Source organism: Mesorhizobium sp. CNPSo 4689 (assembly GCF_057784325.1).
This window is the reverse complement of record NZ_JBWLUZ010000012.1, coordinates 57,672-115,342: the sequence shown is the minus strand read 5'-3', so window position 1 is coordinate 115,342 and position 57,671 is coordinate 57,672. Positions and strand designations below refer to the sequence as shown.

50 protein-coding genes and 3 pseudogenes (2 of these 53 cut by a window edge) are annotated in these 57,671 nt (G+C 63.6%); 23 read left to right on the top strand and 30 right to left on the bottom strand.

The features are described 5' to 3' along the window. The 3 genes from AC04SI_RS18020 to AC04SI_RS18010 all read left to right on the top strand — a co-directional run. On the top strand, positions 1-240 hold the end of the coding sequence (locus AC04SI_RS18020; protein ID WP_404284662.1) for an RraA family protein. 432 nt of this gene lie to the left of the window's left edge; 240 of the gene's 672 nt are visible here — the last part of the coding sequence; its start codon lies off the left edge, out of view; it ends in the stop codon at positions 238-240. A gap of 104 nt (positions 241-344) precedes the next feature. Then, a complete protein-coding gene (locus tag AC04SI_RS18015; RefSeq protein ID WP_404284660.1) occupies positions 345-536 on the top strand; it encodes a hypothetical protein in 192 nt (63 codons plus the stop codon). Positions 537-567: 31 nt separating this feature from the next. Continuing rightward, the gene (locus AC04SI_RS18010; RefSeq protein ID WP_404284658.1) at positions 568-984 is read left to right on the top strand and encodes an aminotransferase-like domain-containing protein; all 417 of its coding nucleotides are present in this window, start codon (positions 568-570) and stop codon (positions 982-984) included. 684 nt (positions 985-1,668) lie between these two features. Here AC04SI_RS18010 and AC04SI_RS18005 read toward each other — a convergent pair. The 6 genes and pseudogenes from AC04SI_RS18005 to AC04SI_RS17980 all read right to left on the bottom strand — a co-directional run. Next, positions 1,669-2,442, bottom strand: a pseudogene (locus tag AC04SI_RS18005) (vitamin B12 dependent-methionine synthase activation domain-containing protein); the annotation flags it as partial. A gap of 3 nt (positions 2,443-2,445) precedes the next feature. Beyond that, positions 2,446-2,736 (bottom strand): annotated as a pseudogene (locus tag AC04SI_RS18000) (Arm DNA-binding domain-containing protein); the annotation flags it as partial. Between the two features lie 293 nt (positions 2,737-3,029). Then, on the bottom strand, positions 3,030-4,592 hold the full coding sequence (gene guaA / locus AC04SI_RS17995) for a glutamine-hydrolyzing GMP synthase (protein WP_404281247.1): 1,563 nt from the start codon (positions 4,590-4,592) through the stop codon (positions 3,030-3,032). A gap of 9 nt (positions 4,593-4,601) precedes the next feature. Then, a complete protein-coding gene (locus AC04SI_RS17990; RefSeq protein ID WP_404281246.1) occupies positions 4,602-5,282 on the bottom strand; it encodes a 5'-methylthioadenosine/S-adenosylhomocysteine nucleosidase in 681 nt (226 codons plus the stop codon). Between the two features lie 149 nt (positions 5,283-5,431). Next, positions 5,432-5,890, bottom strand: a complete 459-nt coding sequence (locus AC04SI_RS17985) for a PaaI family thioesterase (protein WP_404281245.1) — start codon at positions 5,888-5,890, stop codon at positions 5,432-5,434. Between the two features lie 218 nt (positions 5,891-6,108). After that, positions 6,109-7,398, bottom strand: coding sequence for an RsmB/NOP family class I SAM-dependent RNA methyltransferase (locus AC04SI_RS17980; protein WP_488474585.1), 1,290 nt, complete (start codon positions 7,396-7,398; stop codon positions 6,109-6,111). Between the two features lie 348 nt (positions 7,399-7,746). Here AC04SI_RS17980 and AC04SI_RS17975 point away from each other — a divergent pair, with 348 nt between their 5' ends. Continuing rightward, positions 7,747-8,424 carry an MIP family channel protein gene (locus AC04SI_RS17975; protein ID WP_192179792.1) on the top strand — a complete coding sequence of 226 codons (678 nt, stop codon included), beginning with the start codon at positions 7,747-7,749 and terminating at the stop codon, positions 8,422-8,424. Positions 8,425-8,498: 74 nt separating this feature from the next. On the opposite strand, the gene katG is transcribed toward AC04SI_RS17975, so the two are convergent. Continuing rightward, a complete protein-coding gene (gene katG / locus AC04SI_RS17970) occupies positions 8,499-10,688 on the bottom strand; it encodes a catalase/peroxidase HPI (protein WP_404281242.1) in 2,190 nt (729 codons plus the stop codon). Positions 10,689-10,819: 131 nt separating this feature from the next. Here katG and AC04SI_RS17965 point away from each other — a divergent pair, with 131 nt between their 5' ends. Continuing rightward, positions 10,820-11,728 carry a hydrogen peroxide-inducible genes activator gene (locus AC04SI_RS17965; protein ID WP_404281241.1) on the top strand — a complete coding sequence of 303 codons (909 nt, stop codon included), beginning with the start codon at positions 10,820-10,822 and terminating at the stop codon, positions 11,726-11,728. 91 nt (positions 11,729-11,819) lie between these two features. Here the strand turns inward: AC04SI_RS17965 and AC04SI_RS17960 are convergent, their stop codons facing one another. Beyond that, the gene (locus AC04SI_RS17960) at positions 11,820-12,485 is read right to left on the bottom strand and encodes a class I SAM-dependent methyltransferase (RefSeq protein WP_488474584.1); all 666 of its coding nucleotides are present in this window, start codon (positions 12,483-12,485) and stop codon (positions 11,820-11,822) included. 91 nt (positions 12,486-12,576) lie between these two features. Continuing rightward, on the bottom strand, positions 12,577-13,800 hold the full coding sequence (locus tag AC04SI_RS17955) for a flavin-containing monooxygenase (protein WP_404281239.1): 1,224 nt from the start codon (positions 13,798-13,800) through the stop codon (positions 12,577-12,579). 294 nt (positions 13,801-14,094) lie between these two features. Between AC04SI_RS17955 and AC04SI_RS17950 the strand changes: the two genes are divergently transcribed. The 3 genes from AC04SI_RS17950 to AC04SI_RS17940 are packed head-to-tail and all read left to right on the top strand — an operon-like array spanning position 14,095 to position 17,842. Next, a complete protein-coding gene (locus AC04SI_RS17950) occupies positions 14,095-14,919 on the top strand; it encodes an N-formylglutamate amidohydrolase (protein WP_404281238.1) in 825 nt (274 codons plus the stop codon). Continuing rightward, positions 14,916-16,784, top strand: a complete 1,869-nt coding sequence (locus AC04SI_RS17945; RefSeq protein WP_404281237.1) for a flavohemoglobin expression-modulating QEGLA motif protein — start codon at positions 14,916-14,918, stop codon at positions 16,782-16,784. Before AC04SI_RS17950 ends, AC04SI_RS17945 begins: the two co-directional genes overlap by 4 nt. Before the next feature lie 11 nt (positions 16,785-16,795). Then, positions 16,796-17,842, top strand: coding sequence for a glutathione synthetase (locus AC04SI_RS17940; protein ID WP_404281235.1), 1,047 nt, complete (start codon positions 16,796-16,798; stop codon positions 17,840-17,842). Between the two features lie 81 nt (positions 17,843-17,923). On the opposite strand, the gene AC04SI_RS17935 is transcribed toward AC04SI_RS17940, so the two are convergent. The 5 genes from AC04SI_RS17935 to hisS form a co-directional block, all read right to left on the bottom strand. Then, positions 17,924-19,027, bottom strand: coding sequence for a calcium:cation antiporter (locus AC04SI_RS17935; RefSeq protein ID WP_404281233.1), 1,104 nt, complete (start codon positions 19,025-19,027; stop codon positions 17,924-17,926). 56 nt (positions 19,028-19,083) lie between these two features. Next, positions 19,084-20,850 (bottom strand): AMP-binding protein, encoded by a 1,767-nt coding sequence (locus tag AC04SI_RS17930; RefSeq protein WP_404281231.1) that lies wholly within the window; start codon positions 20,848-20,850, stop codon positions 19,084-19,086. A 220-nt stretch (positions 20,851-21,070) separates the two neighbouring features. Further along, entirely contained in the window at positions 21,071-21,772 is a 702-nt protein-coding gene (gene hisG / locus AC04SI_RS17925) for an ATP phosphoribosyltransferase (protein WP_404281229.1), read from the bottom strand. Then, complete coding sequence (locus AC04SI_RS17920) at positions 21,769-22,890, bottom strand: ATP phosphoribosyltransferase regulatory subunit (protein WP_404281227.1); 1,122 nt, start codon at positions 22,888-22,890, stop codon at positions 21,769-21,771. The genes hisG and AC04SI_RS17920 overlap by 4 nt, the downstream gene beginning before the upstream one ends. 178 nt (positions 22,891-23,068) lie before the next feature. Continuing rightward, complete coding sequence (gene hisS, locus AC04SI_RS17915; RefSeq protein ID WP_404281225.1) at positions 23,069-24,589, bottom strand: histidine--tRNA ligase; 1,521 nt, start codon at positions 24,587-24,589, stop codon at positions 23,069-23,071. 210 nt (positions 24,590-24,799) lie between these two features. On the opposite strand from hisS, the gene AC04SI_RS17910 reads away from it, so the two are divergent. Next, entirely contained in the window at positions 24,800-25,054 is a 255-nt protein-coding gene (locus AC04SI_RS17910; protein WP_404281223.1) for a hypothetical protein, read from the top strand. 7 nt (positions 25,055-25,061) lie between these two features. On the opposite strand, the gene AC04SI_RS17905 is transcribed toward AC04SI_RS17910, so the two are convergent. Further along, entirely contained in the window at positions 25,062-25,700 is a 639-nt protein-coding gene (locus tag AC04SI_RS17905; protein WP_488474583.1) for a DNA-3-methyladenine glycosylase I, read from the bottom strand. Between the two features lie 209 nt (positions 25,701-25,909). On the opposite strand from AC04SI_RS17905, the gene AC04SI_RS17900 reads away from it, so the two are divergent. Continuing rightward, positions 25,910-26,653, top strand: coding sequence for a L,D-transpeptidase (locus tag AC04SI_RS17900; RefSeq protein WP_404281219.1), 744 nt, complete (start codon positions 25,910-25,912; stop codon positions 26,651-26,653). Positions 26,654-26,959: 306 nt separating this feature from the next. Next, complete coding sequence (locus AC04SI_RS17895) at positions 26,960-27,880, top strand: bifunctional 5,10-methylenetetrahydrofolate dehydrogenase/5,10-methenyltetrahydrofolate cyclohydrolase (RefSeq protein WP_404281217.1); 921 nt, start codon at positions 26,960-26,962, stop codon at positions 27,878-27,880. Positions 27,881-27,908: 28 nt separating this feature from the next. Here the strand turns inward: AC04SI_RS17895 and glcF are convergent, their stop codons facing one another. The 5 genes from glcF to AC04SI_RS17870 form a co-directional block, all read right to left on the bottom strand. Next, positions 27,909-29,234, bottom strand: coding sequence for a glycolate oxidase subunit GlcF (gene glcF / locus AC04SI_RS17890; protein ID WP_404281215.1), 1,326 nt, complete (start codon positions 29,232-29,234; stop codon positions 27,909-27,911). 88 nt (positions 29,235-29,322) lie between these two features. Beyond that, on the bottom strand, positions 29,323-29,709 hold the full coding sequence (locus AC04SI_RS17885; protein ID WP_404281213.1) for a DUF4870 family protein: 387 nt from the start codon (positions 29,707-29,709) through the stop codon (positions 29,323-29,325). Beyond that, positions 29,706-30,962, bottom strand: coding sequence for a glycolate oxidase subunit GlcE (glcE, locus tag AC04SI_RS17880; protein WP_404281211.1), 1,257 nt, complete (start codon positions 30,960-30,962; stop codon positions 29,706-29,708). The genes AC04SI_RS17885 and glcE overlap by 4 nt, the downstream gene beginning before the upstream one ends. Before the next feature lie 244 nt (positions 30,963-31,206). Then, positions 31,207-32,703, bottom strand: a complete 1,497-nt coding sequence (locus AC04SI_RS17875) for an FAD-linked oxidase C-terminal domain-containing protein (protein ID WP_488474582.1) — start codon at positions 32,701-32,703, stop codon at positions 31,207-31,209. Positions 32,704-32,863: 160 nt separating this feature from the next. Then, positions 32,864-34,186, bottom strand: coding sequence for a DUF3422 family protein (locus AC04SI_RS17870; protein ID WP_404281209.1), 1,323 nt, complete (start codon positions 34,184-34,186; stop codon positions 32,864-32,866). Between the two features lie 207 nt (positions 34,187-34,393). On the opposite strand from AC04SI_RS17870, the gene AC04SI_RS17865 reads away from it, so the two are divergent. The 3 genes from AC04SI_RS17865 to AC04SI_RS17855 all read left to right on the top strand — a co-directional run bounded on the left by AC04SI_RS17865 (position 34,394) and on the right by AC04SI_RS17855 (position 37,186). Then, positions 34,394-35,215 (top strand): FCD domain-containing protein, encoded by an 822-nt coding sequence (locus tag AC04SI_RS17865; protein WP_404281207.1) that lies wholly within the window; start codon positions 34,394-34,396, stop codon positions 35,213-35,215. Then, complete coding sequence (locus tag AC04SI_RS17860; RefSeq protein ID WP_192179814.1) at positions 35,212-36,348, top strand: alpha-hydroxy acid oxidase; 1,137 nt, start codon at positions 35,212-35,214, stop codon at positions 36,346-36,348. Before AC04SI_RS17865 ends, AC04SI_RS17860 begins: the two co-directional genes overlap by 4 nt. Positions 36,349-36,412: 64 nt before the next feature. Then, positions 36,413-37,186, top strand: coding sequence for a metallophosphoesterase (locus tag AC04SI_RS17855; protein WP_404281205.1), 774 nt, complete (start codon positions 36,413-36,415; stop codon positions 37,184-37,186). On the opposite strand, the gene AC04SI_RS17850 is transcribed toward AC04SI_RS17855, so the two are convergent. Together AC04SI_RS17850 and AC04SI_RS17845 are read right to left on the bottom strand one after the other, a co-directional pair. Continuing rightward, positions 37,183-37,314: a hypothetical protein gene (locus tag AC04SI_RS17850; RefSeq protein ID WP_280110155.1), complete on the bottom strand. Its 132-nt coding sequence runs from the start codon at positions 37,312-37,314 to the stop codon at positions 37,183-37,185. The two genes, AC04SI_RS17855 and AC04SI_RS17850, sit on opposite strands and share 4 nt — an antisense overlap. Before the next feature lie 298 nt (positions 37,315-37,612). Beyond that, positions 37,613-38,311, bottom strand: coding sequence for a type 1 glutamine amidotransferase (locus AC04SI_RS17845; RefSeq protein ID WP_404281203.1), 699 nt, complete (start codon positions 38,309-38,311; stop codon positions 37,613-37,615). An 86-nt stretch (positions 38,312-38,397) separates the two neighbouring features. On the opposite strand from AC04SI_RS17845, the gene AC04SI_RS17840 reads away from it, so the two are divergent. The 4 genes from AC04SI_RS17840 to AC04SI_RS17825 all read left to right on the top strand — a co-directional run bounded on the left by AC04SI_RS17840 (position 38,398) and on the right by AC04SI_RS17825 (position 42,409). Next, positions 38,398-39,045: a hypothetical protein gene (locus AC04SI_RS17840; protein WP_404281202.1), complete on the top strand. Its 648-nt coding sequence runs from the start codon at positions 38,398-38,400 to the stop codon at positions 39,043-39,045. A 31-nt stretch (positions 39,046-39,076) separates the two neighbouring features. After that, complete coding sequence (locus tag AC04SI_RS17835; protein ID WP_404281200.1) at positions 39,077-39,811, top strand: 16S rRNA (uracil(1498)-N(3))-methyltransferase; 735 nt, start codon at positions 39,077-39,079, stop codon at positions 39,809-39,811. 105 nt (positions 39,812-39,916) lie between these two features. Next, complete coding sequence (locus tag AC04SI_RS17830; RefSeq protein ID WP_488474581.1) at positions 39,917-41,290, top strand: glutamate--cysteine ligase; 1,374 nt, start codon at positions 39,917-39,919, stop codon at positions 41,288-41,290. Positions 41,291-41,485: 195 nt separating this feature from the next. Then, complete coding sequence (locus AC04SI_RS17825; RefSeq protein WP_404281196.1) at positions 41,486-42,409, top strand: DUF937 domain-containing protein; 924 nt, start codon at positions 41,486-41,488, stop codon at positions 42,407-42,409. Between the two features lie 216 nt (positions 42,410-42,625). Here the strand turns inward: AC04SI_RS17825 and AC04SI_RS17820 are convergent, their stop codons facing one another. Next, positions 42,626-42,916, bottom strand: a complete 291-nt coding sequence (locus AC04SI_RS17820; RefSeq protein ID WP_404281194.1) for a DUF1127 domain-containing protein — start codon at positions 42,914-42,916, stop codon at positions 42,626-42,628. Positions 42,917-43,093: 177 nt separating this feature from the next. Between AC04SI_RS17820 and AC04SI_RS17815 the strand changes: the two genes are divergently transcribed. Further along, the gene (locus AC04SI_RS17815) at positions 43,094-44,050 is read left to right on the top strand and encodes a LysR substrate-binding domain-containing protein (RefSeq protein WP_065518175.1); all 957 of its coding nucleotides are present in this window, start codon (positions 43,094-43,096) and stop codon (positions 44,048-44,050) included. A gap of 6 nt (positions 44,051-44,056) precedes the next feature. On the opposite strand, the gene AC04SI_RS17810 is transcribed toward AC04SI_RS17815, so the two are convergent. Beyond that, the gene (locus tag AC04SI_RS17810) at positions 44,057-46,270 is read right to left on the bottom strand and encodes a bifunctional diguanylate cyclase/phosphodiesterase (protein ID WP_404281192.1); all 2,214 of its coding nucleotides are present in this window, start codon (positions 46,268-46,270) and stop codon (positions 44,057-44,059) included. Between the two features lie 122 nt (positions 46,271-46,392). On the opposite strand from AC04SI_RS17810, the gene xseA reads away from it, so the two are divergent. Further along, a complete protein-coding gene (gene xseA, locus AC04SI_RS17805; protein ID WP_488474580.1) occupies positions 46,393-47,970 on the top strand; it encodes an exodeoxyribonuclease VII large subunit in 1,578 nt (525 codons plus the stop codon). Between the two features lie 8 nt (positions 47,971-47,978). Then, a pseudogene (locus tag AC04SI_RS17800) lies at positions 47,979-49,083 on the top strand (DmpA family aminopeptidase). A 46-nt stretch (positions 49,084-49,129) separates the two neighbouring features. Here AC04SI_RS17800 and AC04SI_RS17795 read toward each other — a convergent pair. The 6 genes from AC04SI_RS17795 to cyoA all read right to left on the bottom strand — a co-directional run bounded on the left by AC04SI_RS17795 (position 49,130) and on the right by cyoA (position 55,102). Continuing rightward, on the bottom strand, positions 49,130-49,378 hold the full coding sequence (locus AC04SI_RS17795) for a DUF768 domain-containing protein (RefSeq protein WP_192179824.1): 249 nt from the start codon (positions 49,376-49,378) through the stop codon (positions 49,130-49,132). Positions 49,379-50,110: 732 nt separating this feature from the next. Further along, entirely contained in the window at positions 50,111-50,803 is a 693-nt protein-coding gene (locus tag AC04SI_RS17790; protein ID WP_488474589.1) for an SURF1 family protein, read from the bottom strand. An 89-nt stretch (positions 50,804-50,892) separates the two neighbouring features. Next, positions 50,893-51,273, bottom strand: coding sequence for a cytochrome o ubiquinol oxidase subunit IV (gene cyoD / locus AC04SI_RS17785; RefSeq protein WP_404281186.1), 381 nt, complete (start codon positions 51,271-51,273; stop codon positions 50,893-50,895). Next, the gene (gene cyoC, locus AC04SI_RS17780) at positions 51,270-51,896 is read right to left on the bottom strand and encodes a cytochrome o ubiquinol oxidase subunit III (protein WP_404281185.1); all 627 of its coding nucleotides are present in this window, start codon (positions 51,894-51,896) and stop codon (positions 51,270-51,272) included. Before cyoC ends, cyoD begins: the two co-directional genes overlap by 4 nt. 5 nt (positions 51,897-51,901) lie before the next feature. Further along, positions 51,902-53,914 carry a cytochrome o ubiquinol oxidase subunit I gene (cyoB, locus tag AC04SI_RS17775; protein WP_404281183.1) on the bottom strand — a complete coding sequence of 671 codons (2,013 nt, stop codon included), beginning with the start codon at positions 53,912-53,914 and terminating at the stop codon, positions 51,902-51,904. A gap of 15 nt (positions 53,915-53,929) precedes the next feature. Beyond that, on the bottom strand, positions 53,930-55,102 hold the full coding sequence (gene cyoA / locus AC04SI_RS17770) for a ubiquinol oxidase subunit II (protein WP_404281181.1): 1,173 nt from the start codon (positions 55,100-55,102) through the stop codon (positions 53,930-53,932). A 181-nt stretch (positions 55,103-55,283) separates the two neighbouring features. Between cyoA and AC04SI_RS17765 the strand changes: the two genes are divergently transcribed. Together AC04SI_RS17765 and AC04SI_RS17760 are read left to right on the top strand one after the other, a co-directional pair. After that, the gene (locus AC04SI_RS17765; protein WP_488474579.1) at positions 55,284-56,597 is read left to right on the top strand and encodes an MFS transporter; all 1,314 of its coding nucleotides are present in this window, start codon (positions 55,284-55,286) and stop codon (positions 56,595-56,597) included. A 132-nt stretch (positions 56,598-56,729) separates the two neighbouring features. Beyond that, a protein-coding gene (locus AC04SI_RS17760; RefSeq protein WP_404281177.1) for an ATP-binding protein crosses the window boundary here: on the top strand, positions 56,730-57,671 show its 5' portion. The gene runs 339 nt beyond the window's last position; the window shows 942 of its 1,281 coding nt (coding positions 1-942); its start codon is at positions 56,730-56,732; the stop codon falls past the right edge of the window.

Genomic DNA, 57,671 nt, shown 5'->3' with positions numbered 1-57,671 from the left:
TATTCAGGCAGAAAGGATGAGCTCTCGATCAACGTGCCAATTCAATGCGGCGGCGTACCTATCAATCCCGGCGATTTCGTGGTCGCCGACACGATCGGCGTGACCGTCGTGCCGGTAGCCAGCGCCGAAACGGTCGTGGAGCTCGCGCGCGAACAGGCAGCACGCGAACAGAAGACCCGCGAACGGGTCGCCCAAGGGAAAACACTTGAAGAGTTGCTTAACGAGTTCGGTCGTCTTTGAGACCGAGGACCTTTCCGCTGGACCGCGATGCGTCTCTTGCCGTGGCAAGCCCGCTCTGTCACTTCATCAGCTCGGCCGCCCGATCGAAGGCGGCTGAAAATCCTTTGAGAGAAATCGACAAGTCGATAGGCTGGTTGCTGCTCGACCCCGGCGACACGGTGTGGCTGGAGGAGCCCGGCTACTATGCCGCCAGGGCGACCTTCACCGTGGCCGGCGCCAACATAATGCCGCTTGCCGTCGACCGTGACGGCTGGCAGATGAACCCGCCTGACATCGCGCCGCGGCTGATCTATTAACGCCGGCCTGCAGCATCCGCTTGGCATCACCATGCGCATGGACCAGCGGCTGCGCCTGTTCGAGATCGCCGAGCGCCACAATTCCTGGATCATCGAGGACGATTTCGACGGCGAGTACCGCTTCCAGGGACGGCCGGTGCCTGCGATACAGAGCATGGATTATGCAGTGTTCCACGATCTCTTCGCCTCCGAACTGCCCGCCGACGTGACGCTCTCGCCGGCGGGAGCCGGCATTCAGCTCGTCGCTGATCTGCCGGAGGGTTGCGATGACCGCGCGGTTGTCGAGGCCTACAGGCTCGGCGTCAACGCCTCGCCGCTGTCGAAATACTATTGGTCGACCTCAGGCAACGGCCTGGTGCTCGGGTATGCCGCCTGCAACAAGGCGCAGAGCGAAGCCGGCATCCGCCGCCTGCGCCAGGCGATCGAGCAGGCGCGGACACTGTGCTGACGCGGTCTGGCGCAGCCGGTGGATAATTCGCGCTCAAAGTGAGTGTGAGCGACCAATTTGGAGGGCAAAATACCGTCAGGGAAAATACGGCTCCTTTGACGGCAATTCCTCTCGCAATTTCAAAACTTAAGCCGTTGAGAAATACCGGCAGTACGCTGATTCATTTGACGGAATGCAATCAACCGCTCTTGGACGCTTGCGAATATACAGTCGGAAATACCGTCAGATTTTCCCGCTGCCTCCTTTGTCGTCTGGAGCAATCAAAATCAGCCTCTTGAAAATCAGCAGCTTGCCGATATCCGAGGTCCAATTGGCTATGGAGTGCCGATAGTCGATGAGATCGCAGATAACACTATGCTTTTCTACGCTAACATAGCCGTTTCGCCGAATTTCGCAGGTCTTTCCCCTCACTCCCACTCGATTGTTCAAACAGCATATAACCCATTGAAATCACTGTCAAATATTTTCCAACATCGCGCAAACTCCGACATCAAAACCGTCAAAAAGTTACGCTTTTGATTTTTAAAGGGAAAAATCGCCGCAAAAAATATTTTGAGGTTTCACCAACTATCGGGACCATCGGGCGATTTTTGCACTTTGCGGCGTTCGACGGCGCGCCCAAGCCGTCTCGAAAAGTACCGTCACCGCTCGCTGTCAGAGCGAAAAAGACAGAGCTTGCCGCCGCTATTCAGCCGCCTCGGCATAGTGTGCCGGCACATAGTTGAGAATGGGTCCGAGCCAGCGCTCGACCTCAGCCACCGGCATGACCTTGCGGGCGGCATAGTCCTCGACCTGGTCGCGTTCGACCTTGGCGACGCCGAAATAGTAACTTTCCGGATGCGACAGATAGATTCCCGATACGGACGAGCCCGGCCACATTGCATAGCTTTCGGTCAGGCTCACCCCGGCATTGCCCTCCCCGTCGAGCAGGCGAAACAGCGTCGCCTTCTCGGTGTGGTCGGGCTGCGCCGGATAGCCAGGCGCCGGGCGGATGCCGCGATAGGGTTCGCCGATCAGCTCGTCCGGCGCCAGGTTCTCATCGGGCGCGTAGCCCCAGAATTCCTTGCGCACCTTTTCGTGCATGCGCTCGGCGAAGGCTTCGGCGAAGCGGTCGGCCAGCGCCTTGACCATGATCGAAGAATAGTCGTCGTTCGCCCGCTCGAAACGCTCAGCGATCGCCACTTCCTCGATGCCGGCGGTGACGATGAAACCGCCGATATAGTCGGGCTTGCCGCTGTCCGATGATGCGACGAAATCCGAAAGCGCGACATTGGCCTTGCCGTCGCGCTTGGTCAGTTGCTGGCGCAAGGTGAACAAGGTCGCCAATTCCTGCGATCGCGCCTCGTCCGTGAACAGTCTGATGTCGTCACCGACGGCATTGGCCGGCCAGAAGCCGATGACGCCGCGTGGCGCGAACCATTTCTCGGCGATGATCTTCTTCAGCATCGCCTGAGCATCCTACTTTGCCTCTTTCAGGCGGCGCTTGTCGCGCTGCTTCTCGATCGCCGGCGATCGCCCTTCGCCAATGGCGCGCTTCGCGTCGAGGCACTTCTCTCGGACCAACGCGAGCGAGATGCCGTCTCTGCCATATCTGCCGAGATAGACCGTCTCGCGGCGTCCATTCAGCCTGTAGTCCAGCCGAAACGAGATCGCGCCACTGGGCATGACGCGGACATACATGCCGTCACGGTCAGCAATCTTGTAGATTTTTTCTTTTGGTTTCAGTGCTTTAAGGGTGGCGTCCGTCAGCATACCCATTGCCTCCTGAAAAGTACCGTCAGTACAATTTCAAGGCTCTGCGGCAGGAAATTCCTTTTTCCTTCAATGCCTTAAGGTACACAAAAGTACCGTCACGAGCCTCATTGGCTCCGACGGTACTTAGAAAAATTCGGGTGGGCAATATGCGGAAGGTCCGTCAAGCGGTCCGTCAAAGCCAATCTCTGCGTGCCGATTGTCGCCGATTGTCTCCGAAAGGATTTATTTTTGTTTTCAGTACGTTACGTCGCAGATTGGCGTATTTTCGGCGGCGTTTGAGTGGGTCTGAATCATTCCCACTCAATGGTGCCGGGCGGCTTTGAGGTCACGTCGTAGACGACGCGGTTGATGCCGCGCACTTCGTTGATGATGCGGGTGGCGGCGGCGCCGAGGAAGGCCATGTCGTAGTGGTAGAAGTCCGCCGTCATGCCGTCGACAGAGGTGACGGCGCGCAGCGCGCAGACGAATTCGTAGGTGCGGCCGTCGCCCATCACGCCGACGGTCTGCACCGGCAAGAGCACGGCGAAGGCCTGCCAGATGGCGTCGTAGAGGCCGGCCTTGCGGATCTCGTCGAGATAGATGGCGTCGGCCTCGCGCAGGATCTCCAGCTTGTCGCGAGAGATGCCGCCCGGGCAGCGGATGGCGAGACCGGGGCCGGGGAACGGATGGCGGCCAATGAAGCTCTCGGGCAGGCCAAGCTCCTTGCCGAGCGCCCTGACCTCGTCCTTGAACAGCTCGCGCAGCGGCTCGACCAGTTGCATGTTCATGCGCTCGGGCAGGCCACCGACATTGTGGTGCGACTTGATGGTCACCGACGGGCCGCCGGTGAAGGAGACGCTTTCGATGACGTCGGGATAGAGCGTGCCCTGGGCCAGGAAATCGGCGCCGCCGAGTTTTTGCGCCTCTTCCTCGAACACCTCGATGAACAGCCGGCCGATAGTCTTGCGCTTCTTCTCCGGGTCGGACTCGCCTTCCAGCGCCGAGATGAAACGATCAGAAGCGTCGACCAGGATCAGCGGCAGATTGTAGTGCTGGCGAAACATCGCCACCACGCCGACAGCCTCGTCCTTGCGCATCAGCCCGTGGTCGACGAGGATGCAGGTCAGCTGGTCGCCGACCGCCTCATGGATCAGCAGTGCCGCGACCGAGGAATCGACGCCGCCCGACAGCGCGCAGATGACCTTGCCCTTGCCGACCTGCTTGCGGATCGTCTCGACCGCGTGCTCGCGATAGGCCCGCATCGTCCAGTCGCCTTCGATGCCGGCGATGTTGTGGACGAAATTCCTGAGCAGCTTGGCGCCGTCCGGCGTGTGCACCACTTCGGGGTGGAACATGATGCCGTACATCTTGCGCTCGACATTGCCGAAGATGGCGAAGGGCGAGCCTTCCGACCGGCCGAACACCTCGAAGCCCTTGGGCAAGGAGATGACGCGATCGCCATGGCTCATCCACACCTGGTGGCGCTGGCCGGGCGCCCACAGGCCCTCGAACAGCGGGTTGTCCTTCTCGATCTCGACATAGGCGCGGCCGAATTCGCGATGGTCGGAGCTTTCGGCGACACCGCCCATCTGCACGCAGAGCGTCATCTGGCCGTAGCAGATGCCCAGCACCGGCACGCCGGCATCGAAGACGATTTGCGGCGCGCGCGGGCTGCCGATGTCGGAAGTCGAGGCCGGACCGCCGGAGAGGATCACCGCTTTGGGATTGATACGCTTGAAGGCTGCTTCGGCCGACTGGAACGGCACGATCTCGGAAAACACGCCGGCCTCGCGGATGCGGCGGGCGATGAGCTGCGTAAACTGGCTGCCGAAATCGACAATCAGGACGGTGTCGGGGTGATTGGCTGTCTTCATGGCGAGCGTTTAGAGAAAGAAATGAGTCGGCGCAATGGGTTGCGGGGCCGCACCAAGCTGCAGCGCATCTGAGGCGATCGCCTGCTCAAGCTGCCCGACCGCCCCGGCCAGCTTCTCATCGATGACGTGCAGATATTCCTTCCAGTCATTGACGTGCTTCAGGTCGGCGGCACCGTCGGAAATGCCGCGCAGGCCGATCAGCGGCAGGCCGAACAGCTGGCAGGCGCGCAGGCAGGCGAAGGTCTCCATGTCTACCATGTCGGCGGCGATGGCATCATAAGCGACGCCGGTAATGATCGCGCCGCCGGTCGACAGCGTCGCCTCTCTTATGCCGGGAATCCTGAACGGCAGGGGCACGGCCACCGGCAGGTCGAGAAACGGCGTGGCGCCCTTCTCGAAGCCCAGGGGCGAGGCGTCGATGTCGCGATAGGCAACCGAAACCACCTGGTAGATTTCCGTCTGCTCCAGGGTCCGGCTGCCGGCCGAGCCAAGCGAGACGACGAGATCCGGCAGCATCTTTTCGGCCTTCAGCCGGGCAAACTCGGCGCCCAGCCTGACACCGGCCTCGACCGGCCCGACGCCGGTCATGACAGGCGTGAACAGGCGCTTGAGATGCGGACCGTACTCGGCTTCGACCGCCATGACGAAGAGGACGGACTTGCCCGATAGATGAGAAACTTTACCCGCCACGATGTCTACTTCTCCCTACCTACTAGTTGCGCCGGAAGGGAAGACGGGCGACATGCCCTCGCCGCCTCCCGGCCCTCCGCCATGGCTCCGGGCGTTCGTCGCTCGAAAAGCCCATTTGGGGGCTTTTCGTCCGCTGCGCGGACCGCTCCTCACCCCGCAATGCCATCGCGGCCGACCACGGTCATCATCGTGCCGGTCATGGTGGCGATCAGCTTGGCTTCGCCGTCGGCGGCGAAGGCATAGGCCTGGCCGTCGGCGACGATGATGGTGCGGCCGGGCTTGGTCACCGAGCCGCGGAACAAGAAGCGCTCGCCCCTGCCCGGCGCCAGGAGATTGACCTTGAACTCGATGGTCAGCACGGTGGAATTCTCCGGCATCAGCGAGAACGCCGCGTAGCCGCAGGCCGAGTCCAGCGCCGTCGAGATGACGCCGGCATGGAGGAAGCCATGCTGCTGGGTGAGTGCCACCGAATAAGGCATCTCGATCTCGATGATGCCGGGAGTGACCAAGGTCAGTTCGGCGCCGATGGTCGTCATTGCTTTCTGACGCGCAAAGGACGTCCTGACGCGGTCCTCATAATCCGGAGCGGGTACGATCTTTGCTGCCATTGGCCTTCGCCTTTGTTTCCAGAGCAGCGGACTTTGCCGCCACTCTGTCTTTTTGTTTGAGCATTGGACCCCAAAACCGGTTTCCACTTTTGGGTCCAATGCTCTGGGCAAAGCTTATCGCAGAGGCATGGGCGGCAGGCAATCGCTAATGCTGCAGTGCAGCAATCGGCCTTCCGCCCTGCCTGAGCCGATCCCGCCTCTGTTGGCTGGCAAAACGATCAACCGGCCCGGCGCAGCGCGCAGACGTAGAACCCGTCCGTGGCGCTGAGTGCCGGCGACAGCGAAATGCCGCCGGCGGCGCCGATACGCGCGGCCGCCGCATGGCCCGGAAAATGGCCGTCCCAGAGCGCCCGGTGATCGACCGGGCTAAAGCCGTCGTGGCGTTCACGGAAGGCCGCGACCTGGTCGCTGTTTTCAGCGTCGAACACCGAACAGGTGATGTAGACCAGCAGGCCGCCGCGTTTGACGAACGCCTTCGCCGCGTCGAGGATTGCCGACTGCTCGCCCTTGCGCTGGTCGAGCTGTCTCTGCGTCAGCCGCCATTTGGCATCGGGGCGGCGCCGCCAGGTGCCGCTGCCGGTGCAAGGCGCGTCGACAAGCACGATGTCCATATGGCCTGACAGCGGTGCGAGCTCCGCCGGCTTGCTGACGATCTGGATGTTGCGGTTTTCCGAACGGCGCATGCGGTCGAAGATTGGCGCAAGCCGCGCCTTTTCGGCGTCGTGAGCGAAGATCTGGCCGCGATTGCCCATCTCGGCCGACAGCGCCAGCGTCTTGCCGCCGGCGCCGGCGCAATAGTCGAGCACCTGCATTCCGGCCTCAGCACCTGTCAGTGCGGCGACGATCTGCGAGCCCTCGTCCTGGACCTCGAACCAACCTTTCTGAAAGGCGGGCTCGGCCTGCACGTTGGGGTGCCGGCCGTCGCCGTCGATCGGCGGGATGCGGATGCCCTGCGGCGCAAGGCGCGCCGGCTTGGCGCCGGTGTCGGCGAGTTCGGCCAGCACCTTGCCGCGATCGGCCTGCAGCGTGTTGACCCGCAGGTCGAGCGGCGGGCGGGTGGCAAGGGCAGCCCCCTCTTCGACCCAGGCCTCGCCAAAAGCCCGTTCGAAGAGCGGTTCGCACCAGTCGGGAATATCCGCGCGCACTGCTTCCGGCGCGACTTCGGGCCGGCGGGCGGCGAGCGCCTTCAGTTCGTCGGCGTCGAGCAGCGGCGGCGCGAACTTGTCTCCGTCGAGCGCGTCATTCAGCGACTGCGCCGTCTGCCCCCATTCGAGCAGCAACGCGCCGAAGCCGATGGCGCGCGGCGTGTCCTGGCCCAGCAGCCAGCCGGCGGAGCGCCTGCGGCGCAGCGCGTCATAGACGATGTTGCCGATCGCCGCGCGGTCGCCGCCGCCGGCGAAGCGGTGCGACAGGCCCCAATCCTTCAGCGCATCGGCCACCGGCCGGTGGCGCCGGCCAATGTCTTCCAGCACTTCGATGGCCGCCGCCAACCTTCCGCCCAGTCGCATTCTCGTCTTCCGATGCTCAGCAATTCATGTCCGGCCCTGCTCTTAGAGCCTTTCGTGCCCAGATTGAAATAGTTCCGTTTGCCCGATGGCGACACGGCCCACGCCGAATGTGGCGAAGGTCCGATGGCATGCATCCTGCGTGCCGCACGAAAAAGCAGTCGTTTTCCAGCCACAACGAAACAATTCGATCAATACATTAAAGCTCTCTAATGCGCGCGACTGGCGTCCACAAGCATGCCGGCTGGAGCAAGCGCTCTGCTTTCCAAGTTTTCCTGTTGCGAATACTCTTACCGCCATGATTCGCATCGCAGAAAAGGCGCGGCCGCGAATCGATACGAGGAGAGGGCAATGAAGACTTATCTGGCGGAAGTTCTAGGCACGTTTCTGTTGGTGTTCATCGGCACGGCTTCCGTGGTCACGGGCGGCTTCGGCGGCGCGCTGCCGCTCGGTCAGGAAGGCATCGGCCTGGCGTTCGGCATCGGCCTGATTGCGGCGGCCTATGCGATCGGCCCGATCTCGGGCGCGCATCTCAACCCGGCGGTGACGCTCGGCGTCTTCCTCGCCGGCCGGCTGCCGGCCAAGGACGTCGTCCCCTATTGGATCGCGCAGATCATCGGCGCCATCCTGGCCTCGCTGGCACTGTGGATCATCGTCTCCGGCCAGGTCGGCGGGCACACCGGCGGCTTCGGAGCGAATGGCTGGGATGAGGCGAAATGGGGCGTCAGCTCGGCCTTCCTGTGGGAGCTGATCGGCACCTTCACCTTCGTCACCGTGATCCTCGGCGTCACCGCGGAAAAGCACTCGACGGCGTTTGCCGGGCTGGTCATCGGCCTGACGCTGGCGGGCATCCACTTCGCCATGATCCCGGTCACCGGCACCTCGGTCAACCCGGCCCGTTCGATCGGCCCGGCACTGTTTTCGGGTGGTGCGGCACTCAGCCAGCTCTGGCTGTTCATCGTCGCCCCGCTGATCGGCGGCGCCATCGCCGGCGTGGTCGCCAAGGCCGGCATCTTCGAGAAGGACTGATTTTCGAAGCCTGAATACGAATAAGGCGCGGGCCACGGCCCGCGCCTTATTCTGGATCTTGAAGACTAGCGCGATCAGGCCACGAGGTCGAAGCGATCGGCGTTCATCACCTTGGTCCACGCCGCCACGAAGTCTCTCGCAAACTTCGCCTTGGCGTCCGTCGTCGCATAGACTTCGGCCAGCGCGCGCAACTGCGAATGCGAGCCGAAGATGAGGTCGGCGCGGGTGCCGGTCCACTTCACTTCGCCGGTCTTGCGGTCGCGGCCCTCGAACATATCCTTGGCGTCCGACGCCGCCTTCCACTCCGTGCCCATGTCGAGCAGGTTGACGAAGAAGTCGTTGCTCAGCGTTGCCGGCTGGCTGGTGAAGACGCCGTGCTTCGACTGCCCGGCATTGGCGCCGAGAACACGCAGGCCGCCGACGAGAACCGTCATCTCCGGCGCCGTCAGCGTCAGCAACTGCGCCCGGTCGACCAGCGCTTCCTCGACGGTTAGGCGCTGCCTGCCGCTGACATAGTTGCGGAAGCCGTCAACCGTCGGCTCCAGTGGCGCGAAGGAGTGGATGTCCGTCTGCTCCTGCGAGGCGTCCATGCGCCCCGGCGTGAAGGGAACCGTCACGCCATTCCCGGCCGCCTTCTCGATGGCAGCACCGCCGCCGAGAACGATCAGGTCGGCGAGAGAGACCTTCTTGCCGCCGGACTGCGACGCGTTGAACTCCTTCTGGATCGCTTCGAGCTTGTCCAGCACCTTGGCCAGCTCGGCCGGCTGGTTGACGGCCCAGTCCTTCTGCGGCGCCAGGCGAATGCGCGCGCCATTGGCGCCGCCGCGCTTGTCGGAGCCACGGAAGGTCGAGGCCGAGGCCCAGGCCGCTGAGACCAGCTGCGGCACCGACAGGCCGGACGCGAGGATCTTCGCCTTCAGCGCGGCAGCGTCCTGCTCGTCGATCAGAACATGATCGACTGTCGGGATGACGTCCTGCCAGGGCAGCTCTTCCTTGGGAACGAGCGGGCCGAGATAGCGCACGCGCGGACCCATGTCGCGATGGGTCAGCTTGTACCAGGCGCGCGCGAACGCGTCGGCGAACTGATCCGGGTTCTCATGGAAGCGCCGCGAGATCGTCTCGTAGGAGGGATCGAAGCGCAGGGCGAGGTCGGTGGTCAGCATGGACGGCGCATGACGCTTGGCCGAATTGTGCGCATCCGGCACGCTGCCGGCGCCGGCACCACCCTTCGGCGTCCACTGGTGAGCGCCGGCCGGGCTCTTGGTTAGTTCCCAGTCGAAGCCGAACAGATTGTCGAAGAAGTTGTTGCTCCATTTGGTCGGCGTCGTCGTCCAGGTGACTTCCAGGCCGCTGCCGATCGCATCGCCACCCTTGCCGGTGCCGAATGTGCTGGCCCAGCCGAGGCCCTGCTGCTCGATGTCGGCGCCCTCAGGCTCCACGCCCACCAACGATGCATCGCCGGCACCGTGGGTCTTGCCGAAGGTGTGGCCGCCGGCGATCAGCGCTACTGTCTCCTCATCGTTCATGGCCATGCGGGCGAAGGTGTCGCGAATGTCGCGCGCCGCGGCCAGCGGATCCGGATTGCCGTTCGGACCTTCCGGGTTGACGTAGATCAGCCCCATCTGGACGGCGGCGAGCGGGTTCTGCAGATCGCGGTCGCCGCTGTAGCGCTCGTCGGCCAGCCACTTGCCTTCGGGACCCCAGTAGATGTCCTGCTCCGGCTCCCAGACGTCGGCGCGGCCGCCGGCGAAGCCGAAGGTCTTGAAGCCCATCGATTCCAGGGCGACATTGCCGGTGAGGATCATCAGGTCGGCCCAGGAGATCTTGCGGCCGTATTTCTGCTTGACCGGCCACAGCAGGCGGCGGGCCTTGTCGAGATTGACGTTGTCCGGCCAGCTGTTCAGCGGCGCAAAGCGCTGCTGGCCGGCTCCGGCGCCGCCGCGGCCGTCGCCGATGCGGTAGGTGCCGGCGCTGTGCCAGGCCATGCGGATGAACAGCGGCCCGTAATGGCCGAAGTCGGCCGGCCACCATTCCTGCGAATCCGTCATCAAGGCATGCAGGTCCTTGATCACGGCGTTGAGGTCGAGGCTCTTGAACTCCTCGGCATAGTCGAACGCCTCGCCCATCGGGTCGGACAGACCGGACTGCTGGTGCAGAACCTGGACGTTCAGCTGGTTCGGCCACCAGTCGCGGTTGGCCCTGGCTGCGGTGGTGTGCACGACGGGGCATTTGCCCGCGCTGTTGTCATCGGTTTTCGCGTCCATCTTTTACTCTCCGATTTGCTGAATCTTTTTCCGGGGAAGCATCGAGCCGCCACTCTGGAATGGTTCCAGACTAGGGCGCTTTGACGATAAAAACAAATTGCCTTTCCTGTTTTTTCCGATAGGTTTTTCTTATGATAGGCCTCACCGTCCGGCAGATGCAGTATTTCGAAGCGCTGGCGCAGACGCTGCATTTCGGCCGCGCGGCGAAACTCGCCGGCGTCAGCCAGCCGGCGCTGTCGGCGCAGATCGCCGAGATGGAGCAGCGGCTCAACTGCCGGCTGTTCGAGCGCGGCGGCAAGGTGGTGCGGATGACCGATGAGGCGCTGACCCTGCAGCCCCGCATCGAGCGCATTCTCGCCGATATACGTGACGTCGAAACGACCGCAAGGCGCGGCCGCCCGGCCATGGAAGGGCGCTTCCGGCTGGGCATCATCCCGACGGTTGCGCCCTATCTGTTGCCGCATGTGCTGCCGGAGCTGAAACGGCATTTCCCGGCCCTGCAGCTCGAACTGCGCGAAGCGGTGACCGCATCGCTGATCGAGGACAGCGCCTCGGGCAGGCTCGACGCCTTCATCGCCGCCCTGCCGCTCGATCATCCCGGCCTGGTCAGCGAGGAGCTGTTTTGCGACCGGTTCTTCCTCGCCGTGCCATCGGGCGATCCGGCCTTCGCCTCGCCGCCGGTGCCGCCGGAAAGCCCGGCGCTGGAACGGCTGATGCTTCTGGAGGAAGGCCACTGCTTGCGCGAACAGGCGCTCGCGGTGTGCGGCAGCGTTCGCCCGGTGGCAATGGCAAGCTACGGCGCCACCAGCCTGACGACGCTGTTGCAAATGGTGGCGCACGGGCTCGGCGTCACGCTGATCCCCGAAATGGCGACAGGCCCGGCTAGCGTGATGCCGGATCTCAAGATCGTGCCGTTCCAGGAGCCGATGCCGCAGCGCACGATCTGCCTGGCCTGGCGGCGCAACAAGGTGCGGCACGACGAATGCGTTGAGCTGGCGAAGATCATTCGTGGGCTCGATGCGGCAGTGCTGGCGGCCTGAGGTGCTACCGCAATAGACCCCAGATCGGCAACTGGCGCAAAAAGCGAATCCTGGGGCTCGCTTTGACGCGCCCTCGGAAAAGGACCTTAGGTCAGGCGCGCTGGAGAATATCCGCCTTGATGGGCTGGTCGAATTCCAGTGAACCTTCGCTGGTGCGCGCTGCCGCCGCAAGCACGGCGGCTCTGATGGCAGATTTGTTTTGCTCGACAATTTCGCGTCGCGATGGATCGACAGCTACAATGCGATCCAAAAAGCCGTCGGCGGTTGGAAAGACATCGCGACGAACGTAGTTCAACGTCGCCATCCGAGAGAGCACTCCAGACAATGTGGCCGTTTCGATCGCGCGTTGCGCCGCTAGCCGGACAACGGTCTCGTCCTCTACCAATCGAAGAGCCGAGAAGAAGGTGCCGGTCGGCAACGGCTCGACAATGATCACGACGCCGTTTGGCCTGATGACGCGCGCTGTTTCGCGAAGCGCTACCGGCATCGCCATTTCGGGAACGTGGTGAAGCGCATTAATCATCGTGCAGAGGTCGAATGTCGCGGTGTCGAAAGGAAGAGCCTCGGCCACGCCTTCGAGGAAATTGGCCTGCGGAACAGCCGCTGTGGCAGCCCGTATGGCGTCCACGCCCGGATCGATGCCGACCACCTCCGCGCCTTCGGCAGCAAGCTGACCTGCAAAATTGCCGGCCCCGCAACCGATGTCGAGAATCCTAAGCCCAGCGATCGATGGGCGCACCGATCTGACAACTGCCAATGGACTGTCTACAGGTTGCACTGCCGTCCACCTTTACCCTTGATCGTAGCCAGTTCGCGGGCGCCTCATCTGCTTCGATATCCAATCCGGCTCATCTCTTTGCGAGATGGTCAACCAGACGGGCTACCTCCTCGGCAATGCCGGGTACCGTGCCCGATTTCCGCGTTGATGCGAAATCGAGGCCGGCAAAATAGATGCCGGGATCGACGCCGATGCCGTCCTCGTGCAGGGGCTGACCGGTCGCATCAAGCGCGCCCGGCAGCCCAACCCATCCGAAATCACCCGTAAAGCCGGTAGACCAGATTACCGAAGAGATCCCGCTGGCCGCCAGGTCGATCGAGCGGATGGGTGGGCTCGGCAATCGCGGCTCGATGGTTTCGGCCGGATCGTCCTCGGCCGGAGGCGCCTGAAGGCCGGTGCGCTCGATATACTGGTCGACAAGGCGCTTGGCATCTGCAGAGACCTCATCGGCAAAGCGAATATGGTCATCGAGCTGATCGCCAAAGATGAGGCTGCCGTTGTCCACGCCGAGAAATCGACCAAGCAGCACGACGCCCTGCGCAGTGAGAGACTGCAGGCTGATGGTGTGCGTCGCGCCGAGTAACGGGCGCGCTGGCAATTTGCCGGATGGCAGGACTAGTTCCCGGCGCGGGAGATCGAGATGACCGCTCAGGGTCAGCCAGTTGAGCATGCTGCCGCCGCGATAGTTCCGCACCCAGCGGCCATTGCGGCATGTCGCCAGAAAGACGGAGCGCCCAGCCAGAGCCAGGTCTTCGGCAATCTGGCCTCCCGATTGACCGCTGCCGACCACCAGTACCGCACCGTCGTCAAGTGCGGCCGCACTGCGATATGCGGAGGAATCGATCTGGCGAAGTGCCGACGGCAGCTCGGCGGACCAGGGCGGGCGGACCGGACAATTCAGATTGCCAGTCGCGATCACCACATTGCGCGCCCGAATCGTGCCATCCGGCGTCGCTACCCGATAGTGCCCATCGTCTCTTGTCAGTTCCTGCACCGGAATCCCGGTTCTCACCGGCAATCGGTGCCGCTCGACGTAGCTCTCCAGATAGGCGACGAATTCGTGGTGCGTTATGGCACCCCAAGGATCCGCCCCGTCGTAGGAATCGCCGGGCAGGATCGAGCGTATATTGGGCGAATTCAGCCGGAACGAGTCCCATCGCTGCATCCGCCATGTCTCGCCGATGCGGCTTCGTTCAAGCACGCAATGCTTGAGCCCTTGCTGTTTCAGGAAATAGCTCGCGCCGAGCCCGGCCGAGCCGGCGCCTATGACAACGGAATCGAGTATCCCCTCCACCCAGTTCCCCGACGCAGATACACTTCGAAACAATAGTGTGCGGAGAGCGGACGCGAAGGCGCTCACCCTTGCAATGCGGCGAGGCATTTCGTGCCGCCAATTCGACCGCACCTAAACAAGGACAGCATAATGCAAAGTGCCAGTTTCTGACAGTCCCAAGGATGGAGGCCATCCCCGCGTCGCGGATCATCTTCGGCGTGACTCTTCCATCGAAGGCTCAGCTTTGCTCATGAGTAACCCGCCGGGCTTTTGTACTGCCCCGGAACCGTCCGCCCTCTCCACGCATTTCGATGGATGTTGAGCAAGCCTATTTTCAACAATGCTGCGAGCGGGTCACCGGCTGGCTGGACAATCAAGCTTGGCGATTCCCCCGTCATTGGCACGGCGATCCACAGCGGCTCCGACGTCGGGCGCACTTGCCAATCGCTCATGTGCATCCCCGACCCTGACCGGCTGCGGGAGGAGGACCCCTTCACCGAGCACTTTATCGCCGATTTCCCCACCCAGATCGTCGTTCATCGATCGCGCTTTCAAGTCGACCTGAACCGCGTGCGCGAGGCTGCGGTCTACCGGTCGCCGGACCAGTCCTGGGGCCTGAACGTATGGCGAGAGCCGCCCGCCGAGGACATTGTGAACGAGTCCCTCGCCTTTCACGACGCGTTCTATGGCGAGCTCAAGCGTGTGCTCGCCGATGTCGAGAAGCGCTACGGCAGGTTCGTCCTTGTCGATGTCCACAGCTACAACCACCGGCGCGAAGGGCCGAAAGCAGCGCCTGCGTCGCAAGATGGCGCGCCTGACATCAATATCGGCACATTCTCGATGGACCGCGCGCGCTGGGCGTCGATCGTCGACGCCTTCACGGATGCGCTGCGCGGCCAGCGTTTCAATGGCGAACCGATCGACGTGCGCGAGAATGTGTCTTTCCAGGGCAAGGGCGAACAGACCCGTTTTGTGCATGCCAATTTCCCCGAGACCGGGTGTGCCATCGCGGTCGAGTTCAAGAAGATCTTCATGGACGAATGGAGCGGCGAGCCCGACTGGGCAGCGATCGAACGGCTGCGTGCCATGCTGGCGTCCACCGTGCCCGTTCTCGAGGCCGCGCTGCGGGGCATGACATGAAGCCGAAGCTCGTCGAGGCTGCGTCTCCGTTGGCTGATATTGAAGCGGACCTGGACGCGCTTTTCCGGGACGGCAAACCGATCCGCCGCGAGTTCGGCGACGGCAACCGTCTGCACATCGATCGGCCGCTGCCCTTTCTCTGCGTCCATGTCGGGTCGCAGCAGGATGCGGCGTTCCAAATTGTTTCCGCCAATGCGTCCTATCTCATCGTGGCCGATAGTGGCTTCGCCGGCAAGGTCGCGCGGCTGGTGGCGCGAAGGATGCGCGATCATTGCGGCGCCTTCCTCGTCATCGACATCGGCGAGTTGGCCGAAGACCGGTTCCTGACGGAGGACGTGCCGTTCCTGCCGCCTTTCGAGATTGCACTGGCCAGCGGCGACACCGCGGCGGAGAAGGCGGCGCTCAAGCGCTTCGCCACTGCGGCGTCCGGACGCGAAGCGAAATACCGCACGCCGCGTGTCGACGAACTCAATCCCACGACACGCGCCGAAGCACGGCTCTCGGAAGATCTCGGCGATGTTGCGGGCCTCACGGTGCGCTTCGCGCCGATCTACAGGGTGCCTGGCAGCGAGCGCGTCTATCCCGAATTGCGCGACCTTGTCGTCGCCAACATGGTGGATTCCGCGCTTCAGGCGGTCAGCGCCTTTCTGAAGGCATCAAAGCTGGAACCGCCGGCAACCCATCGTTCGCTGGGGCGGCGCGCCTATATCGACGCTGTCGTGCGCGCCGACCGGGCACTAGACAGCGTCGCGTCGACATTCGATTTCCTGCTTGCCGTCACGCCGATCAACGCCGAACCAGCCTGGCGGGAATTCCAGGCGGGTGGCTTCGAGCATGTCCCCACACTGCTCTACAGGCCGCTCGAATTCGAGGTCGCCGCCCAGAAGCGGAAGCTCTATTCGGTCTCGCTCGATCATCTGGAAGATCCGCTGCTGACCAAGCTTCTCTCGCAAAAGCAGCAGGAGCTCGATCTCCAGCTGTCGATGCTCGCGGCACGCGAGACGCCCCGTTTCGTCGAACTCGGACGAGCACTCTATGGCAGCGTCGAGCCGAGCCTGGCGGCGAGAGCACGCGCCATTCTCGAAAAGGCGCCCCGCGCTGCGTCGGCGGCGAGGCAGAAGGGGCTGGGCGCAGACGCCGTCGCCGCGGCCGCGCGAGACATGATCGCCGGATACCGTGCCGCCTACCCCGATTTCGATGCTTCCGTGGAGATCCGCGGCGACCTGCCGGCCGGCCTGCTCGTCTCTCGAAACCTGCTACTGGTTTCGCGCGATACCAACCTTCCACCGGAGCGTCTGACCGCACTGCTCAGTCACGAGATCGGCGTCCATCTGCTGACCTATTTCAACGGCGATGCGCAGGGGCTCGCCATCTTCCGCAACGGGCTCGCCGGCTACGAGGGCATGCAGGAGGGACTGGCCGTGCTGGCGGAATATCTGGTCGGCGGCATGACCGCAGCGCGGCTGCGGCTGATCGCGGCCAGGGTCATCGCCTGTCAGGCGATGCTCGAGGGTGCGACGTTCGAGGAAACCTTCCGCGTCCTCCACCAGGATTTCGGGCTCGACGAGCGCAGCGCCTTCAACGTCGTGCTGCGTGTCTTTCGAGGTGGCGGCCTGGCAAAGGACGCCATCTATCTGCGCGGCGTGGTGCAGGTCCTCGATCATCTGAGGAATGGCGGCAGCCTCACGCCGTTCTGGATCGGCAAGATCTCCGCCGCGCATTTCGGCGCAATCCAGGAACTCAACGCGCGCGGCTTGCTGCGCGCGCCGCGCCTCGAACCCGCATTCCTTTCTTCCGACGCGGCGCGTCCGCGGCTCAAGAAAGCGATGGCGGGGATCGATCCGATCGATATGGTTGAGACTTGAGGGAGCACCCGATGCGCATTGCGTTCTTCGTCAATTCGGTCGAGAGCGAAACGCCCGGCTACACGACGACAACGCTGGCGCTGGCTGCAATCCAGCGCGGCCATTCTGTCGTCTATGTCGAACCCGGCGACTTCATACTGCGTCCGGACAACAGTCTGGCTGTCAATGTCGCGGTGCTGCCGGACGCTCCCTACAAGACGCCCGACAAACTGTATGCTGCCCTGAAGGATGCCGCGAAGCAGAAAAAGACGTTCGCGGCAAGCGATATCGATATCCTGTTTCTGCGCAACGACCCGTCGCTCGACGCTACCGATCGGCCATGGGCCGCCAATGCCGGCATCATGTTCGGGCGGCTTGCAGCGGAACAGGGCGTCATCGTCGTCAACGATCCGGACGGTCTGGCACAGGCACAGAGCAAGCTCTACCTGCAGACCTTTCCCGAAGCGGTTCGGCCGGCGACCCTGATATCGCGCAGCATTGCCGAGATCCGCGCATTCATCGACAAGCACTCGAAGGGCTGCATCGTCAAACCACTGCAAGGGTCGGGCGGCAAGAACGTCTTCCATATTGCGACACCTGCCGATTCCAACCTCAACCAGATTTTCGAGGCCGCCAGTGGTGACGGCTATCTCATCGCGCAGGCCTACATTCCGGAGGCCAAGGCCGGTGACGTGCGGCTTTTCCTGATGAACGGCCTGCCGTTGATGCGCGACGGAAGTTACGCCGCCTTTCGCCGCATCCCAGCCAAAGGCGACGTCCGCTCCAACATCCACGCCGCGGGAACAGCCCGCAAGGTCAAGGTGACAGACACGATGTTGCGCATTGCCGAGATGGTACGCCCCAAACTGGTCGGCGACGGCATGTTTCTGGTCGGGCTCGACATCGTCGGCGACAAACTTCTGGAGATCAATGTCTTTACGCCAGGCGGGCTGGCACGGCTCGCCGACATGTACAAGACGGATTTCGCCACGCGTGTCATCGTCGCGCTGGAGGAGAAGGCGACGCTGCGCCGAGCCTATGGAAAGACCGTGCCGAATTCGCGGCTGGCGACGCTTTGATGATGCGGGCAAGCCGGATAGCGATTTTCCAGCCGGGCGCCGTCCCATCCATGCGTCCGATTGCCAGATCGCACCAAAGCTTTAAGGTATAAATATCAGAAATACGAAAGTAAAAAATACGACGATATGGACCATTCCGGTCAGGAATGTGGTTCTTTCGTTGCTGAAGCTTACGCCGCATATGAAAAGCGCTAAAATCAAAAGTACGGCGTCAGCCTCCGGGAGCCCCAGGGTTAAGCCTCTTCCCGTCACCAGGCTGGCGGCTGCGACCGCCGGTATCGTCAAACCAATCGTCGCGCAAGCCGAACCCATCGCGACATTCAAACCGCGCTGCAGCTCATTGTTGAGTGAAGCACGGATCGCCGAAATGGCCTCCGGCATCAAAACCAGCCCGGCGATCATTGCCCCCACGATACTGTCAGCCTGAGTCACCTGGTAGGCAACGAGCGCATCTTCGACGCTTGCGGCAACTTGCTCGGCGAGCATGACAATTCCGATCAGCCCGATCAGCAAGAGCAAAGCGCTGGCCGAGATGCTTTCGTGAGGGGCGGTTCGCACCGAAGCGTGGTGTGCTTGCCCCTCGATGAAGTCGTCCCGGTGCCGCACGGTCTGCGCGAACACAAAGCTTGCATAGAGCAGCACGGAAAGTACGCTCACAAAACCAAGCTGAGCTGCTGAAAATGTGCCGGGATCCGTGGTTCGCGTGTAGGTCGGCAGAATTAGCGTCATGACGGTCAGTGCGACCAGAACCGCCAGATATGCGCTGGTCCCTTGTCGAACAATCGCCTGCTTGCGATGACGCCAGCCGCCAAGCGTGAGACACATGCCGACAACGCCGGTAGACGTAATCATCACCGTAGAGAAAACGGACTCGCGCGCCAGCGTAGGGTTGTTCTCTCCATGCAGCATCATGGAAACGATGATCGACACTTCGATTGCCGTCACGGCAAAAGTCAGCACCAACGTACCGTAGGGCTCCCCCACACGATGGGCCACCGCCTCGGCGTGGTCGAGCACCACGAAAATGGTGGTGAACATGATCGCACTCGAAAGCGCTCCGACAAATATCCTGATGCTCAGCGAACCTTCGTCTACCGATAGCCCGCTGGCTCTGACCGCGACGGCCATCGCCAGGGCGGCCAAGGGCATCGCATAGGAAGTCACCGATCGTGCGAAACCACGCATTCAAGCCTTGTGCGTTTCTGCCGAACCCCGCGGAATCCTAACCGGCATTCGACTCTTCAAGCCGTCTTCTGCGTCACCAGTCCCAGTTCCTCGATCATCGCCTCGCGCATGAGGAATTTCTGCGGCTTGCCGGTCACCGTCATCGGCAATTCGGTGCGGAAGCGGATGTAGCGCGGGATCTTGTAGTGGGCGATCTGGCCGGTGCAGAAGGTCTTGATCTCCTGCTCGGTGGCGGTCTGGCCGGGCCTGAGCACGATCCAGGCGCACAGCTCCTCGCCATATTTGTCATCGGGAATTCCGAACACCTGGACTTCCTTCACCTTGGGATGGCGATAGAGGAACTCCTCGACCTCGCGTGGATAGACGTTCTCGCCGCCGCGGATGACCATGTCCTTGACCCGGCCGACGATGTTGCAATAGCCCTCGGCGTCGATGGTCGCGAGGTCGCCTGTGTGCATCCAGCCATCGGCGTCGATCGCCTCGCGGGTCTTCTCCTGGTCGTCCCAATAGCCCTTCATCACCGAATAGCCGCGCGTGCAAAGCTCGCCCGGCGCGCCGACCGCGACGGTGGCGCCCTCGGCGTCGATGGCCTTGACCTCGACATGGGGATGAATGCGGCCGACCGTCGAGACGCGTTTTTCCAGCGGATCGTCGACGCCGCTCTGGAACGACACCGGGCTGGTCTCGGTCATGCCGTAGGCGATGGTCACCTCCGACATGTGCATCAGCGACACCACCTTCTTCATCACCTCGATCGGGCACGGCGAGCCGGCCATGATGCCGGTGCGCAGGCTGGTGAGGTCGAATGAGCCAAAATCCGGATGGTCGAGCAGGCCGACGAACATGGTCGGCACGCCGTAGAGGCCGGTGCAGCGTTCCTGTGCCACCGCCTTGAGCGTCGCTCCGGCGTCAAAACCCTCGCCTGGGAAGACCATGGTGGCGCCCTTGGTGACGCAGCCCATCGTGCCCATCGACATGCCGAAGCAATGATAGAGCGGCACCGGGATGCAGAGCCGGTCGTCGACGGTGAGCTTGATCGCCGACGTGACGAAATTGCCGTTGTTGACGATGTTGTTGTGGGTCAGCGTCGCACCCTTCGGCGCGCCGGTCGTGCCTGAGGTGAACTGGATATTGATGGCCTCTCCGGGCTTCAGTCCCTCGGAGATGCGGTCGAGGCTGTCATGCTCGTCGCGCCCGGCCATCGCCAGCACGTCTTCGAAATTGTACATGCCGGGCGAATTGTCCTCGCCCATGCGGATGACGATCTTCAGCGCCGGCAGTTTTTTCGCCCTGAGCTTGCCGGGGGCAGCGGTCGCGATCTCCGGCGCCAGCGTCTCGATCATGCCGAGATAGTCTGAGGCCTTGAATTTGACGGCGGTGACCAAGGCCTTGCAGCCGACTTTGTTGAGGGCATATTCCAGCTCGGTCAGCCGGTAGGCCGGGTTGATGTTGACAAGGATCAGGCCGATGCGCGCGGTGGCAAACTGCGTCGCCAGCCATTCCCAGCGGTTGGTCGACCAGATGCCGACGCGCTCGCCCTTTTCGAGGCCGAGCGCCAGGAAGCCGGCGGCGAGAGCATCCACGGTGTCCGACAATTCGCTCCAGGTGAAGCGCTTGTCCTGATCGACGAAGACCGCGGCATCGAGCGTGCCGTATTTGCTGACCGTATCGGAAAACAGCTCCGGGATCGTCTTGTTCAGCAGCGGCACGGTACGCTCGCCCGACACATGCGCCCTGCCGTCGATCGGCGCGACGAAGGTGCCACCCTTGCCCGGGCCGCGCAGATTGGTGGCGTTGTTCAGCTCGTCGAGTTTGATCGCCATTGCCGTCTCCTCCGCAGACATACCGAACCTATCAGCCTGCCGGGGTGGTGGAAATCCCGTCGATGGTACCCCTCCCCCTTGAGGGGAGGGTGCCGAGCGTAGCGAGGCGGGTGGGGTCGCCTCAACTGCCTCAACCTTCTATTTGGCTTTGACCAAGGATGGAGCGCGTCACCGCGGACCCCACCCGTTCATCCGCCCTCGGCGGCTGTCTACCCTCCCCTCAAGGGGGAGGGAGGGCGCTCATCTTCGCCGCGATGTCGCGCAATAGCGCCTCATCCGCCGCCGCGCGCTTCTTCCTCGACGCGACAAGGCAAGCCTGCGACCGCAGAACAACGCCATCGGTCAGCACCTTGAGGTGGTTGGCGCGCAGCGTCGAGCCGGTGGTGGTGATGTCGACGATGACATCGGCCGAGCCGGCCGCCGGCGCTCCTTCGGTGGCGCCGAGGCTCTCGACGATGCGATAGACCTGGATGCCGTGCTTTTGCGAAAAGAATTGCTGCGTCAGCCGCCAGTATTTGGTGGCGATGCGAAGCCGCCTGCCATGGCGCTGGCGGAAATCGGCGGCGACATCGTCGAGATCGGCCATCGTATCGACGTCGAGCCAGATGTCGGGCACCGCCACCACGACATCGGCATTGCCGAAGCCGAGGCGGGCGACGATCTCGGCACGCGCCTCCCAGTCGGCAACATTCTCGCGCAACAGATCCTCGCCGGTGATGCCGAGGTCGACCGACCCCTGCCCGATCTCGCCGGCAATTTCAGATGCGGACAGGAAGGCCACCTCGATGCTGTCCATGCCTTCGATGCGGGCGCGGTATTTGCGCTCGTCACCCGGCAGGCTGACGGCAAGCCCGACCTTGGCCAGGACCTCCAGCGCCTGCTCCTTGAGCCGGCCTTTCGACGGCAGCGCCAGCGTGATCATGACGCCGTCTCCCGCAGCGCCTCGATGCGGTCGAGCCAGACCGAAAAACCGACGCCGGGGATCGGCGTCTTGGCGCCGAGCAGCGTCAGCAGGCGGTCATAGCGGCCGCCGCCGGCCAGCGGCCGCTCGCCATTTTCCACCGCGATCTCGAAGACCAAGCCGGTGTAATAGTCGAGCGGGCGGCCGAAGGCTGCGTCGTAGTGAATTGTCGCGGTCGGAAGGCCATGCGCTTCGATCGCCTTGGCGCGGGCGGCAAAATTGTCGAGTGCCGCGCCCAGCGACAGGCCAGCGCTTGCCGCGAAGGCCTCGAGCGCCTGGGCCGCACTGCCAAGCGGCACGTCGATCGCCAGAAATGTCTTCAGCGCCGAGAACGCCTCGTTGGAGAGCCGCACGCTGCGCAATTCGGCCTTCTCGATCAGGCGGCGCGCAATGTCGGACGGCGAACGTCCGGCCGATGCCGACAGGCCGGTTTCCTCCATACCGCCGGCGATATGCGCGGAAAGCCCGTCCAGATCGCCATCGAGGACAAGAGCCGCGACCGGGCCGGAAAGCTGGCCGTTGCGCGGCGGATTGGCGAGGTCGGCAAGCGCCGCCTCCAGCATCGATGCCGAGCCGAAGGCGCGGGCAAGGCGCATGCGCCAGCCGCGCGGCAGGCCGAGTGCGGCGAGCACCGCCTCGAAAATGGTCTGATCGCCAAGCGTGACGTCCAGCGTCTTGCCGGGCAGCGCCAGCAACAGCAGCGCATGCGCGTCGGCCAGCGAGCGGGCGTCGGCCTGCGGTGTGTCGCGGTCGCCGAGATCCTCGATGCCGGCCTGGAAGAACTCGTTGCCGCCCTCGCGGCGCTGGCGAAACACCTCGCCGAGGTAGGAATAACGGCGCGGCGTGCCGGCCTGGCTGGCGATATGGTCGAGGCAGACCGGAATGGTGAATTCCGGTCTGAGACACAGCGTCTTGCCGGTCTCGCTCTCGGTGAGAAAAATGCGGCGGCGCAGATCCTCGCCGGCCATGTCGAGGAACGGATCGGCCGGCTGCAGCACCGCGACCTCGACCGCATGCGTGTTGCGCGCGGCGAAGAGGTTGGCGATGTCGGCGGCGATGGCGGGATAGCGGGAAGTCATGGATAGGTTGGGCGCGAGGCGCCCCCCTCTGGCCTGCCGGCCATCTCCCCCCCAAGGGGGGAGATCGGCAGCTTGCGGCTCAGCGCCTCTTCTTCAGCGCTGGAGATTGGAGAAAGCATGCGCGGCATCCAATCTCCCCCCTTGAGGGGGAGATGGCCGGCAGGCCAGAGGGGGGTGCTCAAGCGCCACCTTTCGCGCGATCGGCTGCCTGCGCAGCCAGGATCTTCCTGACCTCACCAACCAGCCCGCTCTCCGCCACCGTCACCTGCGCCGGCCGTGCCGCGCGCCATTCGGCGTTGTCGGATATCTCGGCCGACATGCGCGCGCCTTCGATCAAATCCTTGATCTGCACCTCGCTTTTGGCGCGCTCGTCGCCGCCCTGGATGATGGCGACCGGGCTGCCGCGGCGGTCGGCATATTTCAACTGCGCCTTCATGCCGGCGCCGCCGAGATACATCTCCGAGCGTATGCCGGCGGCGCGCAGTTCGGCCACCATCTTCTGGTAGCGGCCGAGGCTTTCGGTGTCCTTGTCCATCACCAGCACGACGACCGGTGCGATCACATCCGACATGTCGAGCTTGCCGAGGTTCTTCAGCGCCGTCATTAGCCGGGAGACGCCGATGGAAAAGCCTGTCGCCGGCACCGGCTCGCCACGGAAACGCGAGACCAGCCCGTCATAGCGGCCGCCACCGCCGACCGAGCCGAAGCGCACGATCTGGCCGTCCTCGTTGGGAATTTCGGCGAGCAGTTCGGCCTCGAAGACCGGACCGGTGTAGTATTCAAGGCCGCGTACGACGGATGGGTCGATCTTAATTCGTGCCGGTCCATATCCAGCTGCGTCGCAAAGCAACGCAATTTCTTCGAGTTCGTTCAAGCCTGCTTCACAAGCCGATATGTTTCCGAGAGAGTTTTTCAGATCTTGTACGGTGGCATGGTTGCTGGTGCGCATTTCGCCGACTGCGGCGACGCAGTTCATCACCAGCTCGATCTGTTGCTTGTCCAGTCCAGCGCCCTTTGTAAAATCTCCGCTCTCGTCCTTTCGTCCGGTGCCCAGCAACAACTGCACACCTTCCACACCCAGCTTGTCCAACTTATCGACGGCGCGCAGCACCGTCAGCCGGCGCCCGGCATTCTCCTCACCACCGAGACCAATCGCCTCCAGAACGCCATCCAGCACCTTGCGGTTGTTGACTCGGATGACGTAGTCGCCGCGCTTTATGCCGAGCGCCTCCATCACGTCTGCCATCATCATCGCCATCTCGGCATCCGCCGCCACGCCCGGTGTGCCGATCGTATCGGCGTCGAACTGCATGAACTGGCGGAAGCGGCCGGGGCCGGGCTTTTCGTTGCGGAACACCCAGCCGGAGCGATAGCTGCGATAGGGCTTCGGCAGCTTTTCATAATTTTCGGCGACGAAACGCGCCGTCGGCGCGGTCAGGTCGTAGCGCAGCGACAGCCATTGCTCGTCGTCGTCCTGGAAGGAGAACACACCTTCGTTCGGGCGATCCTGGTCGGGCAGGAATTTTCCCAGCGCATCGGTGTATTCGATCAGCGGCTGGTCGACAGGCTCGAAACCATAAAGCTCATAGACCGAGCGGATCGTCGCCATCATCTTCTCGACGGCGCGGATATCGTCGGCGCTGCGGTCGGCAAAGCCACGCGGCAGCCGCGCTTTCGTCTTTTCCGATTTGTCGGCCATGGGATGGATACTCGGTGTTTCGTGGCGTTGCGCGGTAGGAAATTTCCTATTTCCGCGGCGCGCGTGTCCTAACCGATGCAGCCCGGAGCGGCAAGGGTTTGCGCCTTTGCTGAAACAAACTGCGCCAAAAGGAAACAATTCCGCCATGGGTGCGGCATCGTGCCGACACAATTAGAGCCGATAAGCACGCCGAAACAAGGGGTTCGGGCCATGACCACGGCAGGAAAGTTCGACATCGAACACAGCGGCGTCCGCGAACTGCCGGCGCGGCTGCGGCCGGCGGGCAGCAATGCATCCGTGACGACAAGCCAGATGGCAGGTCCGTTCGAGATCAGTGCCGACGAGCGCAAGGGCTCGACGGTGCGCGATGCGCTGATGACCGGCCTGCTGGTGATCTATCCGGCCTTCGCCGCGCTGGCGGCGATCGTCGCCGGCCTGTTCCTGACCGGCGCCAGCGGAACCTGACTGCTGCTCATTTCGGGCGCTTGAATTTCTTCCGCTCCGCTTCGACCTCCTTGCGGCAGACGCAGCCTTCGAGATGGTCGTTGACCAGGCCCATCGCCTGCATGAAGGCGTAGACGGTGGTTGGGCCGACGAAGCTCCAGCCGCGCTTTTTCAATTCCTTTGAAATCCGCACCGAAACCGCCGTCGTCGGATTGGCGCGCAGATGGGCGACGTCGACGATCTCGGGCCGTTCGTCCGGGCCTGGCTCGAATTTCCAGAACCATGCCGCCAGCGAGCCGAATTCGTCGGCCATTTCGCGGGCGCGCTTGGCGTTGTTGATGGTCGAGACGATCTTGCCGCGATGGCGGATGATGCCGGCATTGCCGACCAGGCGCTCGACATCCTTGTCGGTGAAGGCCGCAACCTTGTCGAACTCGAAATTGGCAAAAGCCTCGCGAAAGTTCTCGCGCTTGCGCAGGATGGTCAGCCAGGACAGGCCCGACTGAAACCCTTCGAGGCAGATCTTTTCGAACAGCCTGCGGTCGTCGGAAACAGGCCGTCCCCATTCATGGTCGTGATAGTGCAGATAGTCGGGCAGATTGCCGTGCCAGAAGCAGCGTGAGATGCCATCGGGGCCGGCGAGCAGGCCGGTATCTTCGTTTGCCATCACAAGAAATCCATTCGTTAATGCGTCTTTGCGCTGATTTTACCGCGGCTTTACCAGATTCCTGAACTGGCCGGTAACCACACCAAAAGGTTTACTGACAAAGCGGCATTTTACGCATTCCGATTCATGTTTCGGTTGCCGCTTCGCGCCAAGGATCGCGCAACCGGGGGCACTTTCCCCCGCGTGTCAGACGATCAAGGTGCGTTCCGATGAATATCCTTTTGCATTCCGTGCTCGGCGCCGCGGCCCTGCTTGCGGCCGGCGCCACGTCCTCTTATGCGGATGACCGCTATGCCGACCGGCCGCCGGTGATGGTGAGCCCCGACCTTTCTGCACCCTGGGTGCTGCAGCTGGGCCGCGCCCCGGGCATCGTGCGGCAGAACCGGCAGATCGCGCAGCAGCCGCGCCCGCGCTACGCGCAACCGATGCGGCCCGACCAGGTGCGCACCGCAGCCGTGCAGGCGCCTGCCAAGCGTGTGGTCATGCGGCCGCAGATCAACCCGATCTACCTGCCGCAGGAAGTCGCCTATGACGGGCCGCAGAAGCCGGGCACGATCGTCATCGATACGACGCAGAATTTCCTCTATCTGGTCGAGAAGAACGGCAAGGCGCGGCGCTATGGCGTCGGCACCGGCAAACCCGGCTTCGAATGGTCGGGCACGCACAAGATCACCAACAAGCGCGTCTGGCCGGACTGGCGTCCGCCGGCGGTGATGATCAAGCGCGAGGCCGCCAAGGGCCGCTATCTGCCGACCTATCTCGCCGGCGGCGAAGAAAACCCGCTCGGCGCGCGCGCGCTCTATCTCGGCACGACGGAATACCGCATCCACGGCACCAACCAGCCATGGACGATCGGCGGCGCGGTGTCGTCGGGCTGCATCCGCATGCGCAACGAGGACGTGGTTGACCTCTACGAGCGGGTGAACGTCGGAACGACCGTGGTGGTGATATAGTGACTGCGAATCAGCCGGTTAGGCAGCGCTGAGTCGTTTTTGGCGTGGCTGTTGCCCTCAAGCCATAGCGCGCTTTTTGGGAGACGTGCTTAGACTGCCAAAGAGTAAACGGGGGACGGGCCGTGTGGGGATGCGGCCAGTCACGAAAGGGCAGCACGGGAAACCGCGCTGCCCTTTCGCTTTTTGTGCGACAGGTCGCCCCGGAGGCAGGGCGTTTCGTTTTCGGGGCTGATTTGCCGGCCGTGCTCTGCTATTGCAGCGCACAATTCGCCGAGCCAAGATCCCCCGCTCCAAAAGGTCCCAGCCATGTCCCGCCCCGATGACAGCCGCTATCTCAAGGGTGGCCCGGTTGCCCAGCGTATCATCGCCGCCGTGCGCGAGGATGCCGCGATCGCGAGAGCCGAAGGTTTCCCGCCCAAGCTGGTGTCGATCACCGTTGGCGACACCGCGGCGGTTGACGTCTATGTGCGCAACCAGCGCGCCAAGGCGGAACTCGCCGGCATCGGCTTCGAGGAACGGCGCTTTGGGGCCGACATCAGCGCCGGTGAGTTGGAAGCAGCGATCCATGGCCTGAACGCCGATCCCAGAGTCACCGGCATCATCATCCAGCGGCCGGTGCCGGCGCATATCCCGATCAAGACGCTGCAGGCGGCGGTGCATCCGCTTAAGGACGTCGAGGGCATGCACCCGGCCTCGATCGGCAACATCGTCTACAACCAGCTCGATCTGGCGCCCTGCACGGCAGCGGCCTCGGTCGAGCTGCTCAAGGAAACCGGCCTCGACCTCAAGGGGCTCGAAGTGGTCATCGTCGGCCACTCCGAGATCGTCGGCAAGCCGATCGCCTTCCTGTTGATGAGCGAAGGCGCGACGGTGACAGTGTGCCATCACATGACGCGCTCGGTGGCGGCGCATGCGCGGCGCGCCGATGCGCTGTTCGTCGCCGTCGGCAAGCCGCGGCTGATCAAGGCCGACATGGTCAAGCCCGGTGCCGCAGTGATCGACATCGGCATCAATTCGGAGATCGGACCCGACGGGCAGAGCCGCATCGTCGGCGACGTCGACACCGACAGCGTCAGGGAGGTCGCCTCTTGGATCACGCCGGTGCCGGGCGGCGTCGGCCCGATCACCGTGGCGATCCTGCTGCGCAACACGATGGTGGCGCTCGACCGCCAGCGCGCCCTCTACAACGCGACGTACGGCGTGGCGGACAAACTCGCGGCGGAATAGACCCGCAATCGAGCAGCCGGGTACGCCGTCACTCGGCAGCGACAAGCCTTTCCTCGGAAACGCCTTCCGGCCGCGGCCCGCCATAGGCCCAGTCGAGCAGTTTTATCGTGTGCACCACCGGGAGCTTCGCAGCCGACGCGATCTGGGTGATGCAGCCGATATTGCCGGTGGCGACGATTTCGGCGCCCGTCGCCTCGATGTTCCTCACCTTGCGGTCGCGCAGCCTTGCCGAAATCTCGGATTGCAGGATGTTGTAGGTGCCGGCCGAGCCGCAGCACAGATGTCCCTCGCGCGGCTCGCGCACGACGAAGCCGGCTTTGGTGAGCAGTTCCTTCGGCTGGCGGGTGATCTTCTGGCCGTGCTGCAGCGAACAGGCGGAGTGATAGGCGACGACGGTGCCGGGCTTACGGACCGGTTTGGGCAGGTCGAGAGCGGCGAGATATTCGGTGATGTCCTTGGCCAGCGCCGAGACGCGCGCCGCCTTTTCGGCATAGGCCGGATCGAGGCGCAGCATGAAGCCGTAATCCTTGATGGTGGTGCCGCAGCCCGACGCTGTGATGATGATGGCATCGAGCCCGCCGTTCTCGATGGCGCGCGTCCAGGCGTCGACGTTCTGTCTCGCCGAAGCAAGAGCCGCCTGCTCGCGGCCCATATGATGCACCAGCGCGCCGCAACAGCCCTCCCCCTCCGGCACCACCACCTCGACACCCAGCCGCGTAAGTAGAGAGATCGTCGTGTCGTTGATGGCGGGGTCGAGCACCGACTGTGCGCAGCCGGTGAGGATGGCGACGCGACCCTTTTTTGTCCCCTGCCCGGCATGGATGCCCGGAGACGCCATCGGCGACGCCGTGGGGATCGAGACCGGAGCGAGCTTGAGCATGGCACCGAGCGGCTTCAGCGCCGGGATCTTTTCGAACAGACCGACAAAGGGTTTTCCCAGCTTCGCCAGTTTCAGCGCGGCGCGAAAGCGCGCGGGATAGGGCAGCACGAAGGCCAGCATGGCGCGGGTCAGCCGATCAAGCAGCGGGCGCCTGTAGGTCTCCTGGATATGGGCGCGGGCGTGGTCGACCAGATGCATGTAGTTGACGCCCGACGGGCAGGTGGTCATGCATGCCAGGCAGGACAGGCAGCGGTCGATATGGGTGACGATCTCCTTGTCGGCCGGACGACCGTTCTCCAGCATGTCCTTGATCAGGTAGATCCGCCCGCGCGGCGAATCCAGTTCGTTGCCCAGCGTCACATAGGTCGGGCAGGTGGCGGTGCAGAAGCCGCAATGCACGCATTTGCGCAGGATCTTCTCCGATTCCGCCACATGCGGATCGGCAAGCTGGGCAGTTGAGAAATTGGTCTGCACGCAAAAGTCCTTACCATCTGAGCATGATCTTTTCCGAAAACCGGTTCCCACTTTTCGCTGTCGCGGACCTTCGGTTCGGGATCATGCTCTATTGTCCGAGCAACCAGCTTTCCGGGTTCTTGACCGGCTCGCCGCGCTGCAACGCCTGGATGCCCAGAATGCAGCGGGCGATGAACCAGACGGCGACCGCAAACATCAGCAGGAAGCCTATCGCTACAAAGATCAACACCATCGAGATCAGCGCGTAGAGCAGGCCGATCCAGAAGGTGCGGATCAGGAATGTATAGTGGCTCTCGACGAAGCCACCGGCCTTGCCGCGATTGATGTAGGCGAGCACGATGCCGACAAGGCCGGTGATGCCGATGACGAGGCCGGCGAGATAGAGGATATAGATGACCAGGGCGTTGATCGCGCCCGGCTCCAGCCAGCGGTCGGTCTGGCGCGGTGTGTTCTGGCCTGGATTGGTGTTGCTCATGATGCTGCTCCCTCCGTTGTCGGGTTCAGAGTAGCAGAGCCTGAGCCCGGCGCCATGCGGCCGGGGTTAAGGATCGCCTTGGGGTCGAATTCGGCCTTGAGCCGCGCCGACAGGGCCGCGAGATGCGGGGCCTGCGGCTCGAACACCGGCACGGCGGCGCGATGCGATAGGGCGGCACGCACCAGCGTCGCGTGGCCGCCGCCATGCTTGCGGATCAGCCCGCGCAGCAGGCTCGCCTCGGGATCCCCCGCCTCCATGCGCAGCCAGATCAGCCCGCCCTGCCAGTCGTAGAAGGCGCTGACGCCGGCCTGCATGCGCAGCGTCAGCACCATCTGATGCGCCTGCGACGGCGCCATCGAGACGCGCCAGACCGGTTTTTCCGTGCCGTCGGCGAAGGGCACGCAATCGCGGACATCGCGCCAGATGGTCTTCGACGCCTCGCCCGCAATCTCCTGCAGCGGACCAGCCTTGCCGAGCAGCTGCTTCAGCGCGGCGATGCGGTAGGCGACCGATGGGCCGAACCCGTCGACGCGCAGGAGAGTCGCGGCTTCGCTGCCAAGGTGACCGGCGGCGACGCGCGCGGCGACGCGTTCGGGCAGATGAGCGGCACTCGACACTTCGGCGCTGGATCCGAGTGCCAACGCCATGGCGGTAGTGGCCGCATCATCGAGCAGGCCACGGATGGCGAGCGTGACCTCGGTCTCGGCCGCCGGCAGCACCTTGAAGGTGACGTCGGTGAGCACGGCAAGCGTGCCCCAGCTGCCAGCCATCAGCTTGGAGAGGTCGTAGCCGGTGACATTCTTGACCACGCGGCCGCCGGACTTGAAGGCCTCGCCGCGACCGGCAACCGCGCTGATGCCGAGGATATGATCGCGCGCCGCCCCCGCCTTCAGCCGATGCGGGCCGGAAAGGTTGGCGGCCAGCACGCCGCCGATAGTGCCCTTTCCGGGCATACCGCCGAGCAGCGGGCCGTAGTCCATCGGCTCGAAGGCCAGCTGCTGACCGTTTTGCGCCAGGAGTTGTTCGATCTCGGCGAGCGGCGTGCCGGCTCTGGCCAACAGCACCAGTTCGGCCGGCTCATAGAGCGTGACGCCGGTGAGCTTCGACAGGTCGAGCGTGTGCTCGCTCTGCTGCGGTCGGCCGATGCCGCGCTTGGAGCCATGGCCAAGGATTTCCAGCGGCGCGTCTTCCGCCGCCGCCCATTGGACGGTGGAAAGGGTTTCGGCTGCGGTGGCGGGGGTGAAGGTGGTCATCGGACGACCGCGCCATTTGCAAATGCGAAAACGCGGCGTTCCTTCGCGCCCCCCTCTGTCCTGCCGGACATCTCCCCCACATGGAGGGAGATTGGCAGCTTCTGCGCTGAGCCCATTCCTGTAACGTCGGAGATTGGCGAAAGCCGCAGTGACAGCCGATCTCTCCCCATGTGGGGGAGATGTCCGGCAGGACAGAGGGGGGCGCGAAGGAACGCCGACACGTCGACTTGAGACGCCATCACCATCAAAACCTCGGAATGTCCGGAAACGCCACCTGCCCGCGATGCACGTGCATCCGCCCCAGCTCGGCGCAGCGGCGCAGCTGCGGGAAGACCTTGCCGGGGTTGAGCAGATGGTTGGGATCGAAGGCGCATTTGACCCGCATTTGCTGGTCGAGGTCGATCTGGTTGAACATTTCCGGCATCAGGTCGCGCTTTTCGACGCCGACCCCGTGCTCGCCGGTCAGCACGCCGCCGACCTTGACGCAGAGCCGCAATATGTCGGCGCCAAAGCTTTCGGCCTTGTCGAGCTCGCCCGGCACGTTGGCATCGTAGAGGATCAGCGGGTGCAAATTGCCATCACCGGCGTGGAAGACGTTGGCGACGCCGAGCCCGTATTTTTCGGAGAGTTCGCGCATGCCGGCGAGCACGCGCGGCAGTTCCTTGCGCGGGATGGTGCCGTCCATGCAGTAATAGTCGGGCGAGATGCGGCCAACCGCCGGGAAGGCCGCCTTGCGACCGGCCCAGAAGCTCAGCCGCTCCTGCTCCGATTGCGAGATGCGGCAGGTGGTCGAGCCGTTCTTGTAGGCGATCGCCTCGACGAGACCGATCAGGTGGTCGACCTCGACACCCGGCCCGTCGAGCTCGACGATCAGCAGCGCCTCGACATCGAGCGGATAGCCGGCATGGACGAAATCTTCCGCCGCGTGGATCGCCGGGCGGTCCATCATCTCCATGCCGCCGGGGATGATGCCGGCTCCGATGATGTCGGCGACGCACTGGCCGCCCTGCTCGCTGGTCGCGAAGCCGATCAAAAGCGCCCGCGCCGTCTCCGGCTTCTTCAGGATGCGCACGGTGACCTCGGTGACCACACCGAGCAGGCCTTCTGAGCCGGTCATGACGCCGAGCAGGTCGTAGCCTTCTGAGTCCAGATGCCTGCCGCCGAGCCGCACCACTTCGCCATTCATGAGCACCATCTCGATGCCGAGCACATTGTTGGCGGTGAGGCCGTATTTCAGGCAGTGCACGCCGCCGGAATTCTCCGCGACGTTGCCGCCGATCGAGCAGGCGATCTGGGAGGATGGATCGGGGGCATAGTAAAAACCCTCCTGCTCGACGGCGGTGGTGATGCCGAGATTGGTGACACCCGGCTGGGCAACGACGGCGCGGTTCGGAAAATCGATCTCGAGGATGCGGTTGAAGCGGCTCATGACCAGGAGCACGGCGTCTTCGAGCGGCAGCGCGCCGCCGGACAGCGAGGTGCCGGAGCCGCGCGGCACGACGCGGATGTTGCGGTCGTTGCAATATTTCAGCACGCGCGAGACCTGCGCCACAGTCTCCGGCAGCACGACAACCAGCGGCAGTTGCCGGTAGGCTGTGAGGCCGTCGCTCTCGAAGGCGCGCATGGAGTTCTCGGCATCGACGACGCCCTCGCCCGGCACGATGATGCGCATGTCGGCGACGATCTCGTCGCGCCGGCGCATCGTGGCATCGTCTGGCTTCGGCATGGCCAGGCCGGACATCAGCAGGCTCCATCGCTTGACTGGTAAAAATCTTTTACCAGCTAGTGGCAGCTGTTGCAAACCCCGCTTTGGTCAAAATCGAAAGCCGGCCATGAAACGGCCTTCCGCAGCGGCAATGTGCCGCTGCGCGCCGATCACATCTGCAGCAAGGCCGGCTGGCCTATTCGCCGGGATGTTTCGCCGGTTCGGAGTGCATGCGCTGCACGCGGCGCACGCCCCACCAGACAAGCAGCACGGCAACAGGCACCGAGGCCGCGGTGACGACTTCCGGCGCAAAGGCATGGCCAAAGATCGAGGCGCCCTTGGCCAGATAGGAGATAAGGCCGACGACATAGTAGGAGACGGCGGCGACCGAAAGCCCTTCCACCGTCTGCTGCAGGCGCAGTTGCAGGCGGGCACGATTGTTCATCGACGCCAACAGGTCGCGGTTCTGTTTCTCGACTTCGACGTCGACCCAAGTGCGCAGCAAAGTCGTGGCGCGGGTGAGCTTGCGCGACAGATTGGCCTGGCGTTCCTCGACCGAACGGCAGGTGCGCATGGCGGGCGCGACGCGCCGCTGCAGGAAGCCGCCCCAGGTGTCGTAGCCAGGCACCGCCTCTTCCTCCAGCGCCTCCAGCCGCTCGACGACGATGCCGTCATAGGCGCGGCTGGCGCCGAAGCGGTAGAGGCTGGAGGCGGCATCGGCCTCGAGTTCCGCGGCAAGCTCGGTCAGGTCAGCGAGCAAGGTCTGGCTGTCGCGGGTCTCGGCGACCTTCATTTCCAGCGTGGTCTGCGCCAGCCTGTCTTCGATGCGGCGGGCACGGCCCGACAGCGTCAAGGCCAGCGGCAGGCCGAGCATGGCCAGCGTGCGGTAGGTCTCGATGTCGATCAGCCGCTGTGACAGCGCGCCGGTCCGCGCCGGCGTCAGGCCGCGATCGAGTACCAGGATGCGGGTCATGCCGTCGCCGTCCTGGCGGAAGTCGGTGATGATGGCGGCATTGCCGCGCTCGACCAGCGAATAGCACAGGCTGGTCGGGTCGAAGCCGGCGATCAGCCTCTCGCTCGCCTGCGTCCATTTGCGGATTTCCAGCCGGATGCCGGAAATGACCGTTCCCGGCGGCGAAAACCCGTTGCCGAAGGGAGAGTCCTCCTGCGCCCTACCGCTCTCGGAAAGCGGCCCTTCCCACAGATAGGTCGAGAATTCCGTGTGCCGTTCCCAGCGCAGCGTGCCCTTGCCCCATTTCATGGCATGGTGGCGGGCTTGACGGTCAGGCGCGGCGATGCCGAGGCGCCGTGACAGTTCGGAGAGCACGGCCATGTCGACGCCGGAACCGCCCTCGGTCATGAAGGCAAGCTGCACCAGCACGCGCGGCTTCTCGATCAGCGGATGCGGGCGGGCATGCACCTCGCCGAGCGCGCCCGGCCGTCCCTCATGCGCCGGGAAACCCATGACGGCGCCCTGGGCGCGCGGCTGGAATTCGAGATTGGACGTCTCGTCCGACACGGCTGGTCCCCCTGTTTTCGACCCTTCGTGCAATGGCGTCCTCTTGCGGCAATCGGCCAGGCACGTAAACAGCAAAGTTTAGCAACGGCCTATATGCGGGCGCGCCCTGATAACCGGGCAGATCGTACGAATTGGATAATTAATTTGACCAGTTGGCGACACTGGCTTTAATCTGCGCGACACCGGCAAGATTTCCCAGGCGCCCCTTTGAGCGACATTTTCTCCAGGATCGAGCATTCGCGCACCGCCGACGAGGTGGTGCAGCAGATCGAGAGCCTGATCCTCGAAGGCGTGCTGCGCACCGGCGACCGGCTGCCCGGCGAGCGCGAGCTGGCGCGCCAGTTCGAGGTGTCGCGGCCGATCCTGCGCGACGCGCTGAAATCCCTCGAGGGGCGCGGCCTGCTGACGACACGGCCGGGCGGCGGCACCCATGTCGCCGACGTCATCGGCCAGCTGTTCACCAAGCCGGTGACCGACCTGATCTCCATGCATCGCAAGGCGGTGACCGACTATCTGGAGTACCGCCGCGAGATCGAGGCCATCGCCGCCGAATATGCGGCGCGGCGCGCCACATCAGACGACCTTGCGCTGCTCGATCGCATCATGGCGCGCATGGACGAGGCGCACCGCACCGGCGACTTCGACGACGAGGCGGGAATCGACATCGAGTTCCATCATGCGGTCTGCGAATGCGCGCACAACATGATCCTCCTGCACACGCTACGCTCCTGCTACCGGCTCTTGTCGGAAGGCGTGTTCCAGAACCGGCTCTTGGTGTTCACCGTGACCGGCGCGCGCGAGGCGCTGCTTGCGCAGCACAGGGCGATCTACACCGCGATCAAGGCGGGCGATCCGGCGGCCGCCCGGCAGGCGGCGATGGACCACATCTCCTATGTCGAGCGCTCGATGCTCGAGGCCGAGCGCAGCGGCGACTGGCGGCGTGTGTCGCGGCTTCGGCTCAGGCAGCGTTCCGAAGCCGGCGACGGCGCGCCAAGACAACGAATTAGTGAACCCGCGGAAAAACCATGAGCAGCATTCTCACCATCGCCGATCTCAAGGATCTCGCGCGCCGCCGCGTGCCGAAGATGTTTTTCGACTATGCCGATTCCGGCGCCTGGACGGAGAGCACCTACCGCGCCAACGAAGAGGATTTCGGCAAGATCAAGTTCCGCCAGCGCGTGCTGGTCGACATGAGCAACCGCTCGCTGGAATCGACCATGATCGGCGAGAAGGTAGCGATGCCGGTGGCATTGGCGCCAACCGGCCTGACCGGTATGCAGCATGCCGATGGCGAGATGCTGGCGGCGCAGGCGGCGGAGGAGTTCGGCGTGCCGTTCACGCTGTCGACGATGAGCATTTGCTCGATCGAGGATGTCGCTTCGGTGACGAAGAAGCCGTTCTGGTTCCAGCTCTATGTGCTGCGCGACAAGGATTTCGTGCTGAACCTGATCGACCGGGCGAAGGCGGCGAAATGCTCCGCCCTGGTGCTGACGCTCGACCTGCAGATTCTCGGCCAGCGCCACAAGGATGTCCGCAACGGGCTTTCGGCGCCGCCCAAGATGACGCTGGCCAACATTGCCGACATCGCGATGCGCCCGCGCTGGTGGATGGGCATGGCCGGCACCAAGCGCCGGACCTTCCGCAACATCGTTGGCCACGCCAAGGGCGTCGGCGACGTCGCCTCGCTGGCATCGTGGACGACGGAGCAGTTCGACCCGCAGCTCTCGTGGAAGGACGTGGCCTGGATCAAGGAACGCTGGGGCGGCAAGCTGATTCTGAAAGGCATCCTCGACAAGGAGGACGCGCTGATGGCGGCCAAGACCGGCGCCGACGCCATCGTCGTTTCCAACCATGGCGGGCGCCAGCTCGACGGCGCGTCGTCGTCGATCAGTGTGCTGGAGGAGATCGCCGACGCGGTCGGTGACCAAATCGAGGTGCATATGGATGGCGGCATCCGCTCAGGCCAGGACGTGCTGAAGGCGCTGTGCCTCGGCGCCAAGGGCACCTATATCGGCCGCCCCTTCCTCTATGGCCTCGGCGCGATGGGCAAGGAAGGGGTCACCATGGCGCTGGAAATCATCCGCAAGGAGATGGACATAACACTGGCGCTTTGCGGCAAGCGCCTGGTGACCGACATGGGCAAGGATCAGCTTCGGCGCTAGGGGCTTGTTCACTGTTTGGCCCTAGCGTCTCCCGTGACGGTTCCGTCGTGGAGACGAACAAGCATTGACCCGGCCCGGCATCCACTTTCTCGACGCGCGCGGACCGCAAGGCATGCGGCTCTACGCGATCGGCGACGTGCATGGCCGGCTCGACCTGCTCAGCGCCATGCATCGCCGGATCGAAAGCGAGATCGAACATAAGCCAACCGACGACTGGCGCGTCATCCATCTCGGCGACTATGCCGACCGCGGACCGGACTCCAGGGGCGTCATCGATTTCCTGATCGAAGCCCGCAAACGTGATCCGCGCCACCTGATGCTGGCCGGCAATCACGACATCGGCTTCCTCGATTTTCTCGACACCCCCGACCCGGACGGGCTGTTCATGCGCTTTGGCGGGGTGCAGACGGCGCAGTCCTATGGCGTGTCGCTGACCGCCGACGCCAGCTGGTTCGGGAAGGCGGAGTCGGTGCGACGGGGACATGCGGCACTGGTCGAGGCCGTTCCGCAGAGCCATATCGACTTCCTGCAGTCGCTGGCGTTTTCAGTGACGTTCGGCGATTTCTTCTTCTGCCATGCCGGTATCAGGCCGGGCATTCCACTCGAGCAGCAGAGCCCACAGGACCTGATCTGGATCCGCGAAATCTTCCACGACCATCCCGGCCTCTACGAGAAGATCGTGGTGCATGGCCATACGCCGGTGCCGGAAGCCGAAGTGATGGCCAACCGCGTCAATGTCGACACGCTCGCCTGGCATTCAGGCAAACTCACCGCGCTCGCCATTGACGGCGCGGACAAGCGTATCCTGACGGTGACTGGCGAAGGCGAAGGGTTTTAGCGGAGGGCGGCGGTGACGCCGTAGCCGTCGACGGCCTGATGGTTGTTGGCTGCATCGGCCGAATAGATGCCGAGACCGCACAGCACGATGGCAGACAGCATGACAAAGGAGAGAAGTGCTGCTTTCACGGACGTCATCTCTTGTTGAGCTCGCTGCATCTGTGCACGAGGCGGTTACCAATGCGTTGAAACGAAAAATTCGTCTCAAAGTTTCGACGATTTCGCGCTTCTAGGCCGATTCTGTATCGGCCATGTGTCGCGCGGGTCACACGAAAGGTTCATCGCGGTTGCATGGAAGATGCAGAGCGCGCCTTCTAGGCTGGCGGCCGGCCACAGACCAAGGATGAAAGGGGTTTTCCCCAGATGGATCCGGCGCCGCGTGCCAAATATGTCACGCAGCACAGCGGCTGCGCCGAGCATTGGGTGCTCAGATCGTCGCTACCCAGGCGCGGGCAATTGCAAGGCCGGCGGCATCGGCATCCGGCCCGTTGCGGGCCATTTCGCCGTCGAGCCGGTCGTGCCAGTCGGGATGCCGCTCGGCAATGAGCGAAGCGAAGGACGTGCTCCAGTCGCGCACCATCGGGCGGTCCGCCTCGAAATGGAACTGGAAGCCGTAGACGGCGCGGCCGATGCGGAACGCCTGGTTCTCGGCAATGGCGCTGCCGGCCAGCCGCACGGCATTGTCCGGCAGGACGAAGGTGTCGTCGTGCCATTCGAAGATCGGGAATTTTTCGGGAAGTGCCGCAAGCACCGGATCCGTCTTCGCCTCAGGCGTCAACGACACCCTGTGCCAGCCGAATTCGGTGGCGCCGCCGATCTGGTTCTCGCCGCCAAAGGCACGCGCCAGCAGCTGGCTGCCGAGACATATGCCGAGCACCGAGCGGTCCTTGTCGGCAAAGTCGCGCGTCAGGTCGAGCAGGCCGGGGAAATACGGGCAATTCTCGTCGTCGAGCGCGTTCTGGGCGCCGCCGAGCACCACCATCGCATCGTGCTCTGCCGCATCGTCCGGCAACGGGTCGCCTTGATACGGCCGGCGCAAGTCGATATGGGCGCCCGCCTCGACAAGAGCCGCACCAATCTGGCCAAGTCCCTCATTGTCGAAATTCTGGACGACCAGGACCCGCATCGAAAACCTGCTGACATGAAAACGATGCAACGAGCGATATCATGGCGCCAGCATTGCAGCCAAGATGCGCATTCGGGGAGTAAGCTATGCCACTGCAGAACCGGGTCGATCCGTTCGGCGCCATCCACGCCGTGCCCGAACGCGGGATGTTCACCGGCAATCGCGGCATCATCCATGACCCCGATACGAAGACGCTGCTCAAGAAACGCTGGGCCTTGCCGGCCTGGATCATCTGCGTCTGCCAATTCCGCAATGCGCGGCGCGAACCGATGGGCCGCAACCGGCCGGGTGGCAAGCTAGGCTGGACCGAACTGTTCTTCCTCGACGAGGTGACGGCGCTCGCCGCCGGGCATCGGCCCTGCTTCTTCTGCCAGCGCGAGAGGGCAAAGGATTTCGTCGAACGCTTCGGCGACGCTTTCGGTATCGCCGAGCCGCGCGCGCCTCAGGTCGACAAGCGGCTGCACAATGAGCGGCTAGCCTCGGGCGGCAAGCCGCTGTCCATCGAGTTGGAGGACCTTATCGGCCTTCCGGACGGGACGATGGTCGCGGATGGCGCCTCTGCCTATGCCCTGCGCGGCGGCAAGGGGCTTCGCTGGTCGTTCGCGGGCTATGGCGATGCGAAGGACCTCGACAAGATGGCCAGCCGAACGCTTGGCCTCGTCACGCCGGCGACCACCATTTCGGTGCTGCGGCAAGGCTATTTGCCTGTCTGGCACCCTTCCGCCGATACTTGACGGCAACCCTCGCCTCGCCCATTCCTCGGCGATGCGCGTCAATTACAAGATGCAGCGGCTGTTCGTGGCCGACGATCTCGGAGCAGACATCGAATTCGATGCCGGGCAGCAGCAAAGCCATTACCTGATGCATGTGCTGCGGCTCGGCGAAGGCGCCGAGATCCTGCTGTTCAATGGCCGCGATGGCGAGTGGTCGGCGGTCGTCGGAGCAAAGTCGAAGAAGGCGGTGCGGCTCAAGGTGCTCGCCCTGCAGCGGCCGCAGCCGCCGCTGCCCGATCTCGTCTACTGCTTCGCCCCGCTGAAGCAGGGACGGCTCGACTATCTGGTGCAGAAGGCGGTCGAGATGGGCGCCGGCATCCTGCAGCCGGTCATCACCCAGCACACGCAGGTAGCAAAGCCCTCCATTGATCGGCTGCGTGCCAATGTCGTCGAGGCGGCCGAGCAATGCGGCATACTGGCGGTGCCGGAGGTGCGGGAGGCCGAGAAATTCGAACGCCTGCTCGGCGGCTGGGACAGAGAGCGGCGGCTGATCTTCTGCGACGAGGATGCCTCGACCAACAATCCGCTGCCGGCGCTGCAAGGGTTGAGGGAAAGGAAGCTCGGGCTGCTTGTCGGGCCGGAAGGCGGCTTTTCCGATGACGAGCGCAAGATGCTGCGGGCACTGCCATTCGTCACCGCCATTCCGCTCGGGCCTCGCATCCTGCGAGCCGACACGGCGGCGGTGGCGGCACTCGCGGTGATGCAGGCGACGATTGGGGATTGGTGATCAAATCCTGTTGAGGCGTGGCTCAGGATTTTTCGCTTGATCGGCTGCTGACATTTCGTCCATTTAGCGCCGGCGGTTGTTCCGCCGCTTCCGGAGGGGCCTTTTATGGCGCGCGACACAACCGATTTCCGGCCGATCGAAGGCGTCGACGAACTTGTCGAGCACCTGGCCGAAGGCAACAAGCCACGCGACAAATGGCGCATCGGCACCGAGCACGAGAAATTCCCCTTCTATGTCGACGGCAACGCGCCGGTGCCTTATGGCGGCGAGCACGGTATCCGCGCCATCCTCGAAGGCATGCAGGAAAAGCTCGGCTGGGATCCGATCATCGATGACGGCCGTATCATTGGTCTGGTCGAACCGACCGGTCAGGGCGCGATCTCGCTGGAGCCCGGCGGCCAGTTCGAACTGTCCGGCGCGCCGCTGGAGTCGATCCACCAGACCTGCCGCGAGGGCAACGCGCATCTGGCGCAGGTGCGCGAGATCGCCGAGCCCATGGGCATCCGCTTCCTCGGCCTTGGTGGCAGCCCGAAATGGTCGCTGCCCGACACGCCGAAAATGCCGAAGTCGCGCTACGAGATCATGACGCGCTACATGCCGAAGGTCGGCTCGAAGGGCCTCGACATGATGTACCGCACCTGCACGATCCAGGTGAATCTCGACTTCGAGAGCGAAGCCGACATGCGCCGCAAGATGCAAGTGTCGCTCAAGCTGCAGCCGCTGTCGACGGCGCTGTTCGCCAACTCGCCCTTCACCGAGAGCCGGCCGAACGGATTGCAGAGCTGGCGCGGCGACGTCTGGCGCGACACCGACAACCAGCGCTCGGGCCTGCTCGAATTCTGTTTCTCGCCCGACTTCGGCTTCGCCGACTATGTCGAATGGGCGCTCGACGTACCGATGTATTTCGTCATCCGCGACGGCCACTATCACGACATGACGCACGTCACCTTCCGCCAGTTCATGGCAGGCGCGGCGCGCAACGAGGTGCCCGACGGGCTGCCGACGATGGGCGACTGGGCGAACCATCTGTCGACGCTGTTCCCGGACGTCCGGCTGAAGCGCTTCCTCGAAATGCGCGGCGCCGACGGCGGACCGTGGCGACGTATCTGCGCCCTGCCTGCCTTCTGGGTCGGGCTACTCTATGACGAGGCGGCGCTCGACGCGGCCGAGGCATTGACCTCGAGCTGGACCTACAAGGAGGTCCTGGCGATGCGCAATGTGGTGCCCGAGCACGGCATTGCCGCGCCCTTCCGCAACACGACGCTGCGCGAGATCGCCCGCGACGTGCTGGTCATTTCGCGCATGGGACTGAAGAACCGCGGCAAGAAGAACCGCGACGGCTATGACGAGACCTCGTTCCTCAACACCCTCGACGAGGTCGTGGCGCGCGGCACCACCAGCGCCGAGGAAATGCTTTCGGCCTACCACACGCGCTGGGGCGGCTCGATCGAGCCGGTGTTCATGGAATACGCATATTGAGCCGGCGGGGCATGGCCCGGCCGTAAAAGCCGCTTCAATCGGCGGTGGAAACAACTAGAGCGCCGCGCGTCCTCTCGGACGCACAAAGGACGCTCTAGCACTTTGAATCTACGCATCGTGCTTTCCGAAAATCGATTCCGATTTTCGGGCCGATGCGTTAGGTTTCTCCCAAGAGGATTTCCGGAGGAGAGACCTATGCCTTCCTTGTTCGACATATTGGCGCAAGCCCAGAACGGCAACGGCATGCAGGCGCTTGCCCAGCAGTTCGGGCTTTCAATGCAGCAGACGCAGTCGGCGGTCGAGGCGCTGCTGCCGGCCTTTTCGCAAGGGCTGCGGCGCAACACCGCCGACCCCTATGGGCTCGGCGACTTCATGACGGCGATGGCCAGCGGCCAGCACGCCAAATATTTCGAGGACGCCACCAGGGCCTTCTCGCCGCAGGGTCTTGACGAAGGCAACGGCATTCTGGGGCATCTGTTCGGCTCCAAGGACCTGTCGCGCGCCGTGGCCAGCCAGGCGGCGCAGGCGACCGGCCTCAGCCAGCAGGTGCTGCAGCAGATGCTGCCGGCGATGGCTTCGATGATGATGGGCGGACTGTTCAAGCAGACCACCAACCAGATGCAAGCGGCAGGCGGTTTTGGCGGCGGCGGCAATCCGCTCGGCGAGATCATCGAGCAGATGATGCGGCAGGCTGGCGGCGGTGCGCAGGCGCCGCAGCAACGCCAGGCGCCGCAACCTCAGAGCCCGATGGACAACCCGCTCGGCAAAGTGCTGCAGGACATGTTCGGTGGCGCCGCGCAACAGCCTCAGGATCGGCAATCGCAACCGCAGCAGACTGAGAGCCCGTACGGCGACAACCCGCTGGGCAAGATGTTCGAGGAGATGCTGCGGCAAGGCGGTGGCGGCGGTTTCGGCATGCCGGGCGGCCAGCCCGCGCCACAGGCGCCGCAACCGCGCCAGGCACAGCCGCCGCAGGCCAATCCGAGCGGCAGGCCGAGGAACCCGTTCGACGATCTGTTCGGCAAGATGTTCGAGACCGGCGCCCAGCAGCGCGACGACTATCAGAAGGGCATGGAATCGATCTTCGACCAGTTCAAGCGCGGCATGGACCGGCGGTAAGGTCTCTCGCCAACCTAAGCTGCGTTGAGATTCAGGTCAGGCCAGCATCACTCGACCACCAGCACTCCTTAAAGAAAAGCCCGGTCCTTGGACGGACCGGGCAGGATGCAGGCAGGCCGGCGGGAAACCGGCAGGGAGTGGGAAGCCTGCGATAAACGTTGGTCGCGCCGAACCTCAAGTAGGTTCACCGGCAACCGAAACAGCAAGCAACCGCGATCAAGCCACCTTGCGGGCGATATCCTCGATCGTATCGGCCCGGTCGCTCACGATCGAACGCAGCTTCGCGGTCGGATCGCGGCCGAACGGCAAGTCGATGGCGACGTGCAGGTCGCCGCGCGTCAGGCCGATATCGGCAAGCTCGGCGTCCGACATCTCGCCGAGGCGATAGAAGGCGCGGCGGTTTTTCCAGGCTTGGTAGGCGTTGGCGACCGCATTGATCACACGCGTCGCAACGGCCGGACGCGTGGTGATGCGCGAGGTCTCGGTGGCGAAATCATACGTGGTCATGTCGATCTCCTTCAGATTCGAACAGACGAAGCCGGCCGATCGGCGCTGGAGCACAGCGCCGTTCCGGTCTCGATTCACATGCCTTCATGTGGACAATGCGAATTTGCCACGGCCCGATTGATTAATCCAACGAATGTTTCTAATCTTTAGCATCAACATCAATGATGGATTGACCCGATGAAAGCGCCGCTCGATCTCGATCAGTTGCAGACCTTCATCTCGATTGCCGACACCGGCAGCTTCACCCGCGCGGCGGAAGAAGTGCATCGGACCCAGTCGGCGGTGTCCATGCAGATGCGCCGGCTGGAGGAGCGGATCGGCAAGCCGCTGTTCGAGAAGGACGGGCGCACCAACAAACTGACGGAGGAAGGCGACAAGCTGCTCTCCTACGCGCGGCGGCTGCTTTATCTGAACCGCGAAACATTGGCCGCCTTCGACGACCGGCGGCTCGAAGGCACCATCCGCATCGGCACGCCGGACGACTATGCCGACCGCTTCCTGCCCGAGATCATGGCGCGCTTCACGCGCTCCAACCCGCGCGTCGAACTGACCGTCATCTGCGAACCAACGCCGGGCCTGGTCGAGCATATCAAGCGCGGCAATCTCGATCTGGCGCTGGTGACGCACAATGACACGCGTGGCCAATCGGAAGTGGTGCGGCGCGAGCCGCTTTTGTGGGTCACGTCGGCCAACCACGCGACGCATGAGCAGGAGATCCTGCCGATGGCATTCGGCCGGCCGAATTGCATCTGGCGGCGCGCCGCCGTCGATGTGCTCGACCGGCAGGCCCGCGAATACCGCATCCTGTTCACCAGCTTCTCGGCCACCGTCATCACCGCCGCGGTGCTGTCGGGGCTGGCGATTTCGGTGCTGCCGGAATGCGCGCTGAGGCCGGGCATGCGCGTGCTCGGCGAAGCCGATGGCTTCGGCACCCTGCCCGACTGCCGGATTGGCATCATGCGCGGCCAGACCTCGCAGCCGGAAATCGTCGATGCGCTTGCCCGCCACATCTCGGAAAGCCTCGACAACATTTCCGTGCCGCTCGGCGAAGAGACGGGAAGCTTCGATTTCGCGGCGCTTGCCTTCACCAAGATCAAGCGGACCAAGCCCAACCAGATCCTGCCAGGCTGGTAGGTGGTTTCAAGCGCGTGCGGCAGCCGGCCTGTCGTCTTCCTCTGAGGGCAGGCCCGAAAGGGCGAGCAACTGGGCCGGCTCCAGCGGCGGCGAGAGTAGAAAGCCTTGCAGTTGCCGGCAGCCCATGGCGACCAGCAGCGTCTTTTGCGCCTCGGTCTCGACGCCCTCGGCGGTGACCTCGACGTCAAGCGCGATGGCGAGATCGATCAGCGCCTTGACTATCGCCGCGGAATTCCCATCGCCGTCGAGGAGCCGCACGAAGGAGCGGTCGATCTTGAGCTTGTCGATGGCATGACGGCGCAGGTAGCCGAGCGAAGAATAGCCGGTGCCGAAATCGTCGAGCACGATGCCGACGCCCGACTGCCGCAAGGCAGCAAGGGTCGCCCTCGACGTGTCGCTGTTCTCCAAAAGCACGCTTTCGGTGATCTCGAGTTGCAGGCGCGTCGGCGCCAAGCCGGTTTCGGCGAGGATCGACGCAACCTGTTCGGGAAAGCCGGCGTCGCGCAATTGCAGCGGCGACACGTTGACGGCGAGCCATGGCAGTTCGGTGCGCACGGCAAAGCGGCAGGCTTCGAGCAGCACCCATGCGCCGAGCTGGCCGATCATGCCGCGTTCTTCGGCGATGGCGATGAATTGCGCGGCCGGCAATGCGCCGTGGACCTCATGCCCCCAGCGGATCAGCGCTTCCGCGCCGAGGATGGCCTTGCCGTTGGTCGCGAAGACCGGCTGGTAGGCCAGCTTGATGCCGGTTCCGCCATTCAGCGCCTTGCGAAGCTCGCTCTCGACCTTGCGCTTGCGCAGCAGGAGGTCGTCCATGTCGCCGGCAAACACCTGATGCCGGCCGCGGCCGTTCTTCTTGGCTTCGTAAAGCGCGATGTCGGCCTTGCGCAGCAGATCGTCGGCATCGGCATCGGCACCCGACGAGAGCGAAATGCCGATGCTAGCGCTGACGAAGACCTGGTCGTCCATCAGCTTGAACGGCTCCTGCAGTTTCTGCTGCAGCCGCTCGGCGATGTCCTCGGCAGCCCTGATATCGCGGATGTCGATGAGGATCAGGGCGAACTCGTCACCGCCCAGCCGCGCCACGGTGTCGACTTCACGGACCGTGTGCTGAAGCCTGGCCGCGGTCTGGCGTACGAGTTCGTCGCCCGCCGGATGACCGAGCGTATCGTTGATGTGCTTGAACCGGTCGAGATCGATATAGAGCAGCGCCACCCTTCCCATGTCATGACCGGTCGTGAGCAGGGCGCGCCGCAGCCGGTCCTCGAACAGGGCCCGGTTGGGCAGGCCTGTAAGCGTATCGTGGAAGGCGAGGTACTGTGCCTCATCCTGGCTGGTCTGCAGCGCAGACGAGGCGCGGCGCAAGCGGCGCAGCAGAAATGCCAGCACGCTTGCCGCGAGCAGCAGCCCAACGATCAAAGCGGGAGCCGTCTTGCGCACCAGCGTCAGACCGGGGCGCTCCTGGTCCCAGCCGATATAACCAAGGATGACACCCCGCGAATCCACCAGAGGAATGGTTGCCGAGGCGGCCGGCTGCGACAGGGGCAACAGATGGGCGCTGGCCAGCAGGTACTTTTCGGCAATCCTGCCGATGACCGCGTCGTTGATGAATTCCACCGACACGTGCAGATACTCGCTGCCCGGCTCTTGGGTGAGCCGGTCCGTGCTCGGCACCAGCGGCATGACGCTGAGGATGGCGGGCTTGCCCCCAAGCGACACAAGGTCTTCGACGGCCAGCTTGACCGGCCCGTCGGACGTATCGTCCTTCGGCGGCTGGGCGATCATCGCGCGCAGCTTTTCGATGGTGGGCTGGATGGCGGGCTCGTCCTCGCTATAGACGGACGGGGCGAGCACCTTGCCCTCCCGCATGACATGGACGGGACGGTTGGCGGCATCGAGTAGGTAGACCCGATCGTGACCGTAGTAGGAATACATCCAGACACTGAGATTCTCTTCTATCCAGCTCTGGTTGCCGGCCTTGGTGTTGATCACGGAATCGTCCCAGATGGTAACGCTTTCCTGTTCGCGCACGACCGCCGCGATCTGATCCTTCAGCCCATTGGCGAAGAAGATCTTCTGCCGTTCGAGCGAGACATGATCGGCTTGGGCGGTGGCGTAGATGCCAAAGCCGACGACCATCGCCAGCGCAAAGGCGGCGAGCATCAGCACGGTCAGCGTGACCTGGTGCGTCAATGGGCTGCTGTTCGGGCGTGCGCTCATGCGTCCCTGGCCGTTTCAGTGGCCTCCAGTCAAAGCAAATTGGCCTTAAGATCGCGTTATAATATTAGCGAGGATTGATGCCCTGCCTTGACGCAGGCCAACAACCGCTCCCCAATCGAGCCATGAGCGACGCATCCGAATCACGCACCAACGCCACCGAGTACACGGTGAGCGAAATCTCAGGCGCGCTGAAGCGTACGGTCGAGGACGTCTTCGGCAATGTGCGGGTGCGCGGCGAGATATCGGGCTATCGCGGTCCGCACTCTTCCGGCCATGCCTATTTCGCGCTGAAAGACGACCGCGCCCGGCTCGACGCGGTGGTGTGGAAGGGCACAATGAGCCGGCTGAAATTCCGTCCCGAGGAAGGGATGGAGGTGATAGCCACCGGCAAGCTGACCACCTATCCCGGCAAGTCCAACTACCAGATCGTCATCGACAATCTCGAGCCCGCCGGCGCCGGCGCGCTGATGGCATTGCTGGAAGAACGCAAGCGCCGGCTGCAGGCCGAAGGCCTGTTCGATGCCAGCCGCAAACGGCGGCTGCCGTTCATGCCGCGCACCATCGGCGTCGTCACCTCGCCGACGGGATCGGTGATCCGCGACATCATCCACCGGATCAAGGACCGCTTTCCGCTGCATGTGCTGGTCTGGCCGGTCAGGGTGCAGGGCGAGACGGCCGGCGCGGAAGTGACCGCCGCCGTCAACGGTTTCAACGCGCTGGCATGGGATGGCACGATTGCGCAGCCTGACCTGTTGATCGTGGCGCGCGGCGGCGGCAGCCTCGAGGACCTCTGGGGCTTCAACGACGAGGGCCTGGCGCGGGCCGTTGCCGCCTCGCGCATTCCGGTGATTTCCGCCGTCGGCCACGAGACGGACTGGACGCTGATCGATCTCGCCGCGGATGTGCGGGCGCCGACTCCGACGGGCGCCGCCGAGATCGCCGTGCCGGTCAAGGCCGATCTCGAGGCGACGCTTGCCAGCCTCGGCGCGCGGCTCAAGGCGGCGGCCTCGCGCAATTTCGAGCGCAAGCGCCATGCGGTGCGTGCGGCGGCGCGGGCGCTCCCCTCGCCCGACCAGCTTTTGGCGCTACCGCGCCGGCGCTTCGACGAGGCGACGAGCCGGCTTAGCCGGGCGCTGTCGGTCAGCATCGAGCGCAAGCGCGCGAGGCTCGCCGGGCAGCGGCTGACGCCGGCCACGTTGTCCCGACGCATGAACGAGGCCCGCACGCTGACCGGCCGCGACCTTGCCCGCGCGCAAGCGGCGTTCTTCGCCATCGTGCGCGAACGCAGAGCGCGCTTTGCGCGGACAGTGACGAGGCTGTCGCCGGCGCCGATCGCCAGGCGGCAGAAATTGCAGGTGGATGCGCTCGCCGGACTGGCGCGGCGGCAGGATCAGGCGGTTGCCAGACAGTTGGACCGCCTCCGTGGAAAATTGACACAAGCCGATCGGCTGCTGGCGACGCTGTCGCACAAGGCGGTGCTGGCGCGCGGCTTCGCGCTGGTCAAGGGCGCCGACGGCGCGGTGATAAAGCTGGCAGCGGAGGTGGCGCCGGGGGCAGCGCTCTCACTGGAATTTGCCGACGGCAACGCGGATGCGATCGCGACCAGCGGCACGGCGCGGCCGAAGACAATCGACAAGCCGGCCGCCAAATCCGCCGCTGCCAAACCGAAGGAACCGGGCAATCAGGGATCGCTTTTTTAGAGGACGGCATGACCGGATACGATCCGCATCTTCGGACGCCATCAGGCAAGCCGCGCGCCCGCGCCTTCGGCATCCCGTTCGATGGGGCGCCGGGCACCTTCAACGCCATCACCGACGTATCAGGCGTTTCGGTTGGCTACGCGACGCTGATCTCAGGCGACGGGCCGCTTAGAATCGGCACGGGGCCAGTGCGCACGGGGGTGACCGCAATCCTGCCGCGGCCGCTCGGCGAACTCGCCACACCGGTGTTCGCCGGCGTCTTCAGCCAGAACGGCAATGGCGAACTGACGGGGTCGCACATCATCGAGGAAACCGGCGCTTTCAACCTGCCTGTAACCATCACCAACACCCATTCCTGCGGTGTTACGCGCGACGGCACGCTGCGCTGGATGAGCCAAGTGCTGCCGGCGGCACTCGACAGCGGCTGGGGCCTGCCGGTGGCGGCCGAGACCTATGACGGCTTCCTCAACGACATCAACGGCCATCATCTGTGCTTCGAACATGTCGAAGTCGCGCTCGATGCCGCTGCCGGCGGGGCGATCGAGGAAGGCAGCGTCGGCGGTGGCACCGGCATGATCTCATTCGGCTTCAAGGCCGGGTCCGGCACGGCGTCGCGTGTCGTCGCATGGTAGGACAGCCGCTACACGGTCGGCGTGTTCGTGCAGGCGAATTTCGGCAAGCGGCGCAATTTCACCCTTCGCGGCCTGCGGGCCGGGCTCGATCTCGCGGACCCGGCGATCCGCGAAGGCACGCCGCGCACTGAGAAGGGTTCGATCATCGCCCTCGTCGCCACCGACGCGCCGTTCCTGCCGCATCAGATGAAGCGGCTGGCGCGGCGGGTGCCGCTGCTTCGGTTACCACAGCTCGGGCGACATTTTTCTCGCCTTCTCGACCGCCAATCCGGAGGCCGCGCTGGCGCCGTCAGGCCGGATCGCGCGCGCCGATTTCATACCGGACGTCGATATCGACCCATTCTTCGACGCGGTGGTGCAGGGGGTGGAGGAAGCGATCCTCAATGCGCTGGTCGCCAATGAGGATATGACCGGCCACGACGGAAATTTCGTGCCGGCGCTCCCGAAGGCCTGGCTTCAGGCCAAATTCCCAAAGGGATAGGCGCCCGCAAATGGGTGCCTTGCCCGCCCTGCGGCCGGGCGGCTCGTCAGGGTTTGTTCGAATTCGCTTCGCGCTCTTCGGCCTCGGCCGCCTCTTCGAGACGCGACGCAATCAGTTCCTGGATGTCGCCGACCTCTTCCTGGATATCCTCCAGGGGTATGCCGGCCTCAGCAGCCTTGGCCGCACATTCCCTGGCAAGGGTCTCGGCCTGCTTGTCGATCTCTGCCGGCACGGGCTGGCAATGGACCTTCTCGCCAATCCACCCCTGCAAAAACTCGATCGCATGTTCACTCATACTGCTGCTTCCCTAGCGGCTATGCCGGTTGGTAATCATAAACGTCCGCATCTCGCAAAGGATGCATGTTCCCATTCCAACCGAGTCGGCCCCGCCCGGCAAGCCGGTCGTGCCCAAGGTCCACAGAGGCGAAGAAGGAAGGTTCAAGGAGCACGTTCTGACTGTTGAGGGTAATGGTACCGTTGGCTGGGATCGCTTGCGACCCTACGTGATTGTTTCTATTTGCTTTTTCCCGGTTTCAACAACCGATTTATATCACAATAGCATCACAATACGTAGCACATTTACTGCTGCTCCGCGGGCGCAACCATAGGCACGCCGTCGAAGCTACCGCCATATAGTGACATCCTCTTGCAATGTCGACTCTACGCCCCATCCTGCTTCTTTCCGCCGCGTCGGGCTGAACGCCCTCTTATCCAAAAATGAAATTGGTAGGCCCGGAGGATGCCCTATGGATATTGATTTCACTAGGTTTTTCGTGGGCCAGAATCAGAAGGCTTCCCGCATTGTTCCGTATGGTCCCGCAACCGCCTTAAAGCCGAAGGGGAACCCTCGCCCCTTCGGGCCATGAAATCATTAGCACCCCGTAATGTCCTGTACGCACTTGCCCCATGAATGCCGCGGCCGCGGAATGATACTGCGTCAAGAAACGCCGCTGTGATAGGCGACGATCCAGGTTCAGAGGCGCGCCAACCCAAGCCGATCTTGATCAACAGGCGCTAGCGCCGCCTGTCAGACCTTTTCGTGGAACAGCACAAAGACAACGGCGGCGCCCAGCACAATCAAAGCCAGCCCAAACCACGTCACGGCATAGACCAAATGGTTGTTGTGGAATGCGATCACTGTCAGACCGCCCACAGGCCATCCGCCCGGATTGGGTGTGGCGTCGGCATCAATGAAGTAGGGGGCGGCCTGAGGGATGCCCAGTGCTGCGGCGATCGCCTTGACATCTTGCGAATACCATCGGTTGGCTGCCGCATCGTTGGCACGCAGGAAGCCGCCCTTTGGCTCAGTCATACGCAGCAGGCCGTGAACCACGGTGCGATCGCCTGACGGTCGGGCTCGCTGACGCGTTGCCGGATCACGCTTGTCCGGCGGCACGAAACCCCTGTTCACCAACACGGTGAAGCCATCATCCGTCCGGAACGGCGCCATCACCCAGAAGCCGCCGCCGAGGTCGGTCACCGCCTGAACCAGCGTTTCTCGGCCATCGACGAACCTGCCCGAGACGGCAAGCTGGCGATACTCGTCATCCCCGGCGTTGATCGCCGGCCAGGCCGAAGGCCACGGGGCGGCCACGGGTGCTGCCTTGAGACGCTGGTCGACACGGTTGATCAGGTCGAGCTTCCAGACCCGGCGCTCCAGCTGCCAGATCCCAAGCGCTGAAAACCCGGCCACGCCGATGGCGAAGCAAAGCGACAGCAGTGCCCATTTCGAACGCGGTGCGCGCCGGCCCTCGCCGGGACCGGAATGCGGCCGCGTCTGCGCCTCTTCGTGCAAAGCCGGCTACGCTCTCAGGGCATCTGGCTCATGTCGTGGCCAGGCATCATGTTGATGTTCAAATGGTACATGACCCAGAGCGAGCCGGTCAGCGCGATGACCACCAGAATGAGGGTGAAGATCAGCGCCATCATGGTCCAACCGCTCTCCGAGCGGGTGTTCATATGCAGGAAGAACACCATGTGGACGACGATCTGCACCACGGCAAAAGCCATGATGGCGATCGCCGACGCCATTTGATTGCCCAGTGCGTTGCTCATGACCAGCCAGAAGGGGATAGCGGTCAGCACGACCGACAGGGCAAAGCCTGTCAGATAGCCGCGCAGCGTGCCATGATCGATGCCGTGATCCGCATGCCCGTGTTCCTTGGTGTCGGCGTGGTGTCCGGCGCTCATCGCAACATTCCCATCAGATAGACGAAGGTGAAGACGCCGATCCAGATGACGTCGAGGAAGTGCCAGAACATGCTCAGGCACATCAGCCGCCGTTGGTTCGCAGCGATGAGCCCGTGCCTGGAAACCTGGACCATCAGCACCACCAGCCAGACCAGGCCGAAGGTAACGTGCAGGCCGTGCGTCCCGACCAGCGTGAAGAACGACGACAGGAAGCCGCTGCGCTGCGGCGTCGCGCCTTCATGGATCAGATGCGCGAATTCGTAGAGCTCGATGCCGAGAAACGCGAGGCCGAACAGGCCGGTGACAGCCAGCCAGGCCTGCATGGACCCGACGCGCCCTTTCACCATCTCAAGCATGGCGAAGCCATAGGTGATGGAAGACAGGAGCAGCATGGTGGTGTTGAGCGCCACGAGCGTCAGGTCGAATAGGTCCTTGGGCGCCGGCCCGGCCGCGTAGTTGCCGCCGAGAACGCCGTAGACCGCGAACAGCATCGCGAAGATGAGGCAGTCGCTCATCAGATAGATCCAGAAGCCGAGCATGGTGCTGCTGCCGCTCTCGGCATGCCCGTGGTCGTCTTCCAGGTGGAAGTTCGTGTCGTCGCTCACATCATGCGCAAGGTCCATCGTGTTCACCCCGCCAGCGTGTTGGCCGCGAGCAGCCGCGTCCGCTCGTCCTCGACGCGCGTGACGTCGCCGGACGCAATGTGCAAGTCGCGGTCGTAGTTGAAGGTGTGCGCTATGGCGTAGCCGATCAGGGCAACGAAGCTGACGATCGCCAGCCACCAGATGTACCAGATGAGCGCCACGGCAAGCACCACACTCAACCCCGCCAGGATGACGCCGGCGCCGGTGTTTCGCGGCATGTGAATGTCGCGGAAGCCCGTCAGGGGACGCTGGTAGCCGCGCTTCTTCATGTCCGCCCAGGCGTCGCCGTCATGGATCACGGGCGTGAAGGCGAAATTATACGCCGGCGGCGGCGATGAGGTTGCCCATTCGAGCGTGCGCCCGTCCCACGGATCGCCGGTGTCATCGCGCAGTTGCTCGCGCCGCCGCACGCTGACGAATATCTGGATCAGGAAGGACACGATGCCGAGCAGGATCAGGAAGGCGCCGAATGCGGCGATGATGAACCAGATCTGCAGCGACGGATCGTCGAAGACACGCAGCCGACGCGTCACGCCCATCAGCCCGAGAACGTAGAGCGGCATGAAGGCGAACCAGAAGCCGACGACCCAGAACCAGAACGACATCTTCCCCCAGAACGGATCCAGCCGGAAACCGAACGCCTTGGGGAACCAGTAGCTGATGCCGGCGAATAGGCCGAACAGCACGCCGCCGATGATGACGTTATGGAAATGCGCGACCAGGAACAGGCTGTTGTGGAGCACGAAGTCGGCCGGCGGCACCGCCAGCAGCACCCCGGTCATGCCGCCGACTGTGAAGGTCAGCATGAAGGCCACCGTCCACATCATCGGCAGCTCGAAGCGGATACGGCCGCGGTACATGGTGAACAGCCAGTTGAATATCTTGGCGCCCGTCGGGATCGAGATGATCATCGTGGTGATGCCGAAGAACGAGTTGACGCTCGCGCCCGACCCCATGGTGAAGAAATGATGCAGCCAGACGAGATAGGACAGGATGGTGATGACGATGGTCGCATAGACCATCGAGGTGTAGCCGAAGAGGCGCTTGCCGCAGAAGGTCGAGGTCACTTCGGAGAATATGCCGAATGCCGGCAGGATGAGGATGTAGACCTCCGGGTGGCCCCAGATCCAGATCAGGTTCACGTACATCATCGGGTTGCCGCCGAAATCGTTCGTGAAGAAGTTGGTGCCGACATAGCGGTCGAGGGAGAGCAGCGCCAGCACCGCCGTCAGCACCGGAAAGGCGGCGACGATGAGCACGTTGGTGCACAGCGCGGTCCAGGTGAAGATCGGCATCCGCATCATGGTCATGCCGGGAGCGCGCATCTTGACGATGGTGCAGACGAGATTGACGCCCGATAGCAGCGTTCCCACACCAGCCACCTGCAGCGCCCATATATAGTAGTCGACGCCGACATCCGGGCTGTAGCCGATGCCCGAAAGCGGCGGGTAGGCCAGCCAGCCTGTGCGCGCGAACTCGCCGACGAACAGCGACATCATGACGATGACCGCGCCGCCGGCGGTCATCCAGAAGCTGAAATTGTTGAGGAAAGGGAATGACACGTCGCGCGCGCCGATCTGCAGCGGGACGACGAAATTCATCAGACCGGTGACGAGCGGCATCGCCACAAAGAAGATCATGATCACGCCATGCGCGGTGAAGATTTGGTCGTAGTGATGGGAATTGAGGTAGCCCTCGGAGCCGCCGAAGGCCATCGCCTGCTGAAGCCGCATCATGATGGCGTCGCTGAAGCCGCGCAGCAGCATGACGATACCGAGCACCATGTACATGACGCCGATGCGCTTGTGGTCGACACTGGTGAACCATTCACGCCACAGATAGCCCCAGAGCCGGAAAAAGCTCAGCGCGCCGACAAGGGTGATGCCGCCCAGCGCGACGACAACGAAGGTTGCCACGACGATGGGCTCATGGAGCGGAAGCGACTCGAGAGTCAGGCGGCCGAAGATCGCCTTGAGAAGTGCGGGATTGTCGAACATGTCTTGCGTGGCGCCTCAGGAGTTGAATGGCGACCGAAATGCGCCCGTTGCGGAGCGTGATGGCAGTCGGATCGACATGGGGGTTGGCCGTTGCAGACCTGCGCCGAGGATTGGCGTGAAGGTTGTCGGCAAGGCGGGTTGCGCCGCGTTCGTGGCTGCCGCCAGCGCTTGCTCTGTCGTGCATATGCTGGCGACATAGGATGGTGCGGGGCCGAAGACCGTGCCGCGCCGAGTGAACTTGTCGTACAGCAGCGGAACGGTGTTGTAGATGCCGGCCAGGCCAAGGCCGCCCTTGGCGTCGATCTGCGTCATCTCACTCATGCACATCTTGCCGGGCTCGACGCACATGTTGAGGATCGCCTTGTACAGGTCTGACTGGACGGAGGCGTAGCGGCGTGCCGGCTCGTTCTCGCTGGGCCGCTCGAGCTCCAGATAGCTGCTTCGGTCGAGCTTGCCGCCGCCGTCTTTCGCCTTCGCAACCCATGCCTGGAAGTCAGCGTCGTTCAGCCCGTGGAACGCGAAGCGCATCCCGGAAAAGCCGGCGCCACTGTAGTTGGCGGAGAAACCCTCATAGTCGCCGGATTTGTTTATGACGGCGTGCAGCTTCGTTTCCATGCCCGGCATCGCATAGATCTGTCCGGCGAGAGCGGGGACGTAGAAGGAGTTCATCACCGATGCTGAGGTGATGCGGAAGGTGATCGGTCGATCGACCGGTGCGGCGAGTTCATTGATCGTGGCGACGCCGTATTCCGGGTAGATGAACAGCCATTTCCAGTCGAGGGCGACGACCTCGACCTCAAGCGGACGCGCGCCCAGCGTGAGCGACTGGCCGGCAGCGACACGGCCGATCGGCCGATACGGGTCCAGAAGATGCGTACCCATCCAGGTTACCGCGCCAAGACAGATGATGATCAGCAGCGGCACTGCCCATATGACGAGTTCGAGATGGGTCGAATGGTCCCAGTCCGGCTCATAGCGCGCCTCGCGGTTCGACTGGCGATAGCGCCAGGCGAAGAATATGGTGAGCGCCATCACCGGTATGATGACGATCAGCATCAATGCCGTAGATACCACCAACAGGTCGCGCTGCTGCGCGGCCACGTCGCCAGACGGGTTCATGACCACCATGCTGCAGGAACCGAGCGATGCCAGCAGGGGCAGCAGGACGAGGGTGCGAAGACGGCTCAATGGATGACCTGTCGGTTGTTCCCCCAAGTGCTAGCTGCACTGCCGCAATGAAGGCATTGGACAATTTGTCCAATGCCGCAATCATGCGCCAACCGGCATCAAGGCATCTGGCCCGCGCACATGGCACGCGATCGCATCTGAATGTGGTGCCAGACGCGTCTCCCGGGCAACGGAGAACGCTGTGAGTCCAACTTCGAAGATCGAGGCCGACGCGAGACGAATCACCGCGCGCCATCATGAGGTGAACCCCGGCGAAATTGCGGTCGGCGTCATCATCGGACGGACATCGGAGTTCTTCGATTTCTTCGTCTATGCGATCGCTTCCGTCATCGTCTTTCCAAAACTCGTGTTTCCCTACCTGGATCCGCTAACGGGCACGCTTTACTCGTTTGCCATCTTCGCGCTCGCCTTCATCGCGCGGCCGTTCGGCACGACCATCTTCACGGCAGTCGACCGGGCCTATGGACGCAGCGCCAAACTGACCATCGCTCTGTTCCTGCTGGGCACCTCGACGGTGGCAATCGCCTTTCTTCCGGGCCATGAGCAGATCGGCTCGGCTTCGCCCTGGCTGCTGGCGCTGTTCCGCATCGGCCAAGGGCTGGCGCTTGGCGGCACCTGGGACGGGCTTGCCTCTCTGCTGGCGCTGAACGCACCGGGAAATCGTCGCGGCTGGTACGCGATGATCCCGCAGCTCGGCGCTCCGCTCGGACTGATCGTCGCAAGCGCGCTGTTTGCATTCTTCGTTGGCAATCTGTCGGCGGAAGACTTTTTCAGCTGGGGCTGGCGCTACCCGTTCTTCGTCGCTTTCGCCATAAATGTCGTCGCCCTGTTCGCGCGATTGCGGATCGTCGTGACGCCCGAATACACCAGGCTGTTCGAGAGCCGCGAACTGCAGCCGACCTCGGTGACCGAGACGCTGCGCGCGGAAGGCCGCACCGTCGTGCTCGGCGCCTTCGCGCCGCTGGCTAGCTTTGCCCTGTTCCACATGGTCACGGTATTCCCGCTGTCCTGGATATTCCTGTTCACGCGCGAAGGGCCGGCACGGTTCCTGGTCATCGAGACGATCGGAGCCGTCTTCGGTCTTGCGGCAATCGTGATCTCCGGCTTCGTCGCCGACCGGGTTGGACGCTGGCCCCTGCTGGGCGGATCGGCCATTGCCATCGCTGCGTTCAGCGGCTTTGCCCCGCAGCTTCTCGACGGTGGCTTCGTGGGAGAGTCCGTCTTCATGGTGCTGGGCTTCATCCTGCTTGGCCTGTCGTTTGGTCAGTCTTCCGGCGCGGTGGCATCGAACTTTTCCAGGACCTACCGTTATACCGGCGCGGCGCTGACCTCCGATCTCGCCTGGCTATTCGGCGCCGGCTTCGCGCCCATCGTCGCCCTGTTCCTCTCAAGCCATTTCGGACTGATCTCATCGGGCGCCTATTTGCTCTCAGGGGCAGCCTGTACCCTGCTGGCCCTCAGGCTGAGCCAGCGTCTGGACCGGACCGCTGCTTGAGTCGGAGGGTTCCAAGACTTTGCGCTGTCTCGCCCTGCTCGATCAAAGGCGGATCGGAAGCTTGGAGTTATCCCGACAAGCATATCGACCGATTGGCCATTAGATTGGAGTCGGCTACCGGAACGGACCTGCATGACCCTGCATGATAAAACCAACAAGCAGAATTTCCTGCTTCTGATTCAATTGCGCTGGATTGCGGTCGGCGGTCAGGTCGTGACGATTCTCTTCGTTCGCTACGGGCTCGGCATTGGCCTGCCGCTAACCCCTATGGCGGTGGTGATCCTGCTATTGACCGCGCTCAACATCGCCAGCCTGCTTCGGCACAGCAGCCAGGACGCCATCACCAACATGGAGCTCTTTCTCGGACTCTTGCTCGATGTCGCCGCATTGACTGTTCAGCTGTATTTGAGCGGCGGCGCGTCCAACCCATTCATTTCCCTCTATTTGCTCCAGGTCATTCTGGGCGCTGTGCTGCTCGAGACCTGGTCGGTATGGGCGCTGGTTCTGATCACCAGCGCGTGCTTCGTCGCGCTGACCAGCTTCTACCGGGAGATCAGCCTGCCGCATGCGCACGGTACCGGGCTGTTCAGCCTGCACATCCAGGGCATGTTCATCTGCTTCGTCCTGGCGGCCACGCTTCTGGTGCTCTTCATCACCAGGGTCCAGCACAACCTTCGCACCCGCGACGCGCATCTGGCCGATTTGCGCCAACAATCGGCGGAGGAGGATCATATCGTCAGGATGGGCCTTCTCGCCTCGGGCGCCGCGCATGAACTCGGCACGCCGCTCGCCACGCTTTCCGTCATCCTCAACGATTGGCAGCGCATGCCGACCCTCAAGGCCGATCCGGAGCTGACGCAGGAAATCCGTGAGATGCAGGGCCAACTGGATCGCTGCAAGAAGATCGTTTCGGGAATCCTGATGTCGTCGGGTGAACTGCGTGGCGAAGGAACCGTTCGCACCTCCGTGGATGCCTTCCTGGCGGAGCTGGTGGCCGAGTGGAGGTCGACGCGGCAGCCGCAAGGCTTCGAATACACGAACAGTTTCGGGTCCAACCAACAGATCGTGTCCGAC

Bases quoted from the DNA above. Each gene is read 5' to 3' on its own strand.
- AC04SI_RS18010 (WP_404284658.1), top strand. From the start codon at position 568: ATGCGCATGGACCAGCGGCTGCGCCTGTTCGAGATCGCCGAGCGCCAC.
- guaA (WP_404281247.1), bottom strand. From the start codon at position 4,592: ATGAAGACAGCCAATCACCCCGACACCGTCCTGATTGTCGATTTCGGC.
- AC04SI_RS17985 (WP_404281245.1), bottom strand. From the start codon at position 5,890: ATGGCAGCAAAGATCGTACCCGCTCCGGATTATGAGGACCGCGTCAGG.
- AC04SI_RS17980 (WP_488474585.1), bottom strand. From the start codon at position 7,398: ATGCGACTGGGCGGAAGGTTGGCGGCGGCCATCGAAGTGCTGGAAGAC.
- AC04SI_RS17975 (WP_192179792.1), top strand. From the start codon at position 7,747: ATGAAGACTTATCTGGCGGAAGTTCTAGGCACGTTTCTGTTGGTGTTC.
- katG (WP_404281242.1), bottom strand. From the start codon at position 10,688: ATGGACGCGAAAACCGATGACAACAGCGCGGGCAAATGCCCCGTCGTG.
- AC04SI_RS17965 (WP_404281241.1), top strand. From the start codon at position 10,820: ATGATAGGCCTCACCGTCCGGCAGATGCAGTATTTCGAAGCGCTGGCG.
- AC04SI_RS17950 (WP_404281238.1), top strand. From the start codon at position 14,095: ATGTTGAGCAAGCCTATTTTCAACAATGCTGCGAGCGGGTCACCGGCT.
- AC04SI_RS17945 (WP_404281237.1), top strand. From the start codon at position 14,916: ATGAAGCCGAAGCTCGTCGAGGCTGCGTCTCCGTTGGCTGATATTGAA.
- AC04SI_RS17940 (WP_404281235.1), top strand. From the start codon at position 16,796: ATGCGCATTGCGTTCTTCGTCAATTCGGTCGAGAGCGAAACGCCCGGC.
- AC04SI_RS17935 (WP_404281233.1), bottom strand. From the start codon at position 19,027: ATGCGTGGTTTCGCACGATCGGTGACTTCCTATGCGATGCCCTTGGCC.
- AC04SI_RS17930 (WP_404281231.1), bottom strand. From the start codon at position 20,850: ATGGCGATCAAACTCGACGAGCTGAACAACGCCACCAATCTGCGCGGC.
- hisG (WP_404281229.1), bottom strand. From the start codon at position 21,772: ATGATCACGCTGGCGCTGCCGTCGAAAGGCCGGCTCAAGGAGCAGGCG.
- AC04SI_RS17920 (WP_404281227.1), bottom strand. From the start codon at position 22,890: ATGACTTCCCGCTATCCCGCCATCGCCGCCGACATCGCCAACCTCTTC.
- hisS (WP_404281225.1), bottom strand. From the start codon at position 24,589: ATGGCCGACAAATCGGAAAAGACGAAAGCGCGGCTGCCGCGTGGCTTT.
- AC04SI_RS17910 (WP_404281223.1), top strand. From the start codon at position 24,800: ATGACCACGGCAGGAAAGTTCGACATCGAACACAGCGGCGTCCGCGAA.
- AC04SI_RS17905 (WP_488474583.1), bottom strand. From the start codon at position 25,700: ATGGCAAACGAAGATACCGGCCTGCTCGCCGGCCCCGATGGCATCTCA.
- AC04SI_RS17900 (WP_404281219.1), top strand. From the start codon at position 25,910: ATGAATATCCTTTTGCATTCCGTGCTCGGCGCCGCGGCCCTGCTTGCG.
- AC04SI_RS17895 (WP_404281217.1), top strand. From the start codon at position 26,960: ATGTCCCGCCCCGATGACAGCCGCTATCTCAAGGGTGGCCCGGTTGCC.
- AC04SI_RS17885 (WP_404281213.1), bottom strand. From the start codon at position 29,709: ATGAGCAACACCAATCCAGGCCAGAACACACCGCGCCAGACCGACCGC.
- glcE (WP_404281211.1), bottom strand. From the start codon at position 30,962: ATGACCACCTTCACCCCCGCCACCGCAGCCGAAACCCTTTCCACCGTC.
- AC04SI_RS17875 (WP_488474582.1), bottom strand. From the start codon at position 32,703: ATGTCCGGCCTGGCCATGCCGAAGCCAGACGATGCCACGATGCGCCGG.
- AC04SI_RS17860 (WP_192179814.1), top strand. From the start codon at position 35,212: ATGAGCAGCATTCTCACCATCGCCGATCTCAAGGATCTCGCGCGCCGC.
- AC04SI_RS17845 (WP_404281203.1), bottom strand. From the start codon at position 38,311: ATGCGGGTCCTGGTCGTCCAGAATTTCGACAATGAGGGACTTGGCCAG.
- AC04SI_RS17840 (WP_404281202.1), top strand. From the start codon at position 38,398: ATGCCACTGCAGAACCGGGTCGATCCGTTCGGCGCCATCCACGCCGTG.
- AC04SI_RS17835 (WP_404281200.1), top strand. From the start codon at position 39,077: ATGCGCGTCAATTACAAGATGCAGCGGCTGTTCGTGGCCGACGATCTC.
- AC04SI_RS17830 (WP_488474581.1), top strand. From the start codon at position 39,917: ATGGCGCGCGACACAACCGATTTCCGGCCGATCGAAGGCGTCGACGAA.
- AC04SI_RS17825 (WP_404281196.1), top strand. From the start codon at position 41,486: ATGCCTTCCTTGTTCGACATATTGGCGCAAGCCCAGAACGGCAACGGC.
- AC04SI_RS17820 (WP_404281194.1), bottom strand. From the start codon at position 42,916: ATGACCACGTATGATTTCGCCACCGAGACCTCGCGCATCACCACGCGT.
- AC04SI_RS17815 (WP_065518175.1), top strand. From the start codon at position 43,094: ATGAAAGCGCCGCTCGATCTCGATCAGTTGCAGACCTTCATCTCGATT.
- AC04SI_RS17810 (WP_404281192.1), bottom strand. From the start codon at position 46,270: ATGAGCGCACGCCCGAACAGCAGCCCATTGACGCACCAGGTCACGCTG.
- xseA (WP_488474580.1), top strand. From the start codon at position 46,393: ATGAGCGACGCATCCGAATCACGCACCAACGCCACCGAGTACACGGTG.
- AC04SI_RS17795 (WP_192179824.1), bottom strand. From the start codon at position 49,378: ATGAGTGAACATGCGATCGAGTTTTTGCAGGGGTGGATTGGCGAGAAG.
- cyoD (WP_404281186.1), bottom strand. From the start codon at position 51,273: ATGAGCGCCGGACACCACGCCGACACCAAGGAACACGGGCATGCGGAT.
- cyoC (WP_404281185.1), bottom strand. From the start codon at position 51,896: ATGGACCTTGCGCATGATGTGAGCGACGACACGAACTTCCACCTGGAA.
- cyoB (WP_404281183.1), bottom strand. From the start codon at position 53,914: ATGTTCGACAATCCCGCACTTCTCAAGGCGATCTTCGGCCGCCTGACT.